The following is a 55,922-nucleotide window of genomic DNA, read 5'->3' as shown; positions in this document are numbered from 1 at the left end:
GCGGCGCGCTTCTGGACGACGCAGGCGCAACCCAACTTGAGACTTGGCTGGGCTTCGGTGATCTTGATTTCACCAGTGTCTGGTACGGCACCACTGGCGCGACGGCGGCCAGTTTTCACGCCGCGGCGGACGGGGCCGGGCCGACGATTTCGATCTATGACATGATCCTGACAAACGGCGACCGGGTAAAGATCGGCGGATATACCACGGCAAGTTGGGCGGGCAACACATACAAATTTGACGCCGCCGCGTTCATTTTCAACCTGACCACCGGCGAGATGCAGGAGCAGATCAATGGTATTTATTATGGGTTTTACTCCATTTACGCTGGAGTCAGTTACTTCCCAACCTTTGGTGGTGGCCACGATATATATGGCGGAGCTGGTACGCTTGGCGGCAATTCCGCGTACACTTATTCTTACACATACGACCACACCCAAGGCCAAATCGGGTATGCCGGGGATACCGGGGCCTACGCTGGCGACTCCGGATACAGCTACTACGGGCACACAGTTAACGCCCTCGACGTTTACACATTTGCAGCCGCCGCGCCGCCGACGGCCACAATCCCGCTGCCAGCCACGGGGCTGATGCTGTTTGGCGCCCTTGGCGGCATCGGCGCCCTGCGCCTGCGCCACAAAGCCTGACCTTCACGCACAGCACGCCGTCAACGCCCGCTTTCCTCGCAAAGCGGGCGTTTTTTGATCAGGTGCCACAGGCAGAACTTAGGCGCGCGTCTCAGCCCGCCGCTGGCCCGCCATTGCCCAGATCAAAGATCTTGCCGGGATTCATGATGTTATCCGGGTCGATGCCGCGCTTGATCGCCCGCATCATGCCCAACGCTTCCGGCCCCAATTCGCGCGCCAGATACGCCACCTTGCCCTGCCCGATCCCATGCTCGCCCGTGCAGGTCCCGTCGTGGTCGATGGCCAGATCGTTCAGCCAGCTGACGAAGCCCAGCGCGCGCGCCGTCTCGGCCACGTCTTCATGGTCGAATTGCAGGCACATGTGGAAATTCCCATCCCCCACATGACCCAACACCGGCACCTGAAACCCAAGCCGCGCCGCTTCGCTCTGCGCTTCGGTCACGCAGGCCGCCAAATGCGAGATCGGCACACACACATCCGTGGACACCGCCTTCAGCCCCGGTTGCAACGCCAGACACGCCCAATAGGCATCGTGCCGCGCCTGCCACAGCTTGGTGCGCTCTTCGGCATTCACCGTCCACACAAAACCAGAGGCATCAAACTCTGCTGCGATCTCGCCAAAGGTGGTGGCCTGCTCTTCGACACCGGCGTCAGAGCCATGAAATTCCAGCAATAATATCGGCGCAACTGGCAGGTCCAACCCCGAATAGGCGTTCAGCGCCTGCACCGTCAGCGCATCAAGAAGTTCCATTCGCGCCACCGGCACGCCGTATTGCAGAACCGCAATCACCGCATTGCACGCCGCCTCGACCGTCGGGAACGAACAAGTCGCCGCTGATATCGCCTCGGGAATGCCATGCAGCCGCAAAGTCAATTCGGTGATCAGGCCAAGCGTCCCTTCAGAGCCGACCATAAGCCGCGTCAGGTCATACCCGGCCGACGTCTTGCGCGCCCGGTGCGCGGTCGTCACCACTTCGCCAGACGGAAGCACGGCTTTCAAGCCCAGAACCGCGTCGCGCATCGTGCCATACCGCACCGCGTTGGTGCCGGACGCCCGCGTGGACGCCATGCCCCCAAGGCTCGCATCCGCCCCCGGATCGACAGGAAAGAACAGGCCCGTGTCGCGCAAATGCACGTTCAGCGCCTTGCGCGTGATCCCCGGTTGCACCGTGCAATCCATATCTTCTGTATGAACCGACAGAACCTTGTTCATGCGGGCGAAATCCACGCTCACACCGCCAGCGGGCGCATTTACATGCCCTTCCAGCGACGTGCCCGCACCAAAGCCAATCACTGGCACCCGGTCTGCGGCGCACATCCGCACCAGGGCCTGCACCTCTTCGGTGCTTTCGGGCCAGACCACCGCATCGGGGGCCTGCGTCGCCATGAACGAGGCCGTGTGCCCGTGCTGCGCACGATGGGCCGCACCGGTCTGACAGCGATCCCCGAACAGCACCTTCAGCTCAGTCACCACGCGGGCAACCGCGGCTTCGTCGCGGGGAGGCAACGCAAGATCATAGGCCATCTGCTATCCCTCCAGATCACCGTGTATCGCGAACTGCTCTATCCCGGCGGCTTGCGGCTCGATGAAACGGTACGCTTCGTTGACCCCCGCTGGCGTCAGCTCGCGCGCAACGGTCAACAGCGTATTGGGGTCATGCTCATCACACAGGGCGGCCATCTGTGCCAGTTCCTCATAGGCCACGGGCAAGGCCAACTCGACAGAAGGGGCGCCGTACATCGTGACGAAATGCTGGGCCAGGGCGGCGGCAAGCGCGTCCAATTCGCCCTCTTCGACCTGCGTGACCGCAACAAAGGTAACCCGGCCAAAGGTTTCCACCCCAAGCCATCCGTTGGCAAAGGCTTGCCGCGCCTTGCCTGTCAAATCCGCCTCGGACCAGTCCGAAAATTCAAACCCGCCTGAAATGCACCATTCGCCCGTGCGCGCAGGGCTGTGAAACACGTTTCGATCACTTTCGTCGAAATGAATCGCACGGGCCAATTTCATTGCGTTTCCTCCAGCAGGGCCGTCAGGGGTACACCCACCGTACCGGCCTCTTGTTTCAGTAGCATCCCAAACTGGTCATCAACGCCCAGAAACACACCATCTTGCCCGGCCACCGGGTCGCCAATGCCATGCACCAGCCCAGACCACTCGGCATGAAGACCGCGCAGATCGCCGTCCGCCCAACGGTTGATCCAGACCAGCGTATGCCGCACCCAGGCTTCCAGCAACAAAACCGGGTCAACGTCTGCGCAGCCCTCGTCGAACAGGTTCGTGTGGTCGGGTGTGGTCCCCGGCGCAGCCGACGCGCCCATCATCGCAAGCTCCAGCCCGATCACCAACCAGCCCGGCACCGCGTGCGGGGCCGAAACGTCCGATGCCATGCGCAATCGCCCGGCGACCGCTCCGTTGATCCGAAGCGCCCCGCCCCATTCCAAATGCACCGCGACCTCGGGCGGCGCGTGGGCGCCAAAGGCGTTTTGAAACCCAACACCGCAAAGCGGCAGCATCACGGCAGCGTCCGCCAAAGGCACCTCGGGCGCAAAGACGATGGCCGCAGACAGCCGGTCGATTTGCAAATCGAACAGAACCAAACCGGCATCCACACCAGCACGCGCCTGCGCGCAACCCGTGGCAAACGGGTCAGGGTCCGCAAGTCCGCGAAACAGCGGCGGGAAAACCGGCGCGGGGCCGTTTTGGGCCTGCTCGGTCATGCCCGGCCTTCATCCACCAGACGGCGGGCGAGGGCGCGGAACGTCTGCGCCTGCTTGCTGGCCGGTTTGCTCACCACGATGGGGGCGCCCCCGTCAGATGCGATCCGTGTGTCCAGATCCAGCGGCAATTCTGCCAACAACGGTACACCCAGTTTGGCCGCCTCTGCCGCAACGCCGCCATGGCCAAAGATATGCTCTTCGTGACCGCATTCGGTACAGACATGGGTGGACATGTTTTCAATCAACCCGAAAATCGGCGTCTTCATCTGATTGAACATGTCGATGCCCTTGCGCGCGTCGATCAGCGCCACATCCTGAGGCGTGGACACCACAATAGCCCCGTCCACTTTCGCCTTCTGGCACAGGGTCATCTGCACATCGCCCGTCCCCGGCGGCAGGTCTACTATCAGAACATCCAGCGCTCCCCACTGCACTTGTGTCAACATCTGTTGCAGCGCGCCCATCAGCATCGGCCCGCGCCACACAACCGCCTGATCTTCATTCGCCATCAGGCCCAGCGACATCATCGTGACGCCGTGGTTACGCATAGGCAGGATGGTCTTGCCATCCGGGCTCGACGGCCGCCCCGACACGCCCAACATGCGCGGCTGGCTGGGACCATACACATCGGCATCCAGCAATCCAACGCGCCGCCCTTCGGCAGCAAGCGCACAAGCGAGGTTGGCAGAAACCGTGGATTTCCCCACCCCACCCTTGCCGCTGGCAATCGCCAGAATGCGGTCAATGCCCGGCACCTGCTGCGGTCCGGCGGGCTCCGCCTTGCGCTGCGGCTTCAGGTCCGGCGGCGCGGCGGGGGCGCTGTGCGCGGTCATCACAACCGATACCGCCTCTACGCCCGGCAATGCGCCAAGCTTCGCTTCGGCGTCTGCCTGCACCGCCTCATAGGCTTTCGCCTGCGACGGTGCGATTTCCAGAACGAACCGCACCTTGCCATCCGTCACGCTCAGCGCACGCATGGTGCCAGATGCGACGATATCCGTATCCGTTACCGGGTCGGCGATACCCTTGAGCACCGCCAGAACCTCGTCCCGTGTGACAGCCATTCAGCCTTGTCCCTTGATGGTGCCCGTAACCACGTGCTCCAAACCCAACTCAGGAATGCTGAGCACGACTTTCGCCTCAAACGGGCCAGCGCCTTCTGCGCCGCGCACCGCCTCTTCGATGGCCTGCTGCGAGGTCACGCCAACCTGTTTCAGAAACTTGCGCATGCTCATGTTGAAGTCGTCATCGCTCATCGTGATCTTCTCCGTTTCTCAACTCCGTTGACCGGCGGCCCATGCCGCGCCTAGTCTGACAGGCACACCCCTTGGGAGGAGGGCCAGTGCCAATCCGTATTTCATTCGTCGCCCTGTGCGTTGCCCTGTGGGCCATGCCCGCCTCTGCGCAGGACAATACCGTAACTCTTGCCGTTCCGGAAAGCGTGGCCAACGCCGGTCTGTGGACCTACGTGCTGCCGCGCTTCACGCTCAAAACCCGTGTGCGCGTCACGCTGGATCCTTCCGGCGCGCTTGCGCTGGACGAAGCCGCAGATGGCCCCGCTGCCCTTGTTGCCGGCGACACGGTTTTGCGCCTGTCGGAACCCGGCAGCGAAGCTGCGACCCGCTTTGCCGATTGGCTCACTTCTGACGTGGGGCGCAACACGATCGACAGCTATGCAGAGGCCGCGGGTGAACCTGCCTTCGCCGCCCCCGATGCGGCGGCCATTCAACGCAAAGCCGTTGCGTATGAGGGCGATGCGGTTGCGGGTGAAGACCTGTCGCTTACCCATTGTGGGCGCTGCCATGTCGTCAACGACCGCAACCGTATGAACGGGCTTGGCTCTACCCCGTCGTTCGGGATGTTGCGATCCATGGCCGACTGGGCGCGCCGCTTCGAAGGGTTCTTTGCACTCAATCCGCACGGCGCATTCACCCAGATCACCGATGTGACTGCCCCGTTCCCGATTGACCGCCCCTCGCCCATCGCGCCGGTGGAAATCACGCTGGACGAGCTGGACGCGATCCTTGCCTTTGTACAGCAGATGCCCCCCGCCGATCTGGGTGCCCCGATCCGACATCAGTGATCCTTGCGCCCCGACGGGCCAAAATCGCCGCGTTCTTGAAGATAGTCATCCGTGGTGCGCGTCTTGCGCGGCCCGCCCATGGCAAACGGGTTATCAGACCGGCCAAACTGCGCCTTTACGCGGCAATCGTCGCACATCTGGATCATCCGCGCCGCATCGCTGCTGCCGAACATGGCATGCTTGCCAGCCAACTTTTCGGTGATCTTCTCTATCGTGGATTTCACCCCGAACAGCGACCCGCACTCAACACAGGCGAACGGCTCTTCCTCGTTCAATACTTGCTGGCCCAACGCCGCATCGCTCAAATCAAAGCGTGGCTCAAGCGTGATGGCCTGCTCCGGGCAGATCGTCCGACAAATCCCGCATTGCAAACAGGCGTCTTCCTGAAACCGCAACTCGGGCCGGTCAGGGTTATCGATCAGCGCCCCTGAAGGGCAAAGCGACACGCAAGACAAGCACAGTGTGCAAGACTCGGTATCGACCAGAACCGCCCCGTAAGGCGCCCCGTCGGGCAGTGGGATCGGGGCCACGGCATCCGGGTTCAGCGCTTTTGCCGACAACCGTGCCACTTGCCGCCGCGCGCCCATTGGCAGAACCGGTTCGGACACGACGGCCGTAACGTCAGCCCCATACAGCAATTCGGGCAACAGATCGGGGTCCGCCACATCCAGCAATCGCACGCGGCCCGGCCCGGCAATCGCCTGTGCCAACACCAATTCACCGTCCAACGCATCACGCTCTGTGCGCGGGGCAAGTAGCACGTCTACGGCGGCAAATCCGCTTGCCAGCCCGGCCAGCATCTCGGCATGGCCGAAACCAGAAATCACATCCAATTCCATCGGGATCACATCGGCCGGCAATCCGCGCCCGAACCGCGCAGCAAGACGAATCATCTCGGCCCCGTGGTCACGATCATGCACCAGCAGCCGTGGCGCTTTGCCGCCCGCTTCGGTGAACACGCGCGCAAGCACCTCCATCCGGCGCATCACATGCCCGACCGTCGGCGCGTCATAGGAAATCGCACCAGATGGGCACAGCGCAGAACAGGCCCCACACCCGGCACACACCATCGGGTCGATCATCACATGGTCGCCATCCGGCACAATCGCCCCTGTGGGACACACGTCCAGACACCGCGTACATCCCACCTGACCCGCACGCGAATGGGCGCACAGCTGCTCTTCCATTCGAACGTAGAGCGGCTTTTCAAAGGTGCCGACAAGCTGCGTGGCTTCCATCAAAAGCCGGGCCACAGCCAAAGGATCGGCCGGATCAGCCCGCAGATACCCTTCGCGCTTTTCCGGCGCGGGCACGAAAGACACGCCGCCGGTCAGATCGATCAAAACATCACACTCGGAGGTGCCGCCGTCACGCGGCGCACCGAACCCGAACGCACCGCGCCCACCCGGCTCGAGTTGGCGCAGCGCGTCGATGGTCACACGGAAGCCGCCAAGCGCGCCAGTGACCCGCTTGAGCCGACCGGAAATCACATCCAAACCGCGATCCAACGGCGGTTCTGCATCGTCGGTGATCAACACGGTGACGGCCAAAGCGTCAGACACCTGCGCCGCCGCTGCCAAAGCCACCTCGCCGGGGCCGACGATCATGCACACGCCTTCGGACACCACATCAACGGTCCGCGCTTCGGATGTCTGCAACAACGCCTCTGCCGCCAGTGCCGCCATCTTTGGGCCGGCCTTCTTGCCCTCGTCCGACCATCCGGCCCGATCGCGCAAGTCAACAAACCCCGGCGCAGGAACACCCAACTCGGTGGCCAGATCTTCGAACCGCGCGCGCTCTTGCTGGCAGGCGATAATCGCCTCGCCCGCGCCGATTTCTTCAGCGGCCGACTGCAACCCCGTGGTGCACAGCGCCGTATGAACCCGTGAACACGGGATACCCGCCGCAGCCGAAACCGTATCGGCAGCGATGCTCTGACTGCCTTCGCAAGAACACAGGACAAGACGCTTATTCATGAAATTCCCCCCGAAACCGGGCTGTGTTGGCCCCGTCAGTGCGCCACCTATTCACAAACCGGCGGGACGGTAAAGCCTGCCGGCGCATTGGCACCCAAGCCATACTCAGATCGTCCCAATTTTTGGTCATAAAAGCTTGCCAAAGCGATAGGTGCTGTAGACAATAACGGTCAACCCGAATTACGGTATACATTAGTCGACTCGCAAGCGGAGAGAACACTTGCAAAACAGCGGCGCGATCCATCGCACCATTCCCATCGGTCTGATTGTCCGGCGTACGCCCGGCGTCACTCGCTGGGCCAAATGGGCTTGGCGTGCTGTTGGCGTGCTGCCCGGTGCCGCACCGGCCGACTGGGTGGAACTGCGCCGCGATGGGGACGCGGTGGAATATCACGCAGCGACACGCCCCTTGACCGTCTGGGCCGCCGAAACAGAAGCCTACCGCGTGACCTTGGCTGACCATCCGCCCAGCGTTTGGGCCGTACTGCGCCCAACCAACCACATTGATGACATTCCGTTTGACGTGCACGTCATCACGGCCTCCCCGTTCGAGGCACAGGATTACGCCGATAGCGGCGAAGAACTTGTTGAAAAGATCACCATGCCCGCTGGCCTTGCCGCCTGGGTTCAGGAATTCACCGACAGCCACCACGAAGAAGACCCCTTCGTGAAGAGGCGCCGGAACAAGCACCGCACGGATCAGGTCGAAGACGGGCGCGGCGATGCCCGGATCAAGCAAACCACCGATGTCTATCGCACCCCGATGAGCGCCCGAAAGGCGCGAACGTCATGACACGGGGCAAGCCGTCAGATTTCTGGTCCCGCCGCAAGGCGCGTGTGGCCGAGGCGGAACGCGCCGAAGTGGCCGCGCGCACGGACCTGACCGAAGCAGAAGACCACGCCCGGATTGAGGCCCTTCCCGACGACGAGGCGCTGGCAGAGTTGAACCTGCCCGACCCGGACACCCTGAAGATGGGTGATGATTTTACTGGCTTCATGCGGCGCGCAGTTCCAGAACGCCTACGTCGTCGCGCGTTGCGCCAGCTTTGGACGTCAAATCCAGTGCTTGCCTGTGTTGACGGCCTCAATGACTATGATGACGACTATAGAATAGTCGAAGTGTCAGGCGCGAATATGAAAACCGCCTATCAAGTCGGGCGCGGCTTCGTTCAGAAGGTGCTTGAGCCCGAACCGGACACGCCCAAGGCAGACGATCTGCAACCGGACGACGCGACAGAAACGCCTGAAGACGCCCTTGTCCATGCGCCCGAAGCCACGCAAGAGCCTGCGCAAGTGTCCGACACGCGTCATACGCATGTCATGCTCGAGTCTGACACACCCGAACCGGCCTTCGTGGCCCCGCGCCGGCGAATGCGTTTTGCCTTTGAAGATGCGCAAGGACCCAACCCGCAGGACACGACAACATGAGTGCAGACACCCTTATCGCCATTGCCGACGAAGACCGTCTGCGCGCTGACCTATACGGCTTCTTGTCAGCTCTGCTTGCCGGGCCGCCGGATCGCACGCTGCTGGAACAGACCGCAGCATTGCAAGGTGGCGACGATGACATGGGCACAGCGATTGCCGGTCTGGCCAATGTGGCCCGCGTGACCACCGCCAAAGGCGCCGATCGCGAGTTCACAAAACTTTTCATCGGTTTGGGCCGTGGCGAACTGCTCCCCTATGCCAGCTATTACCTGACTGGGTTTCTCAATGAGAAACCACTGGCAAGCTTGCGGCGGGACATGGCCGCGCAGGGGATCACCCGCGCGCCCAACGTCTTCGAACCCGAAGACAACATCGCATCGCTTCTGGAAATGATGGGTGGGATGATCCTCGGCAATTTTGGCGAACCTGCGACACTAGATACCCAGCGCACCTTTTGGAACCGTCACATCGGCCCTTGGGCCGGTCACTTCTTTTCGGATCTGGAAAGCGCCAAAAACTCAGTACTTTACGGCTCAGTCGGTGCTATTGGAAAGCTCTTCATGGACATCGAACGCGAGGCGTTTCGTCTGGGGACCCCCGACTAGAACTGTAATGGATTTTCAACAACCGATGTGTCATCGTATACCTATCGCTGCCTTCGCGCAGCTTCGTGAAGGGAGGACAACATGAGCGACACCCCGAAAGACGGCGCAAGCCGCCGCGATTTTCTGAAACTGGCTTCTGTCTCTGCTCCGGCGGCCGTAGCTGCGGCAAGCCTTGGCGCAACTCAAGTCGATGCTGCGGCCCCGGCTGCGCCAACTGGCGAAGCCCGCCTGCAAGACACCGCCCACACCCGCGCTTATCTCGACAGCGCCCGGTTCTAATCGGGCCTTCGCGCTTTTGATGGTCAGGGCCAAACCCAAAGACCGTTTAATATCAACAACCCAGCACGCAGGGCAGCGCCCCGCCAGCCAGGGAGGCAAGACATGCTAAAGAAAAAGACGAACGCGGCTCCGCGCTCCGCACAAAGAACCGGCCTGTTGTCAGATATGGCCCGCACGTCCGTTGACCGTCGCGCGTTTTTGCGTGGGTCCGGGCTGGCCATTGGCGGCCTTGCCGCGATCGGTGCGACAGGCGGGACAGTGACGCGGGCAAACGCCCAAACGGCCGCTGCAAGTGCTGTTCAAACTGTAAAATCTGTCTGCACGCACTGTTCGGTCGGCTGTACAGTCGTCGCCGAAGTCAGTGACGGTGTCTGGATTGGGCAAGAGCCCGGTTGGGACAGCCCGTTCAACCTTGGCGCCCATTGCGCCAAAGGGGCTGCGGTTCGTGAACACGCCCATGGTGAGCGTCGCCTGAAGTACCCGATGAAGAAAGAAAACGGGGAATGGGTGCGCCTGAGCTGGGAACAGGCCATCAACGAGATTGGCGACCAGATGATGCAGATCCGCGATGAAAGCGGTCCTGACAGCGTCTATTGGCTGGGTTCGGCCAAGCACAACAACGAACAGGCGTACATGTTCCGCAAATTTGCTGCCTACTGGGGCACAAACAACGTGGATCACCAGGCGCGCATCTGTCACTCCACCACCGTTGCCGGCGTTGCGAATACATGGGGCTACGGCGCCATGACCAACAGCTACAACGACATCCACAAGTCGCGGGCGATCTTCATCATCGGCGGCAACCCGGCCGAAGCGCACCCTGTGTCCCTGCTGCACGTTCTGCGCGCCAAGGAACAGAACAACGCACCGGTCATCGTGTGCGATCCACGCTTTACACGCACAGCGGCCCATGCAGATGAATATGTGCGGTTCCGGCCCGGCAGTGACGTTGCACTGGTATGGGGTATCCTGTGGCACATCTTTGAGAACGGTTGGGAGGACAAAGAGTTCATCCGCACCCGCGTTTGGGGCATGGACCAGATCAAGGCCGAAGTCGCCAAATGGACACCTGAAGAAGTCGAGCGCGTCACCGGCGCGCCAGGGTCCCAGCTTGAGCGCGTGGCACGGACGTTGGCCAACAACCGTCCCGGTACCGTGATCTGGTGCATGGGCGGCACGCAACACACCAACGGCAACAACAACACCCGCGCCTATTGCATTCTTCAGCTTGCCTTGGGCAACATGGGCACTGCAGGCGGCGGCACCAACATTTTCCGCGGCCACGACAACGTTCAGGGCGCGACGGACCTTGGTGTTCTGGCCGATACGCTGCCGGGCTATTATGGTCTGTCCGCAGGATCGTGGGCCCACTGGGCGCGCGTCTGGGAAGAGGATCTGGATTGGCTCAAGGGCCGGTTTGACACCATGGAAGGCGCAGGCCCCGATGGGGAAGACCGCGCGATGATGAACTTCACCGGTATTCCGGTGTCGCGCTGGATCGACGGCGTTCTGGAAGACAAGGAAAACCTTGATCAGCCGAATCCGACCCGCGCCATGGTTCTTTGGGGTCACGCCCCGAACAGCCAAACACGCCAGAAGGAAATGAAGACGGCGATGGAAAAGCTCGACCTGATGGTCGTCGTGGATCCCTACCCGACAGTTTCCGCAGTCCTGCAAGACCGCACCGATGGTGTATACCTTCTGCCGGCCTGTACGCAGTTTGAAACTTACGGCTCTGTAACCGCGTCCAACCGTTCGCTGCAGTGGCGCGAAAAGATCGTCGATCCGCTGTTCGAATCTCTGCCGGACCACACAATCCTGCACAAGTTTGCGACAAAGTTTGGCTTTGCTGACCGCATGTTCCGCAACATTGAGGTCAATGGCGAAGAGCCTCTGATCGAAGACATCACCCGTGAATTCAACAAGGGTATGTGGACCATCGGCTATACCGGCCAGTCGCCAGAGCGGATGCGTCTGCACATGGAAAACCAGCACACGTTCGACCGCACATCGCTGCGGGCGATTGGTGGTCCAGCCGACGGTGATTACTACGGTATGCCATGGCCCGCATGGGGCACTGCCGAGATGAATCACCCCGGCACTGCCAATCTTTACGACATGTCGTTGCCCGTTGCCGAAGGCGGCCTGACATTCCGCGCCCGGTTCGGTGTGGAACGCGATGGCGACAACTTGCTGGCTGACGGCGTTTACTCGGTAGGGTCCGAAATTCAGGACGGGTATCCTGAGTTCACCATGCAGATGCTGATTGATCTGGGGTGGGATGGTGACCTGACAGCGACTGAACGCGCCACAATCGAATGGGTTGCAGGGTTCCGCGACATGCGTCCTGGCACTGAAGAGGTTGGCGAGACATCCCAACAGGGCGAGTTGCCTTCGGATTATGCGTCAAAGGTTGGCGGCGTAAACTGGAAGACCGACCTGTCGGGCGGCATCCAGCGCGTCGCGATCAAGCATGGCTGCGCCCCGTTCGGCAACGCCAAGGCCCGCGCCGTTGTGTGGACCTTCCCGGATCCCGTCCCGCTGCATCGCGAACCGCTTTACAGCAACCGGCGCGACCTTGTGGCGGACTATCCGACCTATGAAGACAAGAAGTTCTGGCGCGTCCCGACGATGTATTCGTCGATCCAACAGAACGACTTTTCTGAAGAGTATCCGATCATCCTTACATCCGGCCGCTTGGTCGAATACGAGGGCGGCGGTGACGAAACGCGGTCGAACCCATGGCTGGCCGAGCTTCAGCAGGACATGTTCGTCGAAATCAACACCCGCGACGCCAACGATCTCGGCATTCGGGACGGCGCGCAGGTTTGGGTCGAAGGGCCAGAGGGCGGCAAAGTCAAAGTCATGGCGATGGTGACAAACCGCGTCGGCACAGGCGTTGCCTTCATGCCCTTCCACTTCGGCGGGCACATGGAGGGTGTAGACCTTCGGGACAAGTACCCCGACGGTGCGGACCCCTACGTTCTTGGCGAATCAACCAACACCGCACAAACCTATGGCTATGACAGCGTGACCCAGATGCAGGAGACCAAGGCCACTCTCTGCAAAATCTGGGCAGCGTAAGGGAGGAAACATCTATGGCACGAGCAAAGTTTCTTTGCGACGCTGAACGCTGCATCGAATGCAACGCCTGCGTCACGGCATGTAAGAACGAACACGAGGTGCCTTGGGGCATCAACCGCCGCCGCGTTGTCACCATCGGTGACGGCGATCCGGGCGAACGGTCCATCTCGGTGGCGTGCATGCACTGTTCTGACGCGCCGTGTATGGCCGTTTGTCCCGTGGACTGCTTCTACCAGACCGAAGACGGTGTGGTTCTGCACTCCAAGGATCTGTGCATCGGCTGCGGCTACTGCTTCTATGCATGCCCCTTCGGCGCGCCGCAGTACCCGCAAGCGGGCAATTTCGGATCGCGCGGCAAGATGGACAAATGCACGTTCTGCGCCGGCGGCCCAGAAGAGAACAATTCCAACGCGGAATTCTCGAAATACGGCCGCAACCGGATTGCAGAAGGCAAGCTGCCAATCTGCGCCGAAATGTGTTCAACCAAGGCGCTTTTGGCCGGTGACGGCGATGTCGTCTCGGGCATCTACCGTGAACGCGTCGTTGCGCGCGGCTTTGGTTCCGGCGCATGGGGCTGGGGCACAGCATACGACCAAAAAGGCGGCTAATACTGCCCGCCGTTTGACATGCGGGCGGCCTTTTCCAAGGCCGCCCCTTTTCGTTTTTACAACCGACAGGGAATGACCCAATGCCACTGCGACATCTTCTTGCCCTGTTCCTGACTGGCTTTCTCGCCACGCAGGCCATCGGACAAGACACACCCGAGGCCGACGCAGCCATCCCGCGGGCCGAAACCGGCGGCGCCTCCACACTGGAGGACATTCTTCGTCGGCAACAAGGATTGCCGGTCGATGATGAGTTCCGGCAGGTCTTCGGCGATGAAGACGCCCCACCGGGAGCCGCCGCACCCCAGTTGTCGCCCCTTGGCGGTCAATCTGATTCCGACCTCTGGCGGGCGCTTCGGTTTGACAAGGCCGACATCACAACACAGGCGCGCGGCCCTGCGACGAATGTGCTTGTACAAGACAGTGGCATGACCTGGTTGCAATTCCGCGAGGGTCCTTTGGCGAAATACGGCGCGTGGCTGTTGGGCGGCACGCTTGTTGCTTTGGCGCTGTTTTACCTTTTGCGGGGTCGCATTCGCATCGATGGCGAAAAGACCGGGCGCAAGCTTTTGCGATTTGGCGGCATTGAACGCTTCGGTCACTGGATTCTGGCCGGGTCTTTCATTGTTCTTGGAATCACCGGCCTAATTTCGCTTTTCGGGCGCACTGTCTTGATCCCCGCTTTTGGCAAAGAAAGCTTTGCAACGCTCGCGATTGGCAGCAAATGGGTGCACAACAACGTGTCATGGGCCTTTATGCTGGGCCTTGTGATGGTCATCATCATGTGGACCGTGCACAACATACCCAACCGACACGACCTGAAATGGCTTGCGGTTGGCGGTGGGCTGTTTTCCAAGGATATTCACCCACCGGCGCGCAAGTTCAACGCAGGCCAAAAGATGATCTTTTGGGGTGTTGTCGTGCTGGGTGTTTCGATTTCTGTCTCGGGCCTGTCCCTGCTGTTTCCGTTCCAGATGCCGATGTTTGCCAAAACCTTTGCGATCCTGAACGATCTTGGGCTGCCCCAGATGGTCGGGTTTGGCGCTTTGCCGACTGACCTTGCCCCGCATCAGGAAATGCAACTTTCGCAAGCCTGGCACGCGATTGTAGCGTTTTTGTTCATGGCGATGATCCTGGCGCATATTTATCTCGGCTCTGTCGGGATGGAGGGCGCGTTTGATGCCATGGGTGATGGCCATGTGGAGGAGCAATGGGCAAAGGAACATCACGGCCTTTGGGTCAAAGAGATGGAAGAGCGCGCGGCCGCCACATCAGGCAAGGCACCGGCGACACCCGCGGAATGATCCGCATCTGCATCGCCGCGCTGGGATTTCTTAGCGCGGCGGGCACATCCAGCGCGGATGAATTTTTCACGCTCAAAGGGCACGGCGGACCGGTCATGTCACTTGCCGTGGCTCCGGATACCGGGCAAATCGCATCGGCAAGTTTTGACAATGCGGTCGGGCTTTGGCAGTCACGCATCCCACGTTGGTTTGACGGGCACCGCGCCGCTGTGAACGCTGTTGCGTTCGCCGGTCCTGACAGACTTGTCTCTGGCGGCGACGATTTCCGCGTTCTGCTGTGGAGCGCTGAGGACGGAACCCCAAAAGAACTTGTTCAGCATCAAGGCAAGGTTGCAGGGCTTGCCGTTTCACCGGACGGGAATTTGGTCGCCTCGGCCAGTTGGGATGGCACCATCGGACTGACCGATTTGCGCAACGGGGAAAGCCACTTGCTGAAAGGGCATGAAGCTGGGGTCAACGCCGTGGCTTTCGCAACAAATGGCGCGCTTTATTCTGCCTCTGCCGACGGGACGCTGCGGCTTTGGGATACAGCATCGGGCAGCGAAAAACGGTTGGTCCTGAGACATGGCTTCGGGATCAACCGGCTGGCATTGAACCGCGATGAGGGGTGGCTTGCCTATGGCGCCGTGGACGGCGTCACCCGTGTGCTTGATCTGGAAACGGATCAGCAGATCGCTGATTTCACACTCGACCGTCGCCCCATCCTCGCCATGAGCTTCAACCCGGCCACCGCTCGTCTCGCTGTCGGAGATGGCGAAGGATACATCATGGTTGTGGATACGGATATTTGGAAAATCGTCCGCGATTTTCGCGCTACGGGTCGCGGCCCTGTCTGGGCATTGGCCTTTTCCCCCGACGGCAGCAACATTCACGCAGCCGGGCTTGATCCGGTTGTGTATTCTTGGCCGCTGGAAACCCTTGATGCGCATGAGCCAATGACCGGCGCGGACCGCCCTTATTTGCGCGATCCAGCTCAGATGGAAAACGGCGAGCGGCAATTCGCAAGAAAATGTTCCATCTGTCACAGCCTGACGCCCGGCAGCGCGCGCCGGGCCGGACCAACGCTTCATGGGCTGTTTGGCCGTGCCTCTGGCAGCGTGCCGGACTATAGCTATTCTGAAACCCTGCAACGCGGTGATATTGTTTGGTCCGAGACGACAATTGATGCCTTGTTCGATGAGGGCCCGGACCACTATATTCCGGGCAGCAAGATGCCGATGCAGCGGATCGCCGCGCAGACGGATCGGGCAGACTTGATCGATTACCTGCGCCGCGCCACTGCTTCAAACGGAGATGAGTAATGAAAGCGATGTTCTTGGCCTTTGTTGCCACCGGCGTAATTGCCGTCGCTGCCGATTACGGCCTGCACCGTGCCGGGTTTTCGGCTGCGGATCAGACAAGCGGCAGCAATGTGCGGCTGGACTAAACCGGCGGCCCCCCGCCGACCGCATTGGCATGGGCGCACCACATGGCAGACATACGCCCAGCACGTGTGGTGACACAGTCTTGTTTGTGGTAGCTGCGCGCAAACGAGGGGATTCCCCTTGCGCAAAACGCCCGAAAGGCCGCACCCAATGCAACAACTTACTGCCTATGCCCAAAATGTCGTGGCAGATATTTCGAATCGGTATGGCGTCAGCCAGGATGCCGTGATCACCCTGCTGGTCGCCGTTAACAATGGTGGCGGAACACAGGCGCAATTTTCCCATCCTGAACTTGGCGGAATGGGCCAATGGTCTTCCGGTGGAATGACCATGGTTGGCGATATGTTCAACAACGGTCTGAAATACACCGTGTCGAATATCTGTGGCGAACTGTCCAGCCAACTGGCGCAAAACCAAATGTTCCCGCCCGCACCGCAGCCGAAATTTGCGCCGTCCTCAAGCCAATCGCAAAGCCAGTCTTCGGGCGGCTATGGCGGAACAAGCTTCAGTGTCCAGGGTGGTTTTGGCGGCGGATCGTCCTGGCCTGCGGAATTGGGCTCGCCATCGTCCACCGGGTCGCAAAACAACCTGCGCTATGCTGTTTTCCCGCAAACACGCCGGTTGGCGATCGACATGAACGGTCAAATCACCGTTTATGACATTGGGGATCATAACATTGGCGGCTTCTCGCAGCAGCAGGGCGGCGATCAGTCGATCACCTTCACCAGCCAGTATGGAACGGTTCGCGTGGCCGACCTGCCCGTGGTTCCCATGGACGGCAACTCAGATCAGCAAGCCCCCGCGCCTGCGCCAGAGTTCATTCCACAGGAAGAGCCCTCACAGGCGCCCGGACCCGCACAAAACAGCGGCCCATCCATGAGCAGCGACGAGGTCTTTTCGCTGATCGAGAAACTGGCTGATCTGCATTCCAAAGGCATCCTGAGCGACGCTGATTATGAGTCCAAGAAGGCGGAGCTTCTTTCGCGTCTTTGACCCGGAAAACCACCTTCGGGTGAATTGGCGCGATTGTGTCAATTTGGGGGCATTCGCCCCCTTTTTCGTTCAAGATCACATGTCCGGTGTCAAATCGGCTCGCAGCAACGCCAACGGATGGGCCCGCAAACTGAGCCGCAACGACAGGTAATCTTCAACGACTTCCTCGCCCAGCGTCATGCGCGGCAGATGCGCCGCCGGTTCCAACCCACCCTCGCCATCAAGTTCCCCGGCAAAAAGGGGCAACGGCTTTTCCGCCGTAATGGCGCGGGCCTGCCACAAAGCATCGCGCCGCGACAAACCAAGCGCCGCAAAGGCGTCTCCCTCGGCCAAAGCGACGATCTGACGGGGCGGCACCCCCGCCTTGCGCCACACATCCTGCACCCCGCGATACCCGTTACCGCGCGCCGCTTCGATCCACGCGGCCGCCTCCTCGCGCAAGCCCTTGATCTGCCGAAATCCCAGCCGCAAGGCCAGCCCGCCTTGCTCGGCCGGTTCCATGATATTGTCCCAGGCGCTGGCATTGACGCAGACCGGCAATACCGTGACCCCATGTTCCCGCGCATCGCGCACGATCTGCGCCGGGGCATAAAAGCCCATCGGCTGACTGTTCAGAAGTGCGCAGGCGAAAATGCCGGGGTGGTGGCATTTCATCCATGCCGAGGCATAGACCAAAAGCGCGAAGCTGGCCGCATGACTTTCCGGGAAGCCATAGCTGCCGAACCCCTCAATCTGACCAAAGCAGCGCTCCGCGAAGTCGGAATCATACCCGTTCTTCGCCATCCCGCGCAGGAAACGGTCGCGAAACTCAGACACGCTGCCATGTTTTTTGAACGTGGCGAGCGACCGGCGCAGGCGATCAGCCTCGTCGGGGGTAAAGCCTGCGCCGGTGATCGCGATCTGCATCGCCTGTTCCTGAAACAATGGCACGCCCAACGTCTTGCCAAGCACCGCGCCAAGGGCATCTGACGGAAATGTCACGCTTTCTTCGCCATTTCGACGACGCAAATAGGGGTGCACCATATCGCCCTGAATCGGACCGGGGCGGACAATCGCCACTTCGATCACCAAATCGTAGAAGCAACGCGGTTGCATCCGGGGCAGGAAATTCATCTGCGCCCGGCTTTCGACCTGAAATACCCCAAGGCTGTCAGCACGGCCCAGCATATCATAGACCTGCGGGTCCTCCTGCGGAAGCGAGGCAAGGTCAAAACGCCCCAGCGCGTGCTGCCCGAGCAGATCAAACCCTTTGCGCAGGCAACTGAGCATACCAAGCGCGAGGATATCCACCTTGAGGATCCCCAACGCATCGATATCGTCCTTATCCCAGCAGATGACGGTGCGCCCATCCATACTGGCATTTTCGATGGGGACCAGTTCGTCAAGCCGCCCCTCGGTGATGATGAAGCCACCCACATGCTGACTCAAATGGCGCGGGAAACCTTGAATTTCCTCAACCAGTTCAAGCGTAAGGCGCAATCGCGCATCGGTTGGATCAAGCCCTATTTCTGTCAGGCGCGCTTCGGTCATTCCGGGACTGCCCCACCCCCAGATCTGACCGGCCAGCGCGGCAACGGTGTCTTCGCTCAGCCCCATGGCGCGCCCGACCTCGCGCACCGCGCGTTTGCCACGGTAATGGATCACGGTCGCGCACAGCCCGGCGCGGTGGCGGCCATAACGTGCATAGATATGCTGAATCACCTCTTCACGGCGTTCATGTTCGAAATCGACGTCAATATCGGGTGGCTCGTTGCGGGCTTCAGACACGAAACGTTCAAACACCATCGTACCGATTTCGGGGCTGACCGAGGTGACGCCAAGTGCAAAACAGACCACGGAATTCGCCGCAGAGCCGCGCCCTTGGCACAGGATGCCGCGCGACCGGGCAAAGGCGACAATATCCTGAACTGTAAGGAAATAGGGGGCGTAGCCAAGCTTATCGATCAGGGTCAGCTCGTGCTGCATTTGCGCCTGAATGCGTTCAGGGGTTCCGCGCGGGTAGCGCTGCGTCAGCCCCTCGCGGGCGAGCCGTGCCAGACGCTCGGACGCAGTTTCGCCATCCTGCGCCTCGGTGGGGTAATCATATCGCAGCTCATCCAGAGAAAAGCGGCAGCGCGCCGCGACCGCCGCAGCCCGTAATGTGGCCGCCGCATGTTGGCCTAGAACGCGGGTCATATCCTCGCCGCTGCGTAGACGAAACTCTGCGTTGGACAGAGCGGTTCGACCCAGCTCTTCCACCCGGGTACCGGTGCGGATCGCCGTCAATGCATCGGCCATGGGACGGCGGCGTGCAACATGCATGACAGGCGCGGCACTGGCCACAGTTGGGATCTGCAGCGCGGCGGCAAGGTTGTCCAGCGCATCAAAATACGCACCGTCCCGCCCATCATGGCGCGGGGCCATCAGCAGTGACACAGCACCGGCAAAGCGGCGCGTCACCTGTTGCGCCTGTGACCACCATCCGCCCGCACCGCGCGGCACAGGCAGTTCTGGTGGAGGGTGCAGCAGCAGCTCTGATCCACCGGCCGCGCCCAGAAGATCATCCAGATGCAACTCGCACTGCCCTTTTGGCGCTCTCAGGCGCCCAAGCGACAAAAGTCGCGACATCTGCCCCCAGGCCATGCGGTCACGGGGCAGGATCGTCACACACAGACCATCGACCAGCCGCAGCCGGGTACCGGGCAAGAGTCTTGGCGCACACGTCAGCAGCGGACTGGGGCAGTGTGAATGGCCTGTTGGCAACGGCGGCCCAATCGGCCCATCCTTGGCAACCGACGCCTCACGCGCCGCAACATCCCGTGCAATATCACGCGCTGCAACATGTGCGCGCACCACGCCAGCAACCGAATTTTCATCTGTAATGGCAATCGCCTGCAAACCCAGCTCGGACGCGCGATGCACGTATTCCTCAGGGTGTGACGCCCCGGTCAGGAAGGTGAAATTGGTTGTGACGTCAAGCTCAGCAAACATTGGGGGCAGGCGATTCCTTTTTGGAACACCGCAGTATATTCCCCTTTTGTTCTCACGCGAAGAGGTGAGCTGACCCCACCTTGATCATTGGGCAGAAGGCCCCGCCCAAGCCAGGTCACTTAAATGCCTGCACTCAGCACACACCCTACGCATCATGGGAAACAGTCATTTCAGGTGTCTGAGTTGCTTCGGCACGAGGCATTTCAAGCGCAGCGGCCAAGGCCGCAAAACTATCGGTTACGGTTTCCGGCCTGCTGCGCCCCAAAAAGCCGTCAAGCGCCGCCCAACACCGGACTGCACGATCAGTCAGGGAATCAGCCCCAGCCACATAAAGCCCGGACTGGATCATCAGTTCTGCCTTGTCATAAGCACCAAGCAACTTGCGAGCCTCAGAAATCAGGGCATTCTCAGCCTCGCTCGCGGCATCAGGCAGGCTTCTCGACACCGAACGTAGCAAGTCAATCGCAGGATACCGCCCACGCTCAGCGATCTTTCGATCAAGCACAACATGCCCGTCCAGCACACCGCGGAGGGTATCTGCCACCAGACCTTCCATGTCGGACCCCGCGACCAAGACACTGAACACCGCTGTGATATCACCGACACCCGTCACATTCGGCCCCGGCCCCGCCCGTTCAGCCAACGCCATGATCTGATGCGGCATTGACGCTGGAAACCCCCCTGGACCCGCCACCTCGCCTGCCGCAAGCGCAATATCACGATGCGCCTCTGCAAACCGTGTAATGGAATCGGCGATATAGAGAACGTGAGCCCCACGATCGCGAAAATACTCGGCCACGCTCATCGCGCTGAGAGCGCAGCGGCGACGTTGCAAAGCCGACTGATCAGAAGTTGCCGCCACCACAACGGTCTTTCGCATGCCTTCGGCACCCAGCACCTGCGTTACAAAGTGCCCCAGCTCTCGGCCACGTTCGCCAACCAAGGCAATGACAACAACGTCGGCGTCAAGATTTCGACCCAAGAGCCCCAAAAGCGTGGATTTGCCAACACCAGACCCAGCAAAGAGCCCGATCCGTTGACCATACACAACAGGCAGCACCGTGTTGAAAGCAGCGATGCCCGCCTCGATCCGCGGCCCAAGAGGACGGCGATAGGCCGCTGCCGGCGGTTTACGCGACAACGGCAACGCCTGTTCCCCCGGAAAGAGCGGTTTTCCGTCCAAAGGCATACCGTCTGGATCAACGATGCGACCGATCCAACTCACGTCCGGCGAAATGCGCGATGGGCCAAGCACGATCACCCGATCCCCCATGGATAAACCCGCAGGCGGTTCTGACGGCATGACGTCAACCTCGCGCGCACCGATGCGCAAGACATCGCCATCGATATCTGCACCGCTGCGGCTGCGGATCCTGACCCTGTCGCCAAGCGACACAAGATCTGTCAACCCCGAAACGCTGATGGTTTGATCGTTCAAGGCGACCACACGCCCCACGGGGAACACCGATTTATAGGCAGCAATGCGCGCTATAAGATTTTCCAGACGGGGGGCTGTCATGGTCGTCTCCTTCGTTGCGGACAACCCTTTCTAAACGAATCGCAGTTAAGCCAAGGTTGAAGCAAATCGAGGGAGAAGCCCCGATGTACAACAGTTTAGCATTTTTTAAGACAGCGTCTGCGCTTGCTCAGCACGCATCTACACGCCAAACGGTCATCGCGCAGAATATCGCAAATGCCGACACGCCTGGCTTCAAAGCAAAGGACGTGGCGAGTTTTTCACAGAGTATGGCGGACACTGGGCGCAGCGTGGAATTACGCGCGACACGGCCCGGTCACGTTTCATCTTCGACAAGCAATGCCCAAAAGCCACTCGTCGACCGAGACTCTCTTGGGGACGCCTCTCCGAACGGAAACACCGTCTCTTTGGAAACGGAAATGGTGAAGTCCTCTGCGGTAAAACAGCAGCACGAATTGGCCGTTGCGACCTACCGCAGTGGGATGGACCTGCTGCGCACGGCACTTGGACGGGGACGATAGGAGCAAACCATGAGTGATCTGCAAAAAAGCCTTTCCGTATCGGCCAGCGGCATGCGTGCACAAGCGACGCGGCTGCGCCATGTGGCCGAGAACATCGCCAATTCGGACACACCCGGCTACCAACGCAAGTTGGTTCCCTTCGAACTGGCTGCACAAAGCGGGAATGACGCTGGTGGGGTCAAAACCGGCCGCGTTCAACTCGACCGGTCAGAAGCAAACCGAATTTACGATCCGTCTCACCCAATGGCCGATTCAGACGGGTATTTCACAGGCTCGAATGTGAACACAATCCTCGAAATGGCGGACTCAAGCGAAGCCCAGCGGGGATACGAAGCCAATCTCAAGATGTTCGATCAGGCGCGCAAAATGTCGTCGTCCTTGCTTGAACTGCTCAGACGTTAACGCAAAAGGAGGTCCAGAATGGAATTTACCTCGGCACGTGCCCTTCAGTCTTATATCAGCGCGAAACCTGCAACCAACCCAACCCCTCTCGAAGAGGGACCAAAGCCGCTCGCTTCGGGGCTATTCGCCGACTTCGCAAGCACATTGCAGGCGACAGATCAGGTAGCCCAAGCAACGTTGGCAGGGGGCGAAAATCCGCAATCCTTGGTCGAAACAATTGCTCAAAGCCAGCTTGCCATTGAAACGGCCGTGACCGTCCGCGACCGGGTTGTCGAAGCTTATCAGGAAATCCTGCGGATGCCGGTCTGAACTATGAATGAGACGGTTTTCTTCGACACCCTCAGGCAAGGTCTCTGGATCGCCGTCATCATTTCGATTCCGATCCTGACGGCCGCCCTTGTGACGGGCCTCGTGGTCGGCCTGTTTCAGGCGCTCACTTCCATTCAGGAAATGACGCTGACCTTCGTTCCCAAACTCGCGGCCATCCTCGTCGTTTTCTGGATGAGTATGGGATTTATGACGCAAACGATGACCAGTTTTTTCAAGACTACCATCGTTCCACTGATTGCAGGAGGCTGACATGGATAATGCAAGCTACGCAACGCTTACCCGGCAAAGCGGTCTGCGACAGGAAATGCAAATTATCGCCCACAACATCGCGAACGCATCCACGGGGGGCTATCAGAAAGAGGGGTTAATCTTTTCTGAGTTCGTGAATCGCCTTGAGAATTCAGATACTTCTCTCTCAATGGCTACCGCCAATGCGCGGATGATTGATCGCAGCCAAGGTCAACTGACACGAACCGGCGGCAGCTTTGACGTCGCCATCGAAGGCGATGGATACTTCATGGTCCAAACACCAGAAGGGAACCGCCTGAGCCGCGCCGGAAGTTTTCAGCCCAATGCAGACAGCCTGTTGGCAAGTTCAGACGGCGCATTGGTCCTGGATCCGGGTGAAACGCCCATTTTCATCCCACCCGCAGTCAACGACATTCATATCGGAACCGACGGATCGATCAGCGGTGACGGACGAGCGCTTGGTCAAATTGGCCTGTTTCAACCGCTGGACCCAACGAAAATGACCCGCGCAGGCGGGGTTCGATTTGACGTCGAGGGTGGCGTCGAAGCTTTGGAAAATGGCGGAATGGTTCAAGGGTTCATCGAATCCTCCAACGTCGATCCAATCCTTGAGATCGCTCGAATGATTGAGGTGCAGCGCGCCTATGAGCGCGGGCGTGATCTCATGTCGACTGAAGACGAACGCATTCGCGGCGTTATCCAAACCCTAGGACAATAGGAGAGTACCATGCGCGCCCTTAAGATCGCTGCAACCGGAATGTCCGCCCAACAAATGCGGGTCGAGGTCATTTCAAACAACCTCGCAAACATGAGCACGACGGCCTATAACACACGACGGGCTGAGTTTGCTGACCTGCACTATCAACAGCTACAACGCCCCGGGTCGATCAATGCGTCGGACGGCACCGTCGTCCCCACAGGGGTGCAGCTTGGTCTTGGCGTCAAACCAACCTCGGTTTCGGTCCACCTTGCGCAAGGTTCTTTGACGCAAACGAACGGCGATCTCGATCTCGCCATCGAAGGCCCTGGGTATCTTGAAGTGACCATGCCTGACGGCGGCGCTGCGTATACACGGGATGGCGGGCTGAAACGCTCTGCGGAAGGTCAAATTGTAACATCAGAGGGCTATCCGGTGGTGCCTGACATCGTGATCCCCGATGATGCCGTCAGCCTGTCAATGAATGCCGATGGCGAGATTTATGCTTATTTCAGCGACCAAGTCGAAGCCGAGCTTCTGGGGCAGTTCACATTGGCAGGGTTTCCCAACGCCCGCGGCCTCGAAGCCCTTGGCGGCAGCCTGTTTCGCGAAACTGAAGCCTCGGGCCCCCCGAATGTGAGTGATCCGGGAACGGACGGGCTGGGCACCCTGCGACAAGGGTATCTTGAAAATTCATCAGTCGACGCTGTGCGAGAAGTGACAGAACTGATTGAGGCACAGCGGGGCTACGAGTTGAACGCGAAGGTGATCACAGCCGCAGACCAGATGATGGCCAGCACCTCGCAGATACGCTGATCTCATGAAACTGCAACTTCGCTTCGTCATGGGAACAGTTTTGGCTTTGGCAATCGGTGCGCCGGTGTCGGCCGAGTCGCTTATCGCCCTGCGCAATCTGCGCAGCCAGACCGTCATTACTGCGGCGGACTTGCAGCGCGCGACACACGCAACACCCGGCGCACTCAGCAATCCCAAAGACGCGATCGGATTGGAAACGAAAGTTACAATCTACGCCGGCAGACCCATCATGCCGCAAGACCTTGGCCCACCAGCAATCGTTGAGCGAAATCAAATCGTTTCGCTCAACTACCACCATGCCGGGCTCGCCATTGTCACCGAAGGACGGGCGCTGGACCGGGGCGGCGTTGGTGACCGCATCCGCGTTATGAACCTTACGTCACGCAGCACAGTGGCGGGTAGCATCACCGTTGACGGCAGTATCACTGTCGCCCCCTGAAACCCTCGACCATGGAGTAAGCATGCGACTTTTTCTGATTTGCATTGCTCTTTTAGCTAGCATTGCGGGCTGCGGCCGACTGGACCATGTCGGTCGTCCCCCTTCGTTCAGCGCCGATGACGCCGGCCGCGAGCATCTCGCCATGTCGGTACAGGGCTTGCCCAATTCTCTTGAAAAGCAGCGTATCGTTGATCAATCGTCTCTGTGGACCGGAGCGCGAAATTCACTTTTAGGCGACAGGCGCGCCGGAGAACGCGGCGACATTCTCACTGTTGTCATCGAAATCGACGAGAAGGCCGAAATTTCAAACTCAACCTCGCGATCACGGTCTGCAGGCGAAAGTTTGGAGGTTCCGCAACTTTTCGGCTTCCCTCAGCGACAGAACATGCCCGATGGCGCATCTGCTGAGAACCCTGTGGATCTCAGCTCGTCGAGCGAATCCGAAGGAGACGGGTCCGTCAAACGCAAAGAGAAGCTAACTCTGCGCGTTGCGGCCACCATAACCGACGTGATGCCCAACGGCGTGATGCGCATCGAAGGGTCGCAAGAAGTGCGGGTCAACTTCGAAATCAGGGAGCTGCTGGTGTCGGGGTATGTGCGCCCTGAAGACGTCTCGCGTACCAATCAAATCACCTATGACAAAATTGCGTCCGCCAGGATTTCGTATGGCGGCCGGGGCCAGATCACCGATGTTCAGCAGCCACGCTGGGGACAGCAAATCTCTGATATCATTCTTCCGTTTTAAGGTAGGCACATGGGCAAACTCATTCCACTTCTAATCGCGCTGACCGGCCTTGCGGGGGGCCTTGGCACAGGTTTCTTTATGCAATCGGGCGATAAGGACGTCACCCATGCCGAAGTGACAGAAGGCGACGTTCATGAAGATGGGCACGCGGGTGAGTCCCCCGTTTGCCCGCCAACAGACAGTGCTGGCCATGCATTGCCGCCTACGCCGGATGCCCCGGCAGATTTCGTGAAACTCGCCAATCAATTCGTGGTGCCGGTGGTTGTTGAGAATGACGTTGATGCAATGGTTGTCGTCACGCTCAGCCTTGAGGTGGAACAAGGCGCCCAACAGGAAATCTACAATATGGAGCCAAAGCTGCGGGATGCTTTCTTGCGGGTTCTGTTCGATCACGCGAACATGGGCGGCTTCAAGGGGAATTTCCTGAACCATCTCGGCCTCGAAACGTTGCGCACTGCATTGCGCGAGACGGGGAAAAAGACCGCCGGGCCCATTCTCTATGATGTTTTGATCGTGGACATGGTCAAACAGGCGCTGTGACGAAGCGGCTATGGCTTTTCGAGCAACCGATCCAAGGCTTGAACCCGGGCGGTTGCGCGCGCTGATGCCTCTGCAAGACGTTCCTGCGCGACACGAAGGAGCGCCCTCTCCCGATTGAGCGCGGCAATCTCGCGATCGCGCCATTGCCGCCAAATCTGCTCTCCACCCGCACGTTGAAATGCATCTGGTCCCGTTCCGATCTTCTGATTACGAAGCGCAGAAACCTTGTCTTGAATAGATATATCGGCATGTTTGTTCGCGCCTAGTTCAGCCGCTGCGCGCGCTTGCACTAATTCCGCAACCTGACGCAGTCGCAATATCCGTGGGTCGTTCATGCCCTGCCCCCCTGTTTCCTGCGCATTTGATCGGCAAAGCGAATTGCGGCGGCAACTGCTTGATAGTGATCAGCCCGGATTTCATGCCCCACTTCAACGGTCGCGTGCAGAGCGCGCGCTGCAGGTGGGTCCCGGTGAATCGGAATTGCCGCCTCTGCCGCGACTTCACGAATGCGGGCGGCCACCTCATCCACCCCCTTGGCCACGCAAACCGGTGCCGAGCCTGGTTCTCGCGACCATTTGAGCGCCACGGCATAGTGTACCGGGTTCACCACGATCACATCCGCTGTTGGAACATCCGCCATCATCCGGTTTGTCGCAATGTCATACCCTCTCTGCCGTCGCTTCTGTTTCATGTGCGGATCGCCTTCGGTTTGCTTGGCTTCGTCGGTCATTTCCTTGTGAGACATTCGGTGCTTGCGCAAATGTTCGGCCTGCTGCCACAGGAAATCGACCGCACCAATGGCCAAAGACACCGCAAGAACAACTGCAAGGAAACGAAGGCAAATGCTGGTCAGCATCGTTACAACAGGCCCTGGGCCAAGCAAGGCGGTGGCGACCATGTCCGGAATTTCAGCAATCAGGAACAGCGCAAGCGTAACCGAAAACACCACAAGCTTCGTGAAGCTTTTGGCGAACTCGAAAAGCCCGCCACGACCGAATTTCTGCTTGGCGTTGCTCAACAGACTGATGCGGTTCATCTTTGGTGCCAGTTTCGAGCCGGTCATCGTAAAGCCACGCTGCGCTATGACAGACAGCAAAACCAAGGTTGCGGGCACCAGAAACCAAGGCGCAAGAGTAATGCCGATTTTAGCCATCAAACCACCGGCGAGAGTTGCCCCGCCATCGGCGAGCAGCAGGCCTGACATTGTTTCAGCTTGATCCAGCATCACAAGCATCGCGCCGCCCAATTCCGTCACGCTGCCTGCACCGAAGACCATGATCGTCAGCACAAGACCCGCATAGGACGCGGAGGTCATCAAATCTGTGGACCGAGGCACCTCACCCTTTTTGCGCGCATCATCTAGCCGCTTTTGTGACGGCTCATACGGTTTTTCGCTGTCATCGTCTTGCCCTTCACTCATGGCACGCCACCGAACGGGTCCATGAGCCGACCATTCAAAAGGTCAAGCCATGCCGGAAGCATCACCGGCGCTGTCAACAGCAACAGCACAAGGCCTGCTGCAGTGATGGCGGGTGCGCCCACAAAGGCGACCATCAATTGCGGCATGGCTCGATTAATAACCCCAAGAGCAAGGTTGTAGAGAACCGATCCGATCACGAAGGGCGCGGCAAAGGTGAATGCTAAAGCAAACATCTCGGTAACCCGAAACACCGCCCATTCTGACAGCGGACCGGACAGCGGGAAGCGGCCCATGGGCAGCGTGTCATAGGATAAGATCAGGGCTTCTGCGATGCGCACGTGAAAGTCAGCCATCACCGCAAGACAAAGACCCGCCATCATCATGATCTGCGATATGGCTGGCTGCGGATCGACTGCTTCAGCGCCCAACAACTGCGACAAGGACGTTGCCTGCGCCGCAATCGTCCCCATGATTTGCAATAACCACACAAAAAGCCGCACCGAGAACCCAAGCGCGAGACCGCTGACAGTTTCAGTCGCCGCTAAACTGACAAGCAAGGCTGTATCAATGGGGCCGGGCACAGCTTGCTCTGCCACCGCAGGCGCGACAATCACAGCAAAGGCCCCCGCCAGTGCGATCCGTACACGGACAGACACCACCTGAGCCCCGAATGAGGGCAAAAAGAACATCGCCGCACCGACGCGCAGAAAAACCGCAATCCACAGCCCGGCACTGTCCAACACCATGTCCAGCAGCAGGTTTGCAGCCTCGTTCACGCCGCCACCACCCCCACAACAGCTGGTTTCGCATCAATGCCGATTTCTTCGAAAGACAAGACCGGCAGTTGAAGCCCGCGCGCCGCCACCACGCTTTTCAAGAAACGCCGCCGCCGGGTCGAGGTGATCAAGGCCGGATTTTCCGATGCCGCCGTTGCACGCGCGTAACGCTCGGAAATTGCGACGGCCAACCGGTTGAAATCTTCGGGTGAAAGCGCGACATCCGGCAACCCACGGTCGGTGTTGATCTGATGTGCTTCAAAGCGCTTCTCCCATTCCGGCGCGAGTTGAAGCAGTGGCAACGTGCCGTCAGCGCGCCGATGGACAGCCACCAACTGAAACCCAAGCCGCTGGCGCACATGTTCACACACCGCCTCTGGCATAGTGTGCAGCGGCCGCACTTCAGCGATTGCCTCCAGAATGAGAGGTAGGTTGCGGATCGAAACGCGTTCTTCCAACAGCATACGCAGCACGGCCAGAAGAAGGTCTTGGGGCACCTTTTCGGGGATCAACTCATCCAGAAGACGACGGTTTGCATCCGCCCGCCCCTGATCGCTGAGCCGTGTCATTTCATCCAAAAGGCGGCGCAATGTCTTGAGCGTCATCAGATGGCCCAGATTTGCCTTGAGAACTTCTAGCAGATGGGTCGCCAAAACCTCCGATGCGGTTACAACGGTTGCTCCGGCAATCGAGAATTTGTCCTGCGCGCCGGGGTCTATCCACCGTGCCGGCGCACCATAGACGGGCTCGCGCACCGCCAACCCCTCTTCTGGGAGGTCATCGGTGTCCGGCAGCAGGGCCAAGACCCGATCAGGCTGAAGAAGCCCACGCACCCGTTCCGCCCCCTGGATCCGGATCACGTATGTGCCGTCCGTGAGGCTGACATTGTCGGTGAGCCGCATCTCGGGAAGGATCAGCCCGAAATCCGTTGCAATGTGACTGCGCATACTGATGATCCGCGCATCAAGCCCCGTGGCCGGGTCCAGCGCCATGGCGACCAGATCGCCAGCGAATTCCACATGGATGTCATCCACATCTAGCATATCGCCAATGGGTGCTTCTGTCTTTTGGGCGTCGGCTGTGTCAACTGCCGCCTGTTGCGCATCCGCCTCCAGACGTTTTGCGGCGCGGTACCCAAAGATCGCAGCAACGCCGAGGCCAGCAGCCCCCATGACAAAAGGCAAAAACGGCAAACCCGGCACCATCGCAAACATTGCCATCAAGACAGCGACTGTTCCCAGCGCCCCCGGATACCGCCCCAATTGTGAAAACACGGCAAAGTCAGTGGTGCCCGTCGCCCCGCCCCGTGCCAGCAACAGCGCAGAGGCGATGGATATGATGACAGCAGGTATTTGGGTCACAAGCCCATCACCAACGGTTAGAATTGCATAAGTTTCAGCCGCTTGCCCAAGCGGCATATCATGAAACGCCACCCCCATGATCAGGCCCATCACAAGGTTCAGAAGCGTGATGAGAAGCCCGGCAATGGCATCACCCTTCACGAATTTAGAGGCCCCGTCGAGAGAGCCAAAGAACGTCGTTTCGTCCTGCTCGGCCGCGCGGCGGGCTTGCGCTTGTTGATGGCTGATTGCTCCTGCGGCAATATCGCTATCGATGGCCAGCTGTTTGCCGGGCATCCCATCCAAGGCAAAGCGCGCACCCACTTCAGCCATCCGGGCTGCGCCCTTGGTGATGACCATGAAATTGACAATCAACAGAACACAAAACACCACAACGCCAAGGAAAACGCTTCCCCCCATGATGAAGCTGGCAAATCCGCTGATGACATTCCCCGCCGCGTCGGTACCTGTATGCCCCTGTCCAATGATCAGCTTCGTCGAGGACACATTCAGTGACAAACGAAGCATCAACGACGCCAGAAGGATCGTCGGGAATGCCGAAAAATCCAGTGGCCGTTCGATGAACAGAGTGACCGTGAAAATCAAGATCGCGAGAGCAAAGGACGCAGCCAGACCGATGTCCAGCACCCATGAGGGCATGGGCAGGATCATCATCACAATGATTGCCATAAGCGCCATCGCCATCAGGATGGTGGGCTGGAACAGCAAACGCATGTCAAACTTGCCCATCATCCGCCCCACATGCTGCGGCTGGTCCGATCGCCGAACAGACTTCCGGTGTTGGGCCGCGTCGGCACGAGCGATCCCATACTGACCGGTGCGCCGCCGGGTTGCAGCAACGGAAACCTGTTCGGGCCACGCGTCACAGTGGGCGCGACGGCTGTCGCCGGTGGAAATGACTGTACCGGAATAGGCCCGCCGCCTAAATTGGCTAAATGACGATGAAATATCTTGCGATACCGGTTCGCATATTGTGGCGTGCGAGAATGGTAGTGCCCCACCGCTACCGACCAATCACCGCTTTCAGCAAATAAATCACGCAAAAACCGGGCAGCATATTGAGCATTTAGGTCTGGATCGAGCATGTCGGACAAGGCGCCGAACGCCTCTCCGTGCCAGCGGTAGTTGATCTGGAAGCACCCCAAATCAAAGCTTCGCTCGCCACCGGCCAGTGTTGCGTGCGCGCGCGCCAAAGCTGCGCTCTTGGAGTCAAAGAATGCGCCTTTCCCGGCAATGTTCAATGTCCATGGCCACGCCCCAAAGGTTGCACCGGTTTTGCGCCCGCTTTCTGTGAGCGACACAGCCAAAAGCACCTTGAGCGGCACGCCAGTCATGCTCGATGCCCGGCGCGCGGCGGTTTCGCACACAGTTTGCACGCCGCCGGTCATGGCATGCCCCGCCGCCGGCCAAAGCCCGCAAATAACAAGCGCCACCACGCCCCATCGCCGCCACCGTGCAGGCAAAGGATAACCCATTTTTCACCGCCGCATTTCTTGCCGCATACCCGTTTGGGATACGCTGCAGGGTGTTGAGATTTGGTTAGTGCATCCGCTCCAGGGTCGGGAAACCATGACCAAGTGGCTCCGGCGCGCGAAATTCCTTAGACAGATCAACTTCCCCGCGTATAGTTAACGCAAGGAAAGCAAAGGGGGGCGCCATGTCGAATATCGCTGGCAAGGCCTATGCGATGAATGTCGTCACACCAAGCAAGCCATGGCTGACTTGGGTAAACAGGCTCATTTTCATGGTGGCGCGGGGCGTTCCAAGCGTTTTGAGCGGACTGATGGGACTATCCCTGATCCACTTTGCGCGCTGGGTTTTGATAAAGCCATCGCAATGGCCTGATCTTGGCCAAGGAAAAGAAACCCTGCGCAACGATTACATGCTGTTTTGTTCGAATTTCAACGGCACCTGGGACCAGTATATCGACGCATTCTCAGACGGAATTCCAAACGGTCTGGACCTGTTCTGGTATACAGCCACGAAGTATCCGCAGTCCATACCGGTCGCGACCTTCAAGAATTACATCACCCATAATCAAGTGTTCACCGACTACTACTATAACGCCACCCCCGGCTCGGCGCAGCGCGACGTGAAAAGCGCGATGCAGGTCAATCGCGCGATTTCGGAACTGGCACAGGCGCACGCCACTCAATCGCCGGAAGAATTTGCCAAAACCTATCAGAAGCATCTGCTCAAGGTCCAAAACTGCCTTGGCGAGCCGGGATTTGGCCCGGTTGCCAGCCTCGATACGGAACGGGCCGATATGAACCGCATGCGCGCCGTGCAGAATATGGCCACTGTTTTCGATTACGAGAGGGGCTAAGCCGATGCCAAATTTCGACACCGGCCACCTGTTCCTGACATTTCTGACGCCAATCAAGGCAGGCACCACAACCGGCCTGACTGGCACGCAGATGTCCCATGAACAGGCAGTGCGGATCACCCTCGGTCTGCTGCCGACCGCGCTTCAGTCGCCCGCAACGATCAAGATTGGCGAGAACAGCCCTTTCACCCGCAGCCTGCAAACCCATCTGTGTCGTTTCGTGGTCATTGAGGATACGATATATAATGGGCGCACACCGACAGATGCGCTGATCGCATCAATACGCAAGAAAGACCCGATCGATCCTCAACCGGTGGACAGGCTAAATTGCCCTTACCTGTTATTTGCGGTTGATATCGATGCCGTGATGGATGAGGGCGACCCCCTGCCCGAAACTCTGGACCCGTCGCAACAGGGCCGGGTACGAGATGCTTGGGCACGGCGGCTCTGGAACCGGATGGAACCTGAATTGCGGTCGATCTATGAAAACTGCGTGGGGTTCGACAAGGTCACCGATGCCAAAAGCTTTGCGCGCTATCTCAAGCGGTGCCAGGTCGAGACAACGATGCCCTTCAACGACTATTGGATCACGCCGCCGAAACTGTCGGTGCTGCCTGTCCCTGTACTTGCGGCCGTGGCAATCGCCCCGATTGCGGTCACGCTTCTGGCGTTTCTGGCGCTGATTTTTGGAATGGCTGCTCTTCCGATCGTCGGCTGGTCGCCGGGCTGGACGGCGCTGATCGGGGTTGGCGCGAGCGTGGCCGTTCTTTTCGCGCTCTACCAGTTCGTCGTTGCGAATGGACAAAAGCCAATGCCCCCCGCCGAATTTGGCGATCTACCATCGGTCCTTAAGTCACTTTATTTGCAGCAGCACTTCGCCGATTTCGCCGTAGACCACCAAGGCTGCGACGCGGATACGTTGCACGCCGCCTTTGGCGATTTTCTGACCAATCACAAACCCGGCGACAAGATGGCCCCGACCCAAGCGCCCGGCGTTATCTCTTTGTCCGTGGCTGCACAGTCTGATGACACGCGAGGCACGGCATGACCCGGCAACTGAACCTTGACGATATTCAAGGCAACATCACGCGGGCTTACGGCCGGTTCTCATTTCCCTTTGCGCGATATTTCTTTCTGAATATTCGGAACGGAGATGCAGGGCGGGCATTTGTCGAGGCCGTCCGCCCCCGTGTTACCACCGCCGCCCGCTGGAGCCCGGACAGCAAGCCCAAAGTCACCCTGAATATCGGGTTCACCTATCCCGGCCTGCGCCAGCTCGGCTTGCCGACACGGACGTTGCAGGGAATGCCCGAAAGCTTCGTGGATGGCATGAGAGCCCGCGCGTTCATTCTGGGGGATCGCCATGCCGACCAGGTCGAAGAGGATGACGAGGGATGGTGCAAAAAGTGGGATCCGATTTGGCGCGCCTCCCGCAGGGACCCGCGCGGCAGCCCGGATGATGTCCATATCTGGATATCGATGAATGCGCAGCTTGCCCAACTGGGCAGCGATCAGCCCGTTCCAGAGCTTGAGGCGCAAACAGAATGGCTGCGCAGCTTGTGTTCCGACGAGGGTGTGCAACTGCTGACCGGCAATGCACAGGATGGAACCGGCGAATATCAGTCTGCCTCTGCAGTTTTCACCACAGTGGACGGCGCCAAGTTCCCCACTCCGCGCGAGCATTTCGGCCTGACCGACGGGATCGGAGATCCTGTGTTCGAAGGGCAATACCCCCCCGAGTTGGAAAAAGAGGCTGTGATCGGTCGCGGCAAATGGATGGGGCGGGAAACCGGTTGGCAACCCTTGGCAACTGGTGAGTTCCTGTTGGGTCACCCCGACGAAAGCCAAGAATTACCACCCGCCGCAATGCCGCCAAACGTGATGCAAAACGGCAGCTTCATGGTGTTCCGCAAGTTGCACGAGAATGTCGGCAGCTTCAACGCTTTCATTGATGCCCAAGCCCAAGGCTTTGCCCGTGTGATGGGCGTAGACCAGGTAGAGGCGCGCGAGACGATCCTGGCCAAGATGGTCGGGCGTTGGTCTGATGGTGTGCCGGTGGCAACCGCGCCCGGGTTTGACGATTGGCTCAAGGTACGCAGCGCCCATGGGCTCGACGATGAAAACCCGGCAAAGGCGATGGCAGCGCAGCGCGCTTATCTCAAATCAACTGCGGCAAGCGATTTCAGATATGGCGATGACATGGGCGGCTTCAAATGCCCCGGCGGCGCACACATGCGGCGGGTCAACACGCGCGACTACCTCGATCCGTTGAACCAACCGGGCAAAAAGAACAAGGACGCCACGACCCAATTGAACAAACGGCGGCGAATTTTGCGACGCGGCTTGCCCTATGGGCCGGATGATACGGCGCACAAAGACGACGACACCGAACAGGGCGTCGCCATGATGATCATCGGTACCAGTATTTTCCGGCAGTTCGAATTCGTCCAACAACAATGGATTCAATACGGACTCGACTTCCATCAAGGCAACAACACCTGTCCGCTTTTGGGCGATCACAGCCTGCACAAGCGGTTCACGATCCCCTCCGACCCCAAAAGCGGAAAGCCACCCTATGTGATGGGTGGGCTCAAGACTTTCGTGGAAACACGCGGGGGCGATTATTTCTTTGTTCCATCGATGACTGCGCTGCACATGATCGCACTCGGTATCATCGATCCAACCTGAGGGCCTGATGCTCGGTTTTATTGGTAATGTACTTAGCAGCGCGGGATTGCGCCTGTTTGTTCTGGGGTCTGGCATTGGGAATGGTGCACGCCTTGCCTTGGCCGGTCTTAAGGCCACGCGCGCGCCCGGTGGACTTAGAAAAAATCTGGCGCTTTTGCTGGCGGACCCGTCGCGCCAACGGCAGGTGCTGGCCACTTTGCGGGGTTTCGCGCCGAACTTGTCCCTGAAACGCAAGCTTGTTGCCGCCTATGATAACACCGGAACGGTGATTGTCACCCGCAGAGCCGACGTCATGGATGTGCTGCGCAGAGACGATGATTTTGCCGTGGTCTATGGGCCGCGCATGCAAGAACTGACCGCAGGCGCAAATTTCTTTCTCGGGATGCAGCCCAGTTGGGACTATACCCGCGACACATCGGCGATGCGTCTTGCCATGCAGCACACTGACGTCGCTGAACGGGTCGCCCCCCGTGCCGCCGATCTTGCCCACAGCGTGGTTGCCCAATCCGGCGGTGTGATAGACCTGCCCCCTGCCCTGACACGGCATATTCCGTGGGATATGGTGGCTGACTACTTTGGCACCCCTGGGCCGAACCCTGAGACAATGCAGCGCTGGACGACGCGCCTGTTTTGGTACCTGTTCGGGGACCTTGGGGCTGACCCTCACCTGCACGAGCAGGCCATGAAAGACGCCGAAGGCCTGCGCGACTATCTTGATACCGCCATTGCAGAGCGCAAGGCCAGCGGGGCCAAGATCGATGATGTGCTTGGCCGGTGTCTGGCGCTTCAGGCCGCTGGCACGCCGGGGATGGATGATCTGGGCATCCGGAACAACCTGCTTGGGCTGGTCATCGGGGCGATCCCGACGATTTCAAAGGCCGCCTGCCTGGCCATGGATGAATTGATGCGCCGCCCCGACGTGTTGCGCCGTGCGCGCACCGCCGCCCTGATGGACGATCCCGGCAAGCTGGCGGGCTTTGTTTGGGAAGCCCTTCGGTTCAATCCGCACAATCCGATCCTCTATCGCCGGGCGACGCGCGATACCGTCATCGCTCCCGGGACACTGCGTCAGGTAACAGTGCGCAAAGGGCAGATGGTTTTTGCCGCAACATTGTCTGCCATGTTCGATCCCTACGACATCGACGCCCCCGAGTTGTTCCGCACATCGCGCCCCTTCAGTGACCAGATAATCTGGGGCACTGGGATGCACACCTGTTTCGGGGCGGTCATCAATGCAGCCGTGATCCCCGCAATCCTGAAACCGCTGCTAGCCCAGAATGGCCTGCGCCGTGCGGGTGGGGCCGAGGGGCAAATTCAAACCGCTGGCACCCCGTTCCCCGAGCACTTCGTTTTGCATTTCGACCCTGAGTGACATGACCAGAACGGCAAAACTGATCACCCTTCTGCCAAGTGCCGATGTGGATCTCGCCCGTTGGATGCTCGCGCATTGGGGCATCCCGTTCGACGAACGCCCCCATGCGCCAATCTTTCATATCCTCGCCTTGCGGTCCTATGGCGCGGGACGAATGGACAGCCCCTTGTTGATCCATGAAGGTGCAAAATTTGCGGGGGTAGACCGGATCGCGGCGGGGTTTGACCCCCTTGCCCCAGCAGACCGCAGGCTGGTGCCAGATGCGAATACAGACCCGGCGCTGCATGGCGATGTCATGACCGTGCAACACGACTTGCGCTGGAACCTTGGCATGGGCACCGTCAAATGGGCCTATTTCCACTTCCTGAAAGATCGCGCCTTGGTCTGGCCCAGTTTCACAACCGGCGTTCCGATATGGGAAAGGGCCTTTTTGTTCTGCGGCGGATTTGGGCTGGTTAAGTCCCGCCTGATTGATGCCCTGAAACTCAGCCAAGCATCCGCCAACGAGGCACTTGGCGCAGTGCAAAGAGGCTTCGATTTGGTGGAAAGCCGCTTGGCAGACGGTCGGCCCCACCTCTGCGGTGACCGGCTGACACTCGCGGACTTGGCGTTCGCCACATCAGGTGGGCCAATGGTGCTGGCCAACGGGTACGGCGGTCATCTGCCCCGGCTAGAAAGCTGCCCACCCGATGTGCAGGCCGTCATTACAGACCTGCGGGCACGGCCGGCCGGGCGATACATTCAGCAGCTATACGACACTTATCGGGTGATCTGACCCGGATCGCAGCCCTCTTCCCGGACGCGCTGCATCTGAACAGTTGCGCGGCCAATCATATGGGCTGAAATCGGAGCTGTAAGCAGCAAGAAGGCAATCGTCGCGACGGCCTGTGCCGTGACCGCACCATTGCCGAAAACCAGTGCAGTGGCGATCAAAACGAGAATACTGCCCAGCGTGCCCGCTTTGGTCGATGCATGCATCCGGTTCAGCGCGTCGGGCAGATTATACACGCCAAGCCCGGCAATTAACACGAACCCGCTGCCGCCCAAAATCAAAAGCCCTGCGATAATCTCGATCATGACTTATCTCCTTGGTCCGCGCGCTGTGCGCCCTTTGTTTGCGTGGCCACAACATCCGCCGGACTGATATCCGAGAGATGCCGGTTGCGGTGGATGCCGCGTTCGGCAAACCGCGCAAGTGCCACGGTCGCCAAAAAGCCGATCAAGGCCACGACGATCGCGATATCCACGAACGACGACACCCCCGTCTTGATCGCATAGAGCGCACAAAACGCGACGATAGAAACCGACATCATGTCCAGCGCAACAACACGGTCTGAAAAACTGGGCCCTTTGGCCAGTCGCACGAAAGCAAGAACCAGCGACAACATGATCAGGCCGAACCCGACGTTAAGGCACAGTGCGAGGAAATCACCCGGTGTCATTGCGAAAAGACCCTTCTGACCATGTGCTCCATCCCGTCTTTCAATCCTTGCGCTTCGGCTTCTGGGTCTGCGGCAAACATCGCGTGGACATACAGTGTCTTGCGATCATCTGAGACATCAAGGCTTAGCGTGCCGGGTGTCAGCGAGATCAGATTGGCGACCATCAGAATTTCCAGATCCGATTCAGCGTCCAGCGGCATCGCAATGATGCCGGACGACGCGGCAGACCCGGGGCGCAGCACGGCCGCCGCCACCTTGAAGCTCGACATCGTCAGATCATAGCAAAAATAGACCGCCAACTGAACCACACGAAGCATCCTGACGAAGTACATACCGGGCTCGCCATAAAGCGGCTGGGCCACCCAAAGGGCGGCAAATCCCAGAACGAACCCCCACATCAGCCCCGGAAGGGTCAATGCATCAGTCAGGACCACCCAAACGAACGCCAGAACCATATTGACTGCAAAGAGGTTCATTTCGCTGCTCCCAAGACTGCGTCGACATATGGCTGTGGGTCCAGCAATTGCGCCGCGACCTGCTCTGAAAGGACCACGAAGTTCTGCGGGAATATCCCGATCAGGATTGTCATGGCACCCAACGCGATAATCGGCAACAGCAAGGGCCACTTGTCATCACCAAGGTCCGACAGCGTTGGCTCAAGCCCATCTGGGTGTGGGTCCCAGAAAACGCGGGTCCAGACGATCATCATGGACCAGATGGTCAGCAGACCGACAGACAAGGCAATCGCCGCCATCACCCATGCGTTCACATCCAGCGCAGCTTTGACCAATAGCACCTTGGCCCAAAACCCCGGCAACGGCGGGAAGCCGGCCAGTGCAAAGGCAGGGATCAGAAACAGAACACTGAACAGCGGCGCAGTCTTGTAAAGCCCGCCCATCCGCGACATCTGCGATGAGCCGGTTAACCGTTCAGCCACCCCTGCCACAAGGAACAGGTTCACTTTCACGATGATGTTGTGGATCAGGTAGAAGACCGCACCTGCAATCGCCAACGGCGTATAAAGCGCTAGCCCCATGAGCAGAAAGCCGATCGAACTGATGATCTGGTAAGACAGCACACGGCGCACATCCGTTTGCGCCAGCGCACCAAGAATACCGGCCACCATCGTAAGACCAGCCACCCACAGCAGGATTGTGTGGGTGTAGCCAACATCGTTGTCGAAGATCAGCGTGAAGGTTCGGAACAGAGAATAGACGCCAACCTTGGACAAAAGCCCGGCAAAGATCGCGGAAACGGTGCTGGTCGGCGTATGGTACGACGCTGGCAGCCACGCAAAGAGCGGGAACATTGCTGCCTTCATCCCGAACGCGAGCAGGAAGAACATGGACAGAACAGTGATCAACCCCTGTTGCTCGCTTGCATCCACAGCGCCGCGAAGATCCGCCATGTTGAGCGTCCCGGTCGCACCGTATAGGAACCCGAGGCCAATCAAGAACATGATCGTCGAGACAAGGTTCAGCGTCACGTATTTCACCGCACCGTCGATTTGTTCGCGCGTGCCGCCCATGATCAACAAGCCGAAGGACGAAATTAGAAGGACCTCGAACCAGACATAAAGGTTGAACAAATCCCCTGTCAGGAATGCGCCGGTCACCCCGCCCAAAAGCAACTGCAGCACCGCAAAGAACCCAAGGTCTTCCAGTTCCGGATCGATCTCGGACGTGGCATAGAGGGTCGTCGCCAAACCAGCGAGCGCCGTGAGCATCACCATGATGCCCGACAAGAGATCCGCAGCAAGCGTGATGCCATAAGGCGCAGGCCAATCAGCCATCTGCCCTACAACGACTCCGTCGCGCAGGATTTGCATGAACAGCAGAGCCGAAAGGCCCACACCGATCAGCGATCCCACTACAGCAACCCACCGGCCCACACCATTTTTGCGCAGAAGAAACGCCAGCACGGCCACGACGAACGGCGTCATCAGCGGTAGCGTCAGATACCAACTCATGCTTTGTCACCTTCGTCGTTGGATTCGGCCAAAAGCATCGCGTCCGTATCAAGCGTGCCAAGTTCGGAATAGGCCCGCATCGCCAGCACAAGGCTGAACGCGAACAGGCCAAAGCCGATCACAATGGCGGTCAGGATCAATGCTTGCGGCAGCGCGTTGGCGACATCCCCAACCGGGTATTTCTCACCTTCGGGCACCAAGGGCGGCACGCCGCCGACGGTAATGCGACCAGACGCGAAGATCGCAAGGTTCACAGCATTGGAAATAAGCGTCAGACCGAACAAAAAGCGCAGCATATCGCGCGCCAGCATCAGATAAACGCCCGCTGCCACAAGGCAGCCGATCGTGATGGCAAGCAGGGTTTCCACTTCTCAGATTTCCTCTTCCAACGCGAAGACAAGGGTCAGGATACCGCCCATGACGACAAGATAGACCCCGATATCGAACATCAGGACGGTGGACAGCGGCAGGCCGTGATCGTCGCCAGATGCGCCTATGAACAGCCATTGCCCGGTGAACAGCGGGTCCGCGAACAGGGCCGATGCCAGCCCCGCCACAGCCGCGATTCCCAGCCCGACCATGGCCATTTGCTGGGGCGCAACGCGGAGCGCCGCGCGGGCTTCTTTGGTGCCGCTGGCGATGGCGTACAGAACAAAGCCCGTTGCGCCGATCAGGCCACCGATGAAACCGCCACCCGGTTGATTGTGCCCCCGCAGCAGCATGAAGATCGAAAACATCAACAGGATCGCAACGATCAACCGCGTGGCAGTGGACAGGATGAGTGAGTTCATGATGTGCCTCCGGATTTGCGTTGCTTGAGCAGCGCATAGGCCGAAATGGCCGCGACAGCGACAACCGAGATTTCCCCAAACGTATCAAAGGCGCGGAAGTCCACCAGAATGACATTCACGATGTTCTTGCCGTGCGCGATTGGGTAGCTGTACTTTTCGAAATACTCGGTCAGGTTCATGTTCAGCGGCACCGATGTGATGCCGATAACAACGCCGGTCACAACGGCGCCCAAACCGATCGCAACGATGGCGTGCAGGCCTCGATTGTGAAACGGCAGCCGCTGCGGCAATGTCGGCAGCTTCAGCGCCGCGACCGAGAACAGAACCACAACCAGCATTTCAACCAAGATCTGCGTGATCGCCACGTCGGGCGCACCGAACTGGATGAACACCAGCGCAACGCCGATACCCGTCACACCCAGCCCGGCAATCGCTGCAATGCGTGAATTGGTGATGACCGCCACAAACGCACCTGACACGGTCAACCCGAATACGATCAGGTGGACATATGTGATGCCATCCAAGACCGGCGTCCCAATGTCGAGACCGCGTGCAAGGATTGTACCGCCGATGGCCAGAGTGATGGTCGAAAACACAACAAGCAGATAGCGGCTTAGAATGCCCGGTTGGATCAGCGCAGTGACTTTGACCGCCCCTGCATTGATCGCCACCAGCAGGCTGTCCCACTTGGCATCGAAGCTCATCAGGCGCTCTCCGGCAGCGATCAGCCTTTCCCGCAGGGTCTTGTGGAAAAGGTACAAAACCAACCCTGTCGCAAAGGTTGCAAGGCTGAGATACAGCGCCATGTTCACCCCGGCCCAAAGGTGCAGGTCTTTCGCTTTTTCCATATCGCCCAGCACTGCACCCACGATCGGATCGGTCACAGCATGTTGAAGAGCGTGGGAGTTCAGCCCGAAGAACAGACCGGCGACACCCAGAATGACGGGTCCGGCGAGCATTGGAATCGGGGCTTCGCGGATCGGCCGGTCAAGCTGAGGCATGTGCGCAGCAGACCCCCAGAACGGTTTCAAGGCAACAACCCCGGCCACCGCGAACATCAGCGCACTGGCCAGAAAAATTGCGCCCGTGACGATCAGCACCGATGCGGGGCTTTCAAGCCCGGCCTTGTAGAGCAACTCTTTTCCGATGAAGCCTATGAACGGGTACATTCCGGCCATCGACAATGCTGCCAAGCCGCCCGCAACCCCGGTAATCGGCATCCGGCGAATCAAACCGCCCAGCCGCCGGGCATCCCGCGTCCCGGTGGAATGATCGACACACCCGATCATCAGGAACAGCGCAGCTTTGTACAATGAATGAACCACAAGGAACGTGGCCATCGCGGTGATCGCATAGCCGCCCGGGGCGGCAAGAAACAGGACCAGCGCACCAAGTGCCATGAGCGTTGTGTAAGCCAGCGTCTGCTTCAGGTCATTCTGTTTAAGCGCCAGAACCGATGCGAACACGGTCGTGAATGCCCCAAAAACAACCAAAGTCCAAAGCCATACATCTGTACCGGACAGGTTCGGATGCATTCGCGCCAACAAATACACGCCACCTTTAACCATCGTCGCCGAGTGCAGATACGCACTGACCGGCGTTGGCGCGGCCATCGCGTTGGGCAACCAGAAGTGAAAGGGGAATTGCGCCGACTTTGTGAAAGCACCTGCCAGGACCAACAGCAGAATTGGCAAATACATTGGGCTGTCGCGTAGAATATCGCCCATGCCGCGAAGCTCTGAAAGCTCCATTGTGCCGGAAACCGATCCGATCAGCAGGAACCCGGCCAGCATAGCCAACCCCCCTGTCCCCGTGACCAAAAGAGCCTGCATGGCGGATCGCTGTGAAAGCTTGCTGTCGTGATTGAACCCGATAAGCAAGAAGGATGTGATCGTTGTAAGCTCCCAGAAAACAAACAAACCCAAAAGGTTATCTGACAGAACAAGACCCAGCATGGCCAACATGAAGCTGACCAGATACATGGAAAACCGCCCATGCTGCGGATTTCCGGCCATGTATTTGCCCGAGAACAACATGACCAGCACGCCGATACCAGAGATCAAGAGCGCGAAGGTCAGACTAAGCCCATCGATAAAAAAGCTCAGTTCAACCCCCATGCTTGGAATCCATTCCCAAGCATGGCGCACACTCTCTCCGGCGCTGATCGGATGCAAAAATGAGAGAAAGAAGGCAAACAGCCCTGCTGCTATTAGCGGCGGTACGATGCTTGCTGCCGTCCAGAACGAGGCGGATTGATCACTATTTTGGGCCAAGGCTCACTCCCTAAGTCCCGCTTAACTTAGAAACTGGCGGCGAGAAACACCATAGCAACAGACTTGGATTCTTGGCTAAGGCGTGTCGGCTTGACCATAATTTCATCACTCAGACCGGATCGTGCCGAAAGGTCGCGGTCTGATCTGTCTTTGAACTGCGCCAAAATTCCGATGTGACCTTTCCTGAACCATTCGCTACAAGACCCTTGAGGTTGTTGTGAGCAGAGGTTTTTGGCTGTGCAAGTTGAGTTAACGGATCTGCCTGGGGTTCTTCATCTGACGCCGCGGCGTTTTGGGGATGATCGAGGTTTTTTCTCTGAGGTGTACAATAAGGATGTCATGGCCTCTCACGGGGTTGATGTGACGTTCGTTCAGGACAATCACTCGTTGTCGCGCGAGGTTGGTGTTGTGCGGGGGCTGCATTTTCAGGCACCACCCCATGCGCAGGACAAACTGGTGCGGTGCGGCGCGGGCCGGGTGATGGATGTGGCTGTCGATATCCGCAAGGGATCGCCCCATTACGGCAAATGGGTTGCCTATGAACTATCTGCTGCAGCCGGCAACCAGTTGTTCATTCCCAAAGGGTTCCTGCATGGCTTCTCTGTTCTCGAACCTGACAGCGAACTCTTGTATAAATGTTCTGACGTCTACGCGCCGGACTGCGACGGGGCCGTTCGGTTCGACGATCCCGATCTGGGGATCGACTGGGGTGTCGATGTCGCAAGCGCGATCCTGTCGGCGAAAGATGCCGCCGCCCCGCTTCTAAAGGACTTTGACAGTCCGTTTGTGTTTGAGGACTGAGACCATGAAAATTCTTGTAACCGGCGGCGCCGGGTTCATCGGGTCCGCAGTGGTGCGGCTGGCAGTTTTACGCGGGCACGAGGTGGTGAACCTTGATGCGCTCACATATGCGGCCTGCCTCGACAATGTTGCGCCGGTTTCCGATAGCCCGCTTTACAGCTTTGAGCATGCCGATATTCGCGACGGCGCCGCGCTTGAGCGGATCTTTGACGCACACAAGCCCGACAAGGTCATGCATCTTGCTGCGGAAAGCCATGTGGACCGGTCGATTGATGCGCCCGGTGCGTTTATCGAGACGAACGTGAACGGCACCTTCGAGATGCTCAACGCGGCGCGTGCCTATTGGGTGAAGGCAGGCAAACCAGCAGACTTCCGGTTCCACCACATTTCGACGGACGAAGTGTACGGTACGCTGGGTGCCACCGGGCAATTCACCGAAGACACGCCCTATGCGCCCAACTCGCCTTATTCCGCGTCCAAGGCGGCGTCAGATCATCTTGTCCGCGCTTGGGGCGAGACCTATGGCTTGCCCTTCGTGCTGACCAACTGTTCCAATAATTACGGCCCCTACCACTTCCCTGAAAAGCTGATCCCGGTGGTCATTCTCAAGGCGCTCGCGGGTGATCCGATCCCGGTTTATGGCAAGGGCGAGAACGTGCGCGACTGGCTGTATGTCGAAGATCACGCCGACGCGCTTTTGACCGTTCTGGAAAAGGGCGAGAACGCGCGCACCTATAATATCGGCGGCGAGAACGAGGCGACGAACATCGACATCGTCGGCAAGATCTGTGCAATCCTTGACGAAAAGCGCCCAAAGGGCACGGCCTATTCGGAACAGATCGCTTTTGTGACAGACCGTCCCGGCCATGATCTTCGCTATGCGATTGACCCCACCCGCATCCGCACCGAACTGGGCTGGCGTCCTTCCGTGACGCTGGATGAAGGGCTTGAGAAAACCGTGCAGTGGTATCTTGAGAACGAAGAGTGGTGGAAAGCCCTGCAGGACCGAGCCGGCGTCGGCGAACGGCTTGGAGCTAAAGCATGAAGTTTCTGGTTTTCGGCAAGTCCGGGCAACTGGGCATCGAATTGCAACGACGGGCCGGGGCGCATGTTCTTGACGTGCGCGACGAATTCGAAGCAGATTTCACACAGCCCGAGACCTGCGCACAGATGGTCACGGACAGCGACGCACAAGCCGTCATCATTGCGGCAGCCTATACCGCCGTGGACAAGGCCGAAACCGACGAAGAGCTGGCTTTGGCGGTCAATGGCACCACGCCGGGCGCCATCGCGCGGGCGGCTGCGGAAAAGGGTGTGCCGGTTGTGCTGGTGTCCACCGATTACGTCTTTGACGGCAGCGGGGAGCAGCCGTTTTCGGTGGATGCCCCCACCGGCCCGCTTGGCGCCTATGGCCGAACCAAACTGGTTGGCGAGTTGGCCGTGCGCGGAACCGAAGGGCCGCACGCGATCTTGCGCACTTCCTGGGTGGTCTCAGCCCATGGTAACAACTTCATCAAGACGATGCTGCGCCTGGGCGCAGAGCGCGACCAGCTGACCATCGTGGCCGACCAGATCGGCGGGCCGACCCCGGCAGCGGATCTGGCCGATGCCTGCCTGCTGGCAGCAGAACGGCTGGTTACCGACGCCACCGTGTCAGGCACCTATCACGTCACGGGCGGGCCGGATGTCAGCTGGGCCGATTTCGCACGCGAGATCTTTCGCCAGGCCGGCGTCACCTGCGAGGTGGTGGATATCCCCTCCAGCAGCTATCCCACCCCCGCACGCAGGCCACGCAATTCGCGCCTTGATAACAGCCTGACCGAAGAAGTGTTCGGCCTGCCCCGCCCCGACTGGCACGCGGGTCTCACCGATATCCTCAATGACCTTGGAGCCATCGCAAAATGACCGACCGCAAAGGTATCATCCTTGCTGGGGGATCTGGCACCCGGCTTTACCCGATCACGCAAGGCGTTTCGAAACAGCTTTTGCCGATCTATGACAAGCCGATGATCTATTTCCCGATCTCGGTGCTGATGCTGGCGGGCATCCGCGAGATCGCGATGATCACCACGCCGGTCGATCAGGACCAGTTCAAGCGCGCGCTTGGCGACGGGTCGCAATGGGGCATCTCCATCACCTATATCACCCAGCCATGCCCCGACGGGCTGGCACAGGCCTATATCCTGGCCGAAGACTTCCTTGATGGCGCGCCATCGGCCATGTGCTTGGGCGACAACATCTTTTTCGGGCACGGACTGCCGAAACTTCTGGCATCAGCCGGGGCCAAAGACACGGGCGGGACGGTGTTCGGCTATCGCGTGGCCGACCCTGAACGCTATGGCGTGGTCAAGTTCAACGCAGAGGGACAGGCCGAGCAGATCATCGAAAAGCCAGAAGTGCCGCCATCCAATTACGCGGTCACCGGGCTTTATTTCCTCGATGGAACTGCCCCCGCCCGCGCCCGCGAAGTCAAACCGTCTGACCGCGGCGAGCTTGAAATTACGACTCTTCTGGAAATGTATCTCGACGAAGGACTGCTGAGCGTCGAAAAGATGGGCCGCGGCTATGCTTGGCTCGATACGGGCACTCACGGCAGCCTGCTTGATGCCGGTAATTTCGTACGCACCCTCACCCTTCGCCAAGGCCAGCAAGTCGGATGCCTCGAAGAAATCGCCTTCGAACAGGGATGGATCGACAAGGACAAGCTTCTGGAAGCCGCGAAAACCTATCGCAAGAACGACTACGGCGAATACCTGAAGACGCTGGCGGTCGAGTAACACCCCGGCCAAGGCTTGAATTTCGGGCACCCGGCGTTGCGCCGCGGTGCCCTTTTTCGTGGCTGACTATTCCCCGTAGGGGATCCAGATTGTTTTGACTTGTGTCGCTCGGCGCAGAAAATCGCGGCCCTGCCCCTGCACTGGATCGAGCCAGTCCCGCATCACGCCGCCGTCGCACCATGTCGCTTTCAAGTTTCCCGCGGACCAGCTTTCGATCTGCGCCGCGGCCTCCGCACTGCCGCAATGCCACAGGCACTGCACACCGTCATGTTCGGCCAGCGTTTTGGTCAGTGCATCTTGCGGACCAGTAACAAGATTGACAGCCCCAGCAGGTACATCAGATGTCTCAAGTACCTGATAGAACCGCGCGGCCACCAGCGGATCGCTTTGCGACGCAATGGCCACCACCCGGTTGCCCATGGCAAGCCCCGGCAAGATCAGCGAGAGCATGGACAAAAGCGGTGCTTCATCCGGGCAGACCACGCCCATTACGCCCCAAGGCTCTTTCAGGGACAAGGTGACGTGACGCGACTTGGTGGCCTGCACCGCCCCATCAAACTTGTCGGCCTGCGCCGCGTACCAGAAACAGCGGCGGATCGCGGCCTCCACTTCAGCGGCGGCTTGTTTTGGGTTTGAAACAACGGCCAGCAGCGTTTCGAACTCTGATCGCCTTTGCGCCAAATTCTCTGCCAGAAAATACAGCACCTGCGCCCGGTTATGGGCCGTCACGCCGCCCCAACCTGTGGCCTTGGTTGCCGCCTCAACCGCGTTGCGGATGTCCTTGCGGTTGCCAAGCGCCGCCTGACCAAGAACCGCGCCAGAAGGTCCAGTGACCGTATAGCTTTGCCCACTATCGGCACGTACCTGCTTGCCGCCAATGTAGATCTTTGCTGTGACGTCAATTGCCGGTCCCGCGTTTTCACCGCCAAGCGGCTGCGCTACCGGCGACAGTCGGGGCGCAGGCCTCGGTGCGCCAGACGGTGCGAATGCGGGCCTGAGGTAGCTTTCCAAACCCGAACGTCCGCCTTCGCGGCCAAAACCGCTTTCGCGCATCCCCCCAAAGGGCGCGGCAGCATCAAACAGGTTGGTCGCATTGATCCAGACGACACCGGCCTTCAGCCCGGCCGCGATGCCGATGGCGCGGTCGATATCTTGGGAAAACACCGTGGCCGCCAGCCCGTAGCGTGTGTCATTTGCCAGTGTCACCGCCTCATCCTGCGTACGAAAGGTCATAATCGTTGCGATTGGGCCAAAAATCTCTTCGCGGTTGACGGTGTGCGCCGGACTTGTCTGTGTGAAAAAGCCCGGCGCACAAAAATTACCGGCGGCGGGCAGATCGCCCAGGTTGCCGTGAAATACTGCGCCCTCGATCTGGCCCTGCGCCACAAGCCCCTGAACACGCTTCAGTTGTGCCTTGGACACGATCGCGCCGATATCCATGGTCTTATCAAGCGGATCACCCACGCGCAGTTTGCTCATGCGAGCCTTGAGGCGGGAAATGAACACCGCAGCGATGCCTTCCTGCACCAGGATCCGGCTGCCAGCGCAGCAGACTTCGCCCTGATTGAACCACACTGCATCAACGACCCCTTCGACAGCGGCATCAAGATCAGCGTCCTCGCACACGATGAAGGGCGACTTGCCGCCAAGCTCAAGCGTCAGCGCCTTGCCGGACCCGGCGATCTGGCGGCGGATGGTGCGCCCGACCTCGGTCGAGCCGGTAAAGGCAACCTTGTCCACACCCGGATGCCCGGTCACCAACGCGCCTGTCGCGCCATCGCCCTGCACGATGTTCACAACACCCGCGGGCAAGCCAACCTCGACACAGATTTCGGCGAAGGCCTGCGCAGACAACGGCGTCAAATCGGCAGGTTTAAGAACAACCGTGTTGCCCGCCGCTAACGCGGGCGCAACCTTCCACGCCAGCATCAGAAGCGGGAAGTTCCACGGGATCACCTGCCCGCACACGCCCATCGCGCCCTGACCGGGAAACTCGCTGTCCAAAAGCTCGGCCCAGCCGGCATGATGATAGAAATGCCGCGCGGCCAAGGGAACATCGCCATCGCGCGTCTCGCGGATGGTTTTGCCGTTATCCATTGCCTCAAGCACGGCCAGAAACCGTTCGCGTTTCTGGATATGGCGCGCAATGGCATAAAGGTATCGCGCCCGGTCGTGCCCAGGCAACTCCGCCCAAGCGGGCTGCGCGGCGCGGGCGGCGTCAACGGCGCTGTCCACCTCGGGTGCGCCAGCATGGCCAAGCCTTGCAAGCACTGTGTCATTAGCGGGGTTCCACACCTCTGCCAGCGGACCGGTGGGGGCAACAAACGCCCCGTTGATAAAATGCCCGATCCCTGCGGCGTGACCGTCCAGCCAGCGAACGACTTCTGTGTTGTCCTCGGGCGCGGGGCCGTACTCCATGGTCTGCATTATGTCCCTAATATCCGGCATGGCGCATCCTCAAGTCAGCGCGTGGCGGTTCGCAGCCGAATACCGGCCGGTGACATGGTGTTCGATCTGGCGTTCGATGTCGCCCAAAAGCGATGAGGCGCCGATGCGGAAAAGGTCCGGCATCATATGACGGGTGCCCAGTTCTTCTTTCATCAGGATCAGCCAAGACAACGCATCTTTTGCCGTTTTGAGCCCGCCCGCCGGCTTGAACCCCACAGTTTGCCCAGTCAGCTGTTCGAAGTCACGCAGGGCACGCAACATGGTCAGCGACACCGGCAGCGTCGCGTTCACGTCTTCCTTGCCAGTGGAGGTCTTGATGAAATCCGCCCCGGCCTGCATCGCCACCATCGACGCCTTGTAGACGTTGCTCAGGGTCTTCAGGTCGCCAACCGCCAAGATCGCTTTCATATGGGCATCGCCGCAGGCAGCGCGCATCGCGGCCACTTCATCATAAAGCGCAGACCATTGCCCCGTCAGCACATGCTCGCGAGTGATGACGATGTCGATCTCTGCCGCGCCCTGTTCCACCGCATAGGTGATTTCGGCCAGCCGCAGGGGCAGCGGCGTCAGGCCGGCCGGAAACCCGGTTGCCACGGACGCCACCGGAATGCCGGACCCGTCCAACGCCTTCACCGCATGGGGCACCATGGTGGGATACACGCAAACTGCGCCAACGGTGATCGGGTCCACCTTCAGCGCCGCCAGCAAATCGGGCCGAACGGGTTGGCGCGCCTTGGCGCAAAGCCGCTGCACCCGGCCGGGCGTGTCATCGCCCGCAAGTGTGGTCAAATCAATGCAGGTCACCGCCCTGAGAAGCCACGCCGCCTGCCAGTCTTTCTTGACGCTGCGCCGCGCGGTCAGGCTGGATGCCCGCCGTTCCGCAGCGCTGCGGTTCACCCGCGCGGTGTCAAACCAGCTGGGGGTGAAATCGGTACCCGTCATACGCGGGATATCAGGGGTCATGGCGTGTCCGTCTAGATTGCTTCAGCCTGACAGTGACCCGGATGCGCAAAACCTGCAACACCGACGCGGCGTTCACGTCAGCCTGCGTATCGGGCAACGGTACCCCTTGCCCCCTCCGACACAAGCGCCTCATAGGCCGCAGTCACCGCATCACGGAACCGGGCGTCAGCGGCCAGCGTGGGTGGAAACACCTCGTCCACAGACAGAAGCGCGGCAACCTTCGCGCCAGACCCCTCTGCCGCATCGGACAGCGCTTTCAAGCGTGCGGCCAGTGGGTCACGCACGTCAATCACATTACCGGCTTCGTCCACGCCGCCCACATACCGCATCCATGCCGCCACCACGAGGCACAGGCCCTTTGGCACGCGCCCGTCGGCCAAGTTGTCAGCCAAAGTGCCAAGGCATCGCTGTGGCAGCTTTTGCGAGCCATCCATAGCGATCTGCCAAGTCCGGTGCCGAATAGACGGGTTGCGATAGCGACCCAGAAGTGCCGTGCAATAAGCTGACAAATCTTCGCCTTCGGGCGGGGGAACAGTCGGCACGATCTCGTCCTGCCAGAGCTTGCCACAAAGCGCCGCAAAGGCAGGATCTGCGACGGTGTCTGAAATCGTCTCGTACCCGGCCAGATACCCCAGATAAGCCAGGGCAGAATGGGTTCCGTTCAAGCAGCGCAGCTTCATGGTTTCATGGGCCTCGACCGACGCGACGAACTGTGCTCCGGCCTCCGACCAGTCAGGCCGCGCCCCGTCGGTGAAATCATCTTCGATCACCCATTGGCGAAACGGCTCATGTTGCACGCAGGCAAGGTCGGTGTACCCTTCGGCATCGGCAAGTCGCGCGACGTCGGCATCCGTCGTCGCCGGGGTGATCCGGTCGACCATCGTGGCTGGAAAGCGCACTTCTGCTTCAATCCACGTGGCAAGGTCCCCGTCATGAGCGCGCGCGAAATCCAGCACGATGCCCCGCGCCAAAACCCCGTTCGACGGCAGATTGTCACAACTCAACACTGTGAACGGTGCGATACCCGCCGCGCGCCGCCGCGCCAAAGCGGCCACCAGAAAGCCGGGGGCAGAGTGCGGCTGCGCCAGATCGGCCAGATCATGCATGATATCCGGATGGGCAAGGTTAAGCCGTCCGGTCGCCGGGTTGTGACAGTACCCCTTTTCGGTAATCGTCAACGAGACGACTTTGACAGCAGGGTCCGCCATGGCCGCCACGACCGCTTCGGGATCTTCGGGGGCCACCAAGACCTTGGCAATGCTGCCAACCACACGCGGGATTGCACCGTCAGCGCCCATCTCAACGGCTGTAAACACCCCGCCTTGGGGGGCAAGTTGGTCCCGCGCGGTGGGGCTTTTCAGGCTGACGGCCAAAATTCCCCAATCGCCGCCCACCTTGGCCATCACATCGGCGGTGTAAATCGCGTTGAAGGCGCGGAAGAACGCGCCGGGGCCAAGATGGACGATCCCGGTCACCGGGACCGGCGTGCGACGGGTCAGGCGCGGTTTAACGGGCAAGCCAGCCACCATCCACGTTAAGGACCGCTCCGGTCACGTAACCCGCAGCCGGGCTGCACAAAAAGGTCACCGCCCCTGCGATATCCGACGGATCGCCCCAGCGCCCGGCCGGAATACGGCCCAGGATTTCAGCTGACCGCTTTGGGTCATCGCGCAAGGCTTCGGTGTTGTTGGTCGCGATGTAACCCGGGGCAACTGCGTTGACGTTGATACCCTTTGCGGCCCATTCATTGGCCAAAATCTTGGTCAGTCCCGCAACCCCATGCTTTGACGCGGTATAAGCGGGAACACGGATGCCACCCTGAAACGACAAGAGAGAGGCGATATTGACGATTCGCCCACCCGCTTTGCGCCCAATGGCTGCTTTGGCAAATCGCTGTGACAGCATGAACACCGCCTTCAGGTTCACATCCATCACATCGTCCCAATCCGCTTCGGAATAGTCGACAGAGTCGTCGCGGCGAATGATACCCGCGTTGTTCACAAGAATATCGAGGGGTTCCAACGCGTCCAGCGCGTCGGCGGCCGTGGCCGGGTCGGCAAGATCAAATGTCACCTCTTCGCCGCTGCCACCAGCCTGCGTCACCAGATCCACGGTTTCCGCGCAGGACCTGCGCCCTGCGGCGATCACATGCGCCCCAGCGGCGGCCAACCCCACGGCAATGGCTTGCCCGATGCCGGTATTTGCCCCTGTCACAAGCGCGCGGGTCCCCTCAATGCGGAACGGATCGCTCATCGCAGCGACTCCATCGGGGCCATGTCCATATCGGTGAAATCGACATTGTCACCGGCCATCGCCCAGCAGAACGTGTACGCGCCAGTACCCGCGCCTGCGTGGATCGACCAAGGCGGGGATATGACCGCCTCTTCGTTTGCCATAACAATGTGGCGCGTCTCGTCAGGCCGACCCATGAGGTGGAACACACGCTGCCCCTCGGCCATGTCGAAATAAAGATATGCTTCCATTCGGCGGTCGTGGGTATGGGCCGGCATCGTGTTCCAGACAGACCCTTCGGCAAATTGCGTGTAACCCATCAAAAGCTGGCAGCTTTCGCACACATCAGGGTGCAACATTTGGATGATGACCCGTTCATTCGCGGTCTCTTTTGCGCCAAGTTCGACCCGGCGGGCATCTGCCACACGGATATGACGGGTTGGGCACGTGCGGTGCGCCGGGGCCGACAGGATGTAAAATCGCCCGGTCCCCGAAAAGGTCACCGGCCCTGCCCCAAGGCCGATATACAAAACTTCGCCCCGGCCCAGCGTGTGGGTTTCGCCGCTGACCGACACATCCCCGGCATCGCCGATATTCAGAACCGCCATTTCGCGCCGGTCCAATATCGACGGTGTCCCGGTCTGAGGCACGCCATCCAACGTCAACGCCCCCCCATCCGGTACGGCAGAGCCAACAATCAGACGATCATAGTGGGAATAGACCAACCGGATCTGACCTGCTTCAAACAAGCCTCCCACATGGAAGTGATCGCGCAGACCCTGTGTATCAAGCCCCTTTGCGGATGCAGGATCAATGGCATAGCGGGTTTCAGCGTCGGTCATTTTAGCTCCTTCAAGGGTATTCATTCAGCCAGTCCGGGACTTGCCCGGTCCGGGATAGTATCAAGGCAACGTGGCAGAATCGCGGGCTTAGACCCTGTTTGATCAAAGTTGATACGCGGTTTTTGCAAGGCCATAGGCAAGGTCATGGGCGACCTCGAAGGCATCCGCTTCGCGCAGTCGCCCCGTCGCCACCAAGTTCGCCAAATAGGCGCTGTCAGACCGGCGAGACACATCATGGCGCGCCGGAATGGAACAGAACGCCCGCGTGTCATCGTTGAATCCGGCCGTGTTGTAGAACCCGCAAGTTTCCGTCGTCGTCTCGCGGAACCGCTTGATCCCCTCGTAGCTGTCAAAGAACCACCACGGCGGACCCAGTTTCAATGCCGGATAGGCTCCCGCCAACGGCGCCAACTCGCGACCATAGGCGGTTTCGTCCAGCGTAAAGACGATAATTGTCAGCCCCGGCTCCATCCCAACCGCGCCCAGTAGCGGCTTCAGCGCGGCCACATAGTCAGTCCGTCCCGGAATATCGAAACCCCGGTCGCGCCCGTGACGCGCAAAGACAGCGGCATTGTGATTGCGGCGCGATCCGGGATGGATTTGCAGCGTCAGCCCGTCCTCAAGGCTCATCCGGGCCATTTCGGTCAGCATATGCCCCCGAAATGCGTCAGCCTCGTCGGCGGTGCAGGTGCCAAGTAAAGCCTTGAAGAACAAAGCTTCGGCAGCGTCCGGAGGCAGGTCTTCGGTGCGGGCAGTCGGGTGTCCGTGATCTGATGCTGTGGCCCCGAACTCTTTGAAATAGGCCCGCCGGGCGCGGTGGGCCGCAAGATAACCGGCCCAAGTTGATGTATCTTCGCCAGTAATCCGACCCAGTTCGGCCACATTGTCGGCAAAGCCTTCGAACTCTGGATCGACGACCGCATCGGGACGATAGGTCGTCACGACCCGGCCTTTCCAGCCGCTCTCGCGGATCTGGCGATGCCAATGCAGATCATCCAGCGCACCCTCGGTCGTCGCCAAAGCATCAATTTTGAAACTCTCGAACAGGGCACGAGGGCGAAACTCGGGCGCTGCCAACTTGCCGTCGATATGGTCGTAAATGTCATTAGCCGTGTCGGGCGAAAGCGCCACATCCACGCCGAACACATGTTCAAGAGAATGATCGAGCCACATTGCCGAAGGGGTCGCCCGGAACAAATGCTGATGATCCGCAAAACAGCGCCAGATCTTGCGCGGGTCGGTTTCCGTCGCGCCGCCATCGACGCGCGGCACACCCAGATCAGTCATCGGCACGCCTTGGCTGACCAGCATTCGAAAAACGTAGTGATCCGGAATCACAAACAGCTCTGCAGGGTTCGGAAAGCGGTCGTTTTCAGCAAACCAGCGCGGGTCGCAGTGACCGTGGGGGCTGATGATCGGCAGGTTCGCAACGCTGTCATAAAGCGCCCGCGCAAGCCCCCTCAGGGTCGGCTCTACTGGAAACAGGCGATCAGGGTCAGTCAGAGGCATTCAGCGGCTCCAGATCAGCAATCTAAAATGCTAATATGCTAGTCTAGTAGTTGTGTCAAAGATGAAATCCCCTATACTGCGAAGGGTCGCTCCTCACGACGGACCCGAGATGTCAGACCTGCCCATCCAGCCGCTTACGTTATTGCCGAACCAGACCGCGACCGATCAGGTGTTCGACGCGCTTCATGCGGCGCTGATTTCCGTTCAACTTGCGCCCGGCACAAAGGTGTCAGAGGCTGACATCGCCAAAAAACTGGACGTGTCCCGTCAGCCCGTGCGCGATGCGTTCTTCCGGCTTTCAAAACTCGGCTTTCTGGCGATCCGTCCACAACGCGCGACACTGGTGACCAAAATCTCGGAACAGGCCGTGCTGGACGCTGTCTTTGTACGCATCGCACTGGAGGTGGAATGCGTTCGTCACGCCATCGACCGCCTGACAGACGCGGATGCGGGCGCGTTGCGAAAAAGCCTTGGCCAGCAGCACGAAGCACTGAACAACAAAGACAAAAGCGTCTTTCATGCGCTCGACGAGGCGTTTCACGAAGATATCTGCCGCATTGCGGGTCACACCCACGCATGGGATCTGATCCTGGAGCAAAAGGCACACATGGATCGTGTGCGCTTCCTGACCTTGTCGGAAACCCGCAGGCAAACAGTGTACCGGCAGCACAGCCACCTGGTCGCGTCGATGATAAAACGGGATGCGGATGCCGCCGAACGCCAAATCCGCGAACATTTAGGTGAAATACGCCAAACGCTGGAGCAAACCCGCACAGAACATGCCACGTATTTCGACGCATCCTGACCGCTAACGCCTCGCAAACCGCGATCAGGCTACCAGTTGTTCGGCCACTTTCAGATCAACACTGACCAACTGGCTGACGCCTTGCTCTGCCATTGTAACCCCAAAAAGGCGGTCCATCCGGCTCATCGTGACGGCATGGTGCGTGATGACCAGAAACCGCGTGTTGGTACGGCGGGTCATTTCATCAAGCATGTCGCAAAAGCGGGTCACGTTGGCATCGTCGAGCGGCGCATCGACTTCGTCGAGCACGCAGATCGGCGCTGGGTTGGCCAGAAACACCGCAAAGATCAGCGCCAGTGCCGTCAGGGTCTGCTCGCCGCCCGAAAGCAAGCTCAGCGTAGACAGTTTCTTGCCCGGTGGTTGGCACATGATTTCCAACCCAGCATCGAGCGGATCGTCGCTTTCCACCAGAACCAGCCGCGCCTCACCGCCACCGAACAGATGGGAAAAGAGCGTGCCGAAACTGGTATTGACCTGCTCGAACGCGGTCAGCAACCTTTCGCGCCCTTCGCGGTTCAGCCCATTGATCCCGGCGCGGAGCTTTTCAATTGCCGTTTCCAGATCGGCCTTCTCAGAAACCAGCAGATCATATTCTTCCTGCACCGCGCGCGCATCTTCTTCCGCGCGCAGGTTCACCGACCCCAGTGCATCGCGTGACCGGCGCAGGCGCGCAATTGTCGCCTCCAACTCAGGCACTGAAATTGTTTGCTCGTGCGCTCCGTCGAGCTTTTGAACCAGTATATCCGGCGTAAGTTCGGTCTCTTCACGCATGCGTTCAAGCGCGGCATCCACCGT

57 protein-coding genes and 1 pseudogene (1 of these 58 running past the window's edge) are annotated in these 55,922 nt (G+C 59.6%); 31 read left to right on the top strand and 27 right to left on the bottom strand.

What is annotated here, in order from left to right; genetic code table 11:
• A protein-coding gene (locus E2L05_RS04725; RefSeq protein WP_133341739.1) for a PEP_CTERM-anchored TLD domain-containing protein crosses the window boundary here: on the top strand, window positions 1-647 show its 3' portion. It extends 94 nt beyond the left edge of the window; the window shows 647 of its 741 coding nt (coding positions 95-741); its start codon lies beyond the left edge, outside the window; the stop codon is at window positions 645-647.
• A gap of 91 nt (window positions 648-738) precedes the next feature.
• On the opposite strand, the gene E2L05_RS04720 is transcribed toward E2L05_RS04725, so the two are convergent.
• Genes E2L05_RS04720 through E2L05_RS04700 form a run of 5 tightly spaced genes read right to left on the bottom strand, consistent with a single transcriptional unit; the run spans window position 739 to window position 4,621 of the window.
• Entirely contained in the window at window positions 739-2,172 is a 1,434-nt protein-coding gene (locus E2L05_RS04720; RefSeq protein ID WP_133341738.1) for an FAD-binding oxidoreductase, read from the bottom strand.
• 3 nt (window positions 2,173-2,175) lie between these two features.
• The gene (locus E2L05_RS04715; RefSeq protein ID WP_133341737.1) at window positions 2,176-2,655 is read right to left on the bottom strand and encodes a DUF6505 family protein; all 480 of its coding nucleotides are present in this window, start codon (window positions 2,653-2,655) and stop codon (window positions 2,176-2,178) included.
• On the bottom strand, window positions 2,652-3,365 hold the full coding sequence (locus tag E2L05_RS04710; RefSeq protein ID WP_133341736.1) for a biotin/lipoate--protein ligase family protein: 714 nt from the start codon (window positions 3,363-3,365) through the stop codon (window positions 2,652-2,654). Before E2L05_RS04710 ends, E2L05_RS04715 begins: the two co-directional genes overlap by 4 nt.
• On the bottom strand, window positions 3,362-4,429 hold the full coding sequence (locus tag E2L05_RS04705; RefSeq protein ID WP_133341735.1) for an Mrp/NBP35 family ATP-binding protein: 1,068 nt from the start codon (window positions 4,427-4,429) through the stop codon (window positions 3,362-3,364). The genes E2L05_RS04710 and E2L05_RS04705 overlap by 4 nt, the downstream gene beginning before the upstream one ends.
• The gene (locus E2L05_RS04700) at window positions 4,430-4,621 is read right to left on the bottom strand and encodes a DUF6494 family protein (protein ID WP_133341734.1); all 192 of its coding nucleotides are present in this window, start codon (window positions 4,619-4,621) and stop codon (window positions 4,430-4,432) included.
• Between the two features lie 86 nt (window positions 4,622-4,707).
• Between E2L05_RS04700 and E2L05_RS04695 the strand changes: the two genes are divergently transcribed.
• On the top strand, window positions 4,708-5,448 hold the full coding sequence (locus tag E2L05_RS04695) for a c-type cytochrome (RefSeq protein WP_243721869.1): 741 nt from the start codon (window positions 4,708-4,710) through the stop codon (window positions 5,446-5,448).
• On the opposite strand, the gene E2L05_RS04690 is transcribed toward E2L05_RS04695, so the two are convergent.
• On the bottom strand, window positions 5,442-7,424 hold the full coding sequence (locus E2L05_RS04690) for a 4Fe-4S binding protein (protein WP_133341733.1): 1,983 nt from the start codon (window positions 7,422-7,424) through the stop codon (window positions 5,442-5,444). The two genes, E2L05_RS04695 and E2L05_RS04690, sit on opposite strands and share 7 nt — an antisense overlap.
• Window positions 7,425-7,644: 220 nt before the next feature.
• Here E2L05_RS04690 and E2L05_RS04685 point away from each other — a divergent pair, with 220 nt between their 5' ends.
• The 10 genes from E2L05_RS04685 to E2L05_RS04645 all read left to right on the top strand — a co-directional run bounded on the left by E2L05_RS04685 (window position 7,645) and on the right by E2L05_RS04645 (window position 17,146).
• Entirely contained in the window at window positions 7,645-8,217 is a 573-nt protein-coding gene (locus tag E2L05_RS04685; RefSeq protein ID WP_243721868.1) for a DUF3305 domain-containing protein, read from the top strand.
• The gene (locus E2L05_RS04680) at window positions 8,214-8,852 is read left to right on the top strand and encodes a DUF3306 domain-containing protein (protein ID WP_133341732.1); all 639 of its coding nucleotides are present in this window, start codon (window positions 8,214-8,216) and stop codon (window positions 8,850-8,852) included. Before E2L05_RS04685 ends, E2L05_RS04680 begins: the two co-directional genes overlap by 4 nt.
• Window positions 8,849-9,457 carry a TorD/DmsD family molecular chaperone gene (locus E2L05_RS04675; protein ID WP_133341731.1) on the top strand — a complete coding sequence of 203 codons (609 nt, stop codon included), beginning with the start codon at window positions 8,849-8,851 and terminating at the stop codon, window positions 9,455-9,457. The genes E2L05_RS04680 and E2L05_RS04675 overlap by 4 nt, the downstream gene beginning before the upstream one ends.
• An 81-nt stretch (window positions 9,458-9,538) precedes the next feature.
• A complete protein-coding gene (locus E2L05_RS04670) occupies window positions 9,539-9,736 on the top strand; it encodes a twin-arginine translocation pathway signal protein (protein WP_133341730.1) in 198 nt (65 codons plus the stop codon).
• A gap of 102 nt (window positions 9,737-9,838) precedes the next feature.
• Window positions 9,839-12,820 (top strand): formate dehydrogenase subunit alpha, encoded by a 2,982-nt coding sequence (locus tag E2L05_RS04665; protein WP_133341729.1) that lies wholly within the window; start codon window positions 9,839-9,841, stop codon window positions 12,818-12,820.
• A 14-nt stretch (window positions 12,821-12,834) separates the two neighbouring features.
• Window positions 12,835-13,428 carry a formate dehydrogenase FDH3 subunit beta gene (fdh3B, locus tag E2L05_RS04660; protein WP_133341728.1) on the top strand — a complete coding sequence of 198 codons (594 nt, stop codon included), beginning with the start codon at window positions 12,835-12,837 and terminating at the stop codon, window positions 13,426-13,428.
• 80 nt (window positions 13,429-13,508) lie between these two features.
• Window positions 13,509-14,729: a formate dehydrogenase subunit gamma gene (locus tag E2L05_RS04655; RefSeq protein ID WP_133341727.1), complete on the top strand. Its 1,221-nt coding sequence runs from the start codon at window positions 13,509-13,511 to the stop codon at window positions 14,727-14,729.
• Entirely contained in the window at window positions 14,726-16,030 is a 1,305-nt protein-coding gene (locus E2L05_RS04650; RefSeq protein WP_133341726.1) for a c-type cytochrome, read from the top strand. The genes E2L05_RS04655 and E2L05_RS04650 overlap by 4 nt, the downstream gene beginning before the upstream one ends.
• Window positions 16,030-16,155, top strand: coding sequence for a hypothetical protein (locus E2L05_RS21245; RefSeq protein WP_279512625.1), 126 nt, complete (start codon window positions 16,030-16,032; stop codon window positions 16,153-16,155). The genes E2L05_RS04650 and E2L05_RS21245 overlap by 1 nt, the downstream gene beginning before the upstream one ends.
• 148 nt (window positions 16,156-16,303) lie before the next feature.
• Window positions 16,304-17,146, top strand: a complete 843-nt coding sequence (locus tag E2L05_RS04645) for an SHOCT domain-containing protein (protein ID WP_133341725.1) — start codon at window positions 16,304-16,306, stop codon at window positions 17,144-17,146.
• A 75-nt stretch (window positions 17,147-17,221) separates the two neighbouring features.
• Here E2L05_RS04645 and E2L05_RS04640 read toward each other — a convergent pair whose 3' ends face one another.
• Window positions 17,222-20,116, bottom strand: coding sequence for an error-prone DNA polymerase (locus tag E2L05_RS04640; RefSeq protein ID WP_133341724.1), 2,895 nt, complete (start codon window positions 20,114-20,116; stop codon window positions 17,222-17,224).
• 145 nt (window positions 20,117-20,261) lie between these two features.
• Window positions 20,262-21,635, bottom strand: coding sequence for a FliI/YscN family ATPase (locus E2L05_RS04635; RefSeq protein ID WP_133341723.1), 1,374 nt, complete (start codon window positions 21,633-21,635; stop codon window positions 20,262-20,264).
• An 83-nt stretch (window positions 21,636-21,718) separates the two neighbouring features.
• On the opposite strand from E2L05_RS04635, the gene E2L05_RS04630 reads away from it, so the two are divergent.
• From E2L05_RS04630 to E2L05_RS04590, 9 genes are read left to right on the top strand one after another with little or no spacing between them, the layout of a single operon-like run.
• A complete protein-coding gene (locus E2L05_RS04630; protein WP_133341722.1) occupies window positions 21,719-22,114 on the top strand; it encodes a FlgB family protein in 396 nt (131 codons plus the stop codon).
• A 9-nt stretch (window positions 22,115-22,123) separates the two neighbouring features.
• A complete protein-coding gene (gene flgC, locus E2L05_RS04625; protein WP_133341721.1) occupies window positions 22,124-22,516 on the top strand; it encodes a flagellar basal body rod protein FlgC in 393 nt (130 codons plus the stop codon).
• An 18-nt stretch (window positions 22,517-22,534) separates the two neighbouring features.
• A complete protein-coding gene (gene fliE, locus E2L05_RS04620; RefSeq protein WP_133341720.1) occupies window positions 22,535-22,825 on the top strand; it encodes a flagellar hook-basal body complex protein FliE in 291 nt (96 codons plus the stop codon).
• 3 nt (window positions 22,826-22,828) lie between these two features.
• A complete protein-coding gene (locus E2L05_RS04615; protein ID WP_133341719.1) occupies window positions 22,829-23,095 on the top strand; it encodes a flagellar biosynthetic protein FliQ in 267 nt (88 codons plus the stop codon).
• Window position 23,096: 1 nt separating this feature from the next.
• Window positions 23,097-23,813 (top strand): flagellar hook-basal body complex protein, encoded by a 717-nt coding sequence (locus E2L05_RS04610; RefSeq protein ID WP_133341718.1) that lies wholly within the window; start codon window positions 23,097-23,099, stop codon window positions 23,811-23,813.
• A 9-nt stretch (window positions 23,814-23,822) separates the two neighbouring features.
• A complete protein-coding gene (gene flgG / locus E2L05_RS04605; protein ID WP_133341717.1) occupies window positions 23,823-24,608 on the top strand; it encodes a flagellar basal-body rod protein FlgG in 786 nt (261 codons plus the stop codon).
• A gap of 4 nt (window positions 24,609-24,612) precedes the next feature.
• Entirely contained in the window at window positions 24,613-25,047 is a 435-nt protein-coding gene (flgA, locus tag E2L05_RS04600; protein ID WP_243721867.1) for a flagellar basal body P-ring formation chaperone FlgA, read from the top strand.
• 22 nt (window positions 25,048-25,069) lie between these two features.
• Window positions 25,070-25,792 (top strand): flagellar basal body L-ring protein FlgH, encoded by a 723-nt coding sequence (flgH, locus tag E2L05_RS04595; RefSeq protein WP_133341716.1) that lies wholly within the window; start codon window positions 25,070-25,072, stop codon window positions 25,790-25,792.
• 9 nt (window positions 25,793-25,801) lie between these two features.
• Window positions 25,802-26,332, top strand: a complete 531-nt coding sequence (locus E2L05_RS04590) for a flagellar basal body-associated FliL family protein (protein WP_133341715.1) — start codon at window positions 25,802-25,804, stop codon at window positions 26,330-26,332.
• 8 nt (window positions 26,333-26,340) lie between these two features.
• On the opposite strand, the gene E2L05_RS04585 is transcribed toward E2L05_RS04590, so the two are convergent.
• The 5 genes from E2L05_RS04585 to E2L05_RS04565 are packed head-to-tail and all read right to left on the bottom strand — an operon-like array spanning window position 26,341 to window position 31,364.
• Window positions 26,341-26,667 carry a hypothetical protein gene (locus E2L05_RS04585; RefSeq protein WP_133341714.1) on the bottom strand — a complete coding sequence of 109 codons (327 nt, stop codon included), beginning with the start codon at window positions 26,665-26,667 and terminating at the stop codon, window positions 26,341-26,343.
• The gene (locus E2L05_RS04580; protein ID WP_133341713.1) at window positions 26,664-27,752 is read right to left on the bottom strand and encodes an EscU/YscU/HrcU family type III secretion system export apparatus switch protein; all 1,089 of its coding nucleotides are present in this window, start codon (window positions 27,750-27,752) and stop codon (window positions 26,664-26,666) included. The genes E2L05_RS04585 and E2L05_RS04580 overlap by 4 nt, the downstream gene beginning before the upstream one ends.
• Window positions 27,749-28,528 carry a flagellar biosynthetic protein FliR gene (locus E2L05_RS04575; protein ID WP_243721866.1) on the bottom strand — a complete coding sequence of 260 codons (780 nt, stop codon included), beginning with the start codon at window positions 28,526-28,528 and terminating at the stop codon, window positions 27,749-27,751. Before E2L05_RS04575 ends, E2L05_RS04580 begins: the two co-directional genes overlap by 4 nt.
• Window positions 28,525-30,618, bottom strand: a complete 2,094-nt coding sequence (flhA, locus tag E2L05_RS04570; protein ID WP_133341796.1) for a flagellar biosynthesis protein FlhA — start codon at window positions 30,616-30,618, stop codon at window positions 28,525-28,527. Before flhA ends, E2L05_RS04575 begins: the two co-directional genes overlap by 4 nt.
• Window positions 30,618-31,364 carry a transglycosylase SLT domain-containing protein gene (locus tag E2L05_RS04565; RefSeq protein WP_243721865.1) on the bottom strand — a complete coding sequence of 249 codons (747 nt, stop codon included), beginning with the start codon at window positions 31,362-31,364 and terminating at the stop codon, window positions 30,618-30,620. Before E2L05_RS04565 ends, flhA begins: the two co-directional genes overlap by 1 nt.
• Before the next feature lie 182 nt (window positions 31,365-31,546).
• On the opposite strand from E2L05_RS04565, the gene E2L05_RS04560 reads away from it, so the two are divergent.
• From E2L05_RS04560 to E2L05_RS04540, 5 genes are read left to right on the top strand one after another with little or no spacing between them, the layout of a single operon-like run.
• Complete coding sequence (locus E2L05_RS04560; RefSeq protein ID WP_133341712.1) at window positions 31,547-32,215, top strand: hypothetical protein; 669 nt, start codon at window positions 31,547-31,549, stop codon at window positions 32,213-32,215.
• A gap of 4 nt (window positions 32,216-32,219) precedes the next feature.
• Window positions 32,220-33,263, top strand: coding sequence for a hypothetical protein (locus E2L05_RS04555; protein WP_133341711.1), 1,044 nt, complete (start codon window positions 32,220-32,222; stop codon window positions 33,261-33,263).
• A complete protein-coding gene (locus tag E2L05_RS04550) occupies window positions 33,260-34,903 on the top strand; it encodes a Dyp-type peroxidase (protein ID WP_133341710.1) in 1,644 nt (547 codons plus the stop codon). The genes E2L05_RS04555 and E2L05_RS04550 overlap by 4 nt, the downstream gene beginning before the upstream one ends.
• Before the next feature lie 7 nt (window positions 34,904-34,910).
• On the top strand, window positions 34,911-36,275 hold the full coding sequence (locus tag E2L05_RS04545) for a cytochrome P450 (RefSeq protein WP_133341709.1): 1,365 nt from the start codon (window positions 34,911-34,913) through the stop codon (window positions 36,273-36,275).
• Window position 36,276: 1 nt separating this feature from the next.
• A complete protein-coding gene (locus tag E2L05_RS04540; RefSeq protein ID WP_165971689.1) occupies window positions 36,277-37,050 on the top strand; it encodes a glutathione S-transferase C-terminal domain-containing protein in 774 nt (257 codons plus the stop codon).
• Here E2L05_RS04540 and mnhG read toward each other — a convergent pair.
• From mnhG to mbhE, 7 genes are read right to left on the bottom strand one after another with little or no spacing between them, the layout of a single operon-like run.
• Window positions 37,035-37,352: a monovalent cation/H(+) antiporter subunit G gene (mnhG, locus tag E2L05_RS04535; RefSeq protein WP_133341707.1), complete on the bottom strand. Its 318-nt coding sequence runs from the start codon at window positions 37,350-37,352 to the stop codon at window positions 37,035-37,037. The genes E2L05_RS04540 and mnhG overlap by 16 nt on opposite strands.
• Window positions 37,349-37,717: a monovalent cation/H+ antiporter complex subunit F gene (locus E2L05_RS04530; RefSeq protein ID WP_133341706.1), complete on the bottom strand. Its 369-nt coding sequence runs from the start codon at window positions 37,715-37,717 to the stop codon at window positions 37,349-37,351. The genes mnhG and E2L05_RS04530 overlap by 4 nt, the downstream gene beginning before the upstream one ends.
• The gene (locus E2L05_RS04525; protein ID WP_133341705.1) at window positions 37,714-38,193 is read right to left on the bottom strand and encodes a Na+/H+ antiporter subunit E; all 480 of its coding nucleotides are present in this window, start codon (window positions 38,191-38,193) and stop codon (window positions 37,714-37,716) included. Before E2L05_RS04525 ends, E2L05_RS04530 begins: the two co-directional genes overlap by 4 nt.
• Window positions 38,190-39,686, bottom strand: a complete 1,497-nt coding sequence (locus tag E2L05_RS04520) for a Na+/H+ antiporter subunit D (RefSeq protein WP_133341704.1) — start codon at window positions 39,684-39,686, stop codon at window positions 38,190-38,192. The genes E2L05_RS04525 and E2L05_RS04520 overlap by 4 nt, the downstream gene beginning before the upstream one ends.
• On the bottom strand, window positions 39,683-40,054 hold the full coding sequence (locus tag E2L05_RS04515; protein ID WP_133341703.1) for a Na+/H+ antiporter subunit C: 372 nt from the start codon (window positions 40,052-40,054) through the stop codon (window positions 39,683-39,685). Before E2L05_RS04515 ends, E2L05_RS04520 begins: the two co-directional genes overlap by 4 nt.
• Window positions 40,055-40,057: 3 nt before the next feature.
• Window positions 40,058-40,477, bottom strand: a complete 420-nt coding sequence (locus E2L05_RS04510) for a Na+/H+ antiporter subunit B (protein ID WP_133341702.1) — start codon at window positions 40,475-40,477, stop codon at window positions 40,058-40,060.
• Entirely contained in the window at window positions 40,474-42,594 is a 2,121-nt protein-coding gene (mbhE, locus tag E2L05_RS04505) for a hydrogen gas-evolving membrane-bound hydrogenase subunit E (protein WP_243721864.1), read from the bottom strand. Before mbhE ends, E2L05_RS04510 begins: the two co-directional genes overlap by 4 nt.
• 393 nt (window positions 42,595-42,987) lie before the next feature.
• On the opposite strand from mbhE, the gene rfbC reads away from it, so the two are divergent.
• From rfbC to rfbA, 4 genes are read left to right on the top strand one after another with little or no spacing between them, the layout of a single operon-like run.
• Window positions 42,988-43,551: a dTDP-4-dehydrorhamnose 3,5-epimerase gene (gene rfbC, locus E2L05_RS04500; protein WP_133341794.1), complete on the top strand. Its 564-nt coding sequence runs from the start codon at window positions 42,988-42,990 to the stop codon at window positions 43,549-43,551.
• Between the two features lie 4 nt (window positions 43,552-43,555).
• Window positions 43,556-44,596 carry a dTDP-glucose 4,6-dehydratase gene (gene rfbB, locus E2L05_RS04495; RefSeq protein ID WP_133341700.1) on the top strand — a complete coding sequence of 347 codons (1,041 nt, stop codon included), beginning with the start codon at window positions 43,556-43,558 and terminating at the stop codon, window positions 44,594-44,596.
• The gene (gene rfbD, locus E2L05_RS04490; RefSeq protein ID WP_133341699.1) at window positions 44,593-45,456 is read left to right on the top strand and encodes a dTDP-4-dehydrorhamnose reductase; all 864 of its coding nucleotides are present in this window, start codon (window positions 44,593-44,595) and stop codon (window positions 45,454-45,456) included. Before rfbB ends, rfbD begins: the two co-directional genes overlap by 4 nt.
• Complete coding sequence (gene rfbA / locus E2L05_RS04485) at window positions 45,453-46,328, top strand: glucose-1-phosphate thymidylyltransferase RfbA (protein WP_133341698.1); 876 nt, start codon at window positions 45,453-45,455, stop codon at window positions 46,326-46,328. Before rfbD ends, rfbA begins: the two co-directional genes overlap by 4 nt.
• Before the next feature lie 66 nt (window positions 46,329-46,394).
• Here the strand turns inward: rfbA and E2L05_RS04480 are convergent, their stop codons facing one another.
• The 6 genes from E2L05_RS04480 to uxaC all read right to left on the bottom strand — a co-directional run bounded on the left by E2L05_RS04480 (window position 46,395) and on the right by uxaC (window position 54,322).
• The gene (locus tag E2L05_RS04480) at window positions 46,395-48,776 is read right to left on the bottom strand and encodes an aldehyde dehydrogenase family protein (protein WP_133341697.1); all 2,382 of its coding nucleotides are present in this window, start codon (window positions 48,774-48,776) and stop codon (window positions 46,395-46,397) included.
• Window positions 48,777-48,785: 9 nt separating this feature from the next.
• Window positions 48,786-49,739, bottom strand: a complete 954-nt coding sequence (deoC, locus tag E2L05_RS04475; RefSeq protein WP_133341696.1) for a deoxyribose-phosphate aldolase — start codon at window positions 49,737-49,739, stop codon at window positions 48,786-48,788.
• A 77-nt stretch (window positions 49,740-49,816) separates the two neighbouring features.
• Window positions 49,817-51,268, bottom strand: coding sequence for a mannitol dehydrogenase family protein (locus E2L05_RS04470; protein WP_133341695.1), 1,452 nt, complete (start codon window positions 51,266-51,268; stop codon window positions 49,817-49,819).
• Window positions 51,246-51,992, bottom strand: coding sequence for a 2-dehydro-3-deoxy-D-gluconate 5-dehydrogenase KduD (kduD, locus tag E2L05_RS04465; RefSeq protein WP_133341694.1), 747 nt, complete (start codon window positions 51,990-51,992; stop codon window positions 51,246-51,248). The genes E2L05_RS04470 and kduD overlap by 23 nt, the downstream gene beginning before the upstream one ends.
• Window positions 51,989-52,813, bottom strand: coding sequence for a 5-dehydro-4-deoxy-D-glucuronate isomerase (gene kduI / locus E2L05_RS04460; protein WP_133341693.1), 825 nt, complete (start codon window positions 52,811-52,813; stop codon window positions 51,989-51,991). Before kduI ends, kduD begins: the two co-directional genes overlap by 4 nt.
• A gap of 102 nt (window positions 52,814-52,915) precedes the next feature.
• Entirely contained in the window at window positions 52,916-54,322 is a 1,407-nt protein-coding gene (uxaC, locus tag E2L05_RS04455; protein ID WP_133341692.1) for a glucuronate isomerase, read from the bottom strand.
• A gap of 109 nt (window positions 54,323-54,431) precedes the next feature.
• Between uxaC and E2L05_RS04450 the strand changes: the two genes are divergently transcribed.
• On the top strand, window positions 54,432-55,127 hold the full coding sequence (locus E2L05_RS04450) for a GntR family transcriptional regulator (protein ID WP_133341691.1): 696 nt from the start codon (window positions 54,432-54,434) through the stop codon (window positions 55,125-55,127).
• Between the two features lie 24 nt (window positions 55,128-55,151).
• On the opposite strand, the pseudogene E2L05_RS04445 reads toward E2L05_RS04450, so the two are convergent.
• A pseudogene (locus E2L05_RS04445) lies at window positions 55,152-55,922 on the bottom strand (chromosome segregation protein SMC); the annotation flags it as partial.

Source organism: Meridianimarinicoccus aquatilis (genome assembly GCF_004358675.1).
Lineage (GTDB): Bacteria > Pseudomonadota > Alphaproteobacteria > Rhodobacterales > Rhodobacteraceae > Meridianimarinicoccus > Meridianimarinicoccus aquatilis.
This window is presented reverse-complemented; position numbering and strand designations above follow the sequence as displayed.

Bases quoted from the DNA above. Each gene is read 5' to 3' on its own strand.
- E2L05_RS04720 (WP_133341738.1), bottom strand. From the start codon at position 2,172: ATGGCCTATGATCTTGCGTTGCCTCCCCGCGACGAAGCCGCGGTTGCC.
- E2L05_RS04715 (WP_133341737.1), bottom strand. From the start codon at position 2,655: ATGAAATTGGCCCGTGCGATTCATTTCGACGAAAGTGATCGAAACGTG.
- E2L05_RS04710 (WP_133341736.1), bottom strand. From the start codon at position 3,365: ATGACCGAGCAGGCCCAAAACGGCCCCGCGCCGGTTTTCCCGCCGCTG.
- E2L05_RS04705 (WP_133341735.1), bottom strand. From the start codon at position 4,429: ATGGCTGTCACACGGGACGAGGTTCTGGCGGTGCTCAAGGGTATCGCC.
- E2L05_RS04700 (WP_133341734.1), bottom strand. From the start codon at position 4,621: ATGAGCGATGACGACTTCAACATGAGCATGCGCAAGTTTCTGAAACAG.
- E2L05_RS04690 (WP_133341733.1), bottom strand. From the start codon at position 7,424: ATGAATAAGCGTCTTGTCCTGTGTTCTTGCGAAGGCAGTCAGAGCATC.
- E2L05_RS04680 (WP_133341732.1), top strand. From the start codon at position 8,214: ATGACACGGGGCAAGCCGTCAGATTTCTGGTCCCGCCGCAAGGCGCGT.
- E2L05_RS04675 (WP_133341731.1), top strand. From the start codon at position 8,849: ATGAGTGCAGACACCCTTATCGCCATTGCCGACGAAGACCGTCTGCGC.
- E2L05_RS04670 (WP_133341730.1), top strand. From the start codon at position 9,539: ATGAGCGACACCCCGAAAGACGGCGCAAGCCGCCGCGATTTTCTGAAA.
- E2L05_RS04665 (WP_133341729.1), top strand. From the start codon at position 9,839: ATGCTAAAGAAAAAGACGAACGCGGCTCCGCGCTCCGCACAAAGAACC.
- fdh3B (WP_133341728.1), top strand. From the start codon at position 12,835: ATGGCACGAGCAAAGTTTCTTTGCGACGCTGAACGCTGCATCGAATGC.
- E2L05_RS04655 (WP_133341727.1), top strand. From the start codon at position 13,509: ATGCCACTGCGACATCTTCTTGCCCTGTTCCTGACTGGCTTTCTCGCC.
- E2L05_RS04650 (WP_133341726.1), top strand. From the start codon at position 14,726: ATGATCCGCATCTGCATCGCCGCGCTGGGATTTCTTAGCGCGGCGGGC.
- E2L05_RS21245 (WP_279512625.1), top strand. From the start codon at position 16,030: ATGAAAGCGATGTTCTTGGCCTTTGTTGCCACCGGCGTAATTGCCGTC.
- E2L05_RS04645 (WP_133341725.1), top strand. From the start codon at position 16,304: ATGCAACAACTTACTGCCTATGCCCAAAATGTCGTGGCAGATATTTCG.
- E2L05_RS04640 (WP_133341724.1), bottom strand. From the start codon at position 20,116: ATGTTTGCTGAGCTTGACGTCACAACCAATTTCACCTTCCTGACCGGG.
- E2L05_RS04635 (WP_133341723.1), bottom strand. From the start codon at position 21,635: ATGACAGCCCCCCGTCTGGAAAATCTTATAGCGCGCATTGCTGCCTAT.
- E2L05_RS04630 (WP_133341722.1), top strand. From the start codon at position 21,719: ATGTACAACAGTTTAGCATTTTTTAAGACAGCGTCTGCGCTTGCTCAG.
- flgC (WP_133341721.1), top strand. From the start codon at position 22,124: ATGAGTGATCTGCAAAAAAGCCTTTCCGTATCGGCCAGCGGCATGCGT.
- fliE (WP_133341720.1), top strand. From the start codon at position 22,535: ATGGAATTTACCTCGGCACGTGCCCTTCAGTCTTATATCAGCGCGAAA.
- E2L05_RS04615 (WP_133341719.1), top strand. From the start codon at position 22,829: ATGAATGAGACGGTTTTCTTCGACACCCTCAGGCAAGGTCTCTGGATC.
- E2L05_RS04610 (WP_133341718.1), top strand. From the start codon at position 23,097: ATGGATAATGCAAGCTACGCAACGCTTACCCGGCAAAGCGGTCTGCGA.
- flgG (WP_133341717.1), top strand. From the start codon at position 23,823: ATGCGCGCCCTTAAGATCGCTGCAACCGGAATGTCCGCCCAACAAATG.
- flgA (WP_243721867.1), top strand. From the start codon at position 24,613: ATGAAACTGCAACTTCGCTTCGTCATGGGAACAGTTTTGGCTTTGGCA.
- flgH (WP_133341716.1), top strand. From the start codon at position 25,070: ATGCGACTTTTTCTGATTTGCATTGCTCTTTTAGCTAGCATTGCGGGC.
- E2L05_RS04590 (WP_133341715.1), top strand. From the start codon at position 25,802: ATGGGCAAACTCATTCCACTTCTAATCGCGCTGACCGGCCTTGCGGGG.
- E2L05_RS04585 (WP_133341714.1), bottom strand. From the start codon at position 26,667: ATGAACGACCCACGGATATTGCGACTGCGTCAGGTTGCGGAATTAGTG.
- E2L05_RS04580 (WP_133341713.1), bottom strand. From the start codon at position 27,752: ATGAGTGAAGGGCAAGACGATGACAGCGAAAAACCGTATGAGCCGTCA.
- flhA (WP_133341796.1), bottom strand. From the start codon at position 30,618: ATGGGCAAGTTTGACATGCGTTTGCTGTTCCAGCCCACCATCCTGATG.
- E2L05_RS04565 (WP_243721865.1), bottom strand. From the start codon at position 31,364: ATGGGTTATCCTTTGCCTGCACGGTGGCGGCGATGGGGCGTGGTGGCG.
- E2L05_RS04560 (WP_133341712.1), top strand. From the start codon at position 31,547: ATGTCGAATATCGCTGGCAAGGCCTATGCGATGAATGTCGTCACACCA.
- E2L05_RS04555 (WP_133341711.1), top strand. From the start codon at position 32,220: ATGCCAAATTTCGACACCGGCCACCTGTTCCTGACATTTCTGACGCCA.
- E2L05_RS04550 (WP_133341710.1), top strand. From the start codon at position 33,260: ATGACCCGGCAACTGAACCTTGACGATATTCAAGGCAACATCACGCGG.
- E2L05_RS04545 (WP_133341709.1), top strand. From the start codon at position 34,911: ATGCTCGGTTTTATTGGTAATGTACTTAGCAGCGCGGGATTGCGCCTG.
- E2L05_RS04540 (WP_165971689.1), top strand. From the start codon at position 36,277: ATGACCAGAACGGCAAAACTGATCACCCTTCTGCCAAGTGCCGATGTG.
- mnhG (WP_133341707.1), bottom strand. From the start codon at position 37,352: ATGATCGAGATTATCGCAGGGCTTTTGATTTTGGGCGGCAGCGGGTTC.
- E2L05_RS04530 (WP_133341706.1), bottom strand. From the start codon at position 37,717: ATGACACCGGGTGATTTCCTCGCACTGTGCCTTAACGTCGGGTTCGGC.
- E2L05_RS04525 (WP_133341705.1), bottom strand. From the start codon at position 38,193: ATGAACCTCTTTGCAGTCAATATGGTTCTGGCGTTCGTTTGGGTGGTC.
- E2L05_RS04520 (WP_133341704.1), bottom strand. From the start codon at position 39,686: ATGAGTTGGTATCTGACGCTACCGCTGATGACGCCGTTCGTCGTGGCC.
- E2L05_RS04510 (WP_133341702.1), bottom strand. From the start codon at position 40,477: ATGAACTCACTCATCCTGTCCACTGCCACGCGGTTGATCGTTGCGATC.
- mbhE (WP_243721864.1), bottom strand. From the start codon at position 42,594: ATGGGGGTTGAACTGAGCTTTTTTATCGATGGGCTTAGTCTGACCTTC.
- rfbB (WP_133341700.1), top strand. From the start codon at position 43,556: ATGAAAATTCTTGTAACCGGCGGCGCCGGGTTCATCGGGTCCGCAGTG.
- rfbD (WP_133341699.1), top strand. From the start codon at position 44,593: ATGAAGTTTCTGGTTTTCGGCAAGTCCGGGCAACTGGGCATCGAATTG.
- rfbA (WP_133341698.1), top strand. From the start codon at position 45,453: ATGACCGACCGCAAAGGTATCATCCTTGCTGGGGGATCTGGCACCCGG.
- E2L05_RS04480 (WP_133341697.1), bottom strand. From the start codon at position 48,776: ATGCCGGATATTAGGGACATAATGCAGACCATGGAGTACGGCCCCGCG.
- deoC (WP_133341696.1), bottom strand. From the start codon at position 49,739: ATGACCCCTGATATCCCGCGTATGACGGGTACCGATTTCACCCCCAGC.
- E2L05_RS04470 (WP_133341695.1), bottom strand. From the start codon at position 51,268: ATGGTGGCTGGCTTGCCCGTTAAACCGCGCCTGACCCGTCGCACGCCG.
- kduD (WP_133341694.1), bottom strand. From the start codon at position 51,992: ATGAGCGATCCGTTCCGCATTGAGGGGACCCGCGCGCTTGTGACAGGG.
- kduI (WP_133341693.1), bottom strand. From the start codon at position 52,813: ATGACCGACGCTGAAACCCGCTATGCCATTGATCCTGCATCCGCAAAG.
- uxaC (WP_133341692.1), bottom strand. From the start codon at position 54,322: ATGCCTCTGACTGACCCTGATCGCCTGTTTCCAGTAGAGCCGACCCTG.
- E2L05_RS04450 (WP_133341691.1), top strand. From the start codon at position 54,432: ATGTCAGACCTGCCCATCCAGCCGCTTACGTTATTGCCGAACCAGACC.